Annotated in this window: 52 protein-coding genes (1 of these 52 running past the window's edge); 31 read left to right on the top strand and 21 right to left on the bottom strand. The window is 41.9% G+C overall.

Going from position 1 to position 57,671, the window contains the following annotated elements; translation table 11 throughout:
* The 4 genes from LCH52_15880 to LCH52_15865 all read left to right on the top strand — a co-directional run.
* Positions 1-2,711: the 3' portion of an efflux RND transporter permease subunit gene (locus LCH52_15880; GenBank protein ID MCA0389968.1), read on the top strand. 703 nt of this gene lie to the left of the window's left edge; 2,711 of the gene's 3,414 nt are visible here — the last part of the coding sequence; its start codon lies off the left edge, out of view; its stop codon occupies positions 2,709-2,711.
* Positions 2,712-2,766: 55 nt separating this feature from the next.
* Entirely contained in the window at positions 2,767-3,828 is a 1,062-nt protein-coding gene (locus tag LCH52_15875; protein MCA0389967.1) for a YdcF family protein, read from the top strand.
* 84 nt (positions 3,829-3,912) lie between these two features.
* A complete protein-coding gene (gene nusB / locus LCH52_15870; GenBank protein ID MCA0389966.1) occupies positions 3,913-4,401 on the top strand; it encodes a transcription antitermination factor NusB in 489 nt (162 codons plus the stop codon).
* A complete protein-coding gene (locus LCH52_15865; GenBank protein ID MCA0389965.1) occupies positions 4,394-5,611 on the top strand; it encodes an MFS transporter in 1,218 nt (405 codons plus the stop codon). Before nusB ends, LCH52_15865 begins: the two co-directional genes overlap by 8 nt.
* Here LCH52_15865 and LCH52_15860 read toward each other — a convergent pair.
* Positions 5,604-6,674 (bottom strand): ferredoxin--NADP reductase, encoded by a 1,071-nt coding sequence (locus LCH52_15860; GenBank protein ID MCA0389964.1) that lies wholly within the window; start codon positions 6,672-6,674, stop codon positions 5,604-5,606. The genes LCH52_15865 and LCH52_15860 overlap by 8 nt on opposite strands.
* 56 nt (positions 6,675-6,730) lie before the next feature.
* A complete protein-coding gene (locus LCH52_15855; GenBank protein MCA0389963.1) occupies positions 6,731-7,324 on the bottom strand; it encodes a thioredoxin family protein in 594 nt (197 codons plus the stop codon).
* Between the two features lie 166 nt (positions 7,325-7,490).
* On the opposite strand from LCH52_15855, the gene LCH52_15850 reads away from it, so the two are divergent.
* The gene (locus LCH52_15850) at positions 7,491-8,726 is read left to right on the top strand and encodes a hypothetical protein (GenBank protein MCA0389962.1); all 1,236 of its coding nucleotides are present in this window, start codon (positions 7,491-7,493) and stop codon (positions 8,724-8,726) included.
* Positions 8,727-8,842: 116 nt separating this feature from the next.
* Here LCH52_15850 and LCH52_15845 read toward each other — a convergent pair whose 3' ends face one another.
* On the bottom strand, positions 8,843-9,496 hold the full coding sequence (locus tag LCH52_15845; GenBank protein MCA0389961.1) for a DedA family protein: 654 nt from the start codon (positions 9,494-9,496) through the stop codon (positions 8,843-8,845).
* A 217-nt stretch (positions 9,497-9,713) separates the two neighbouring features.
* On the opposite strand from LCH52_15845, the gene LCH52_15840 reads away from it, so the two are divergent.
* From LCH52_15840 to LCH52_15800, 9 genes are all read left to right on the top strand, one after another.
* Positions 9,714-11,015, top strand: a complete 1,302-nt coding sequence (locus tag LCH52_15840; GenBank protein MCA0389960.1) for an ATP-binding protein — start codon at positions 9,714-9,716, stop codon at positions 11,013-11,015.
* Position 11,016: 1 nt separating this feature from the next.
* The gene (locus tag LCH52_15835) at positions 11,017-11,679 is read left to right on the top strand and encodes an RloB family protein (protein MCA0389959.1); all 663 of its coding nucleotides are present in this window, start codon (positions 11,017-11,019) and stop codon (positions 11,677-11,679) included.
* A gap of 118 nt (positions 11,680-11,797) precedes the next feature.
* On the top strand, positions 11,798-12,937 hold the full coding sequence (locus LCH52_15830; protein ID MCA0389958.1) for an acyl-CoA dehydrogenase: 1,140 nt from the start codon (positions 11,798-11,800) through the stop codon (positions 12,935-12,937).
* Positions 12,938-12,967: 30 nt separating this feature from the next.
* Complete coding sequence (gene yidD / locus LCH52_15825) at positions 12,968-13,360, top strand: membrane protein insertion efficiency factor YidD (GenBank protein MCA0389957.1); 393 nt, start codon at positions 12,968-12,970, stop codon at positions 13,358-13,360.
* Position 13,361: 1 nt separating this feature from the next.
* On the top strand, positions 13,362-14,186 hold the full coding sequence (locus LCH52_15820) for a hypothetical protein (protein ID MCA0389956.1): 825 nt from the start codon (positions 13,362-13,364) through the stop codon (positions 14,184-14,186).
* 41 nt (positions 14,187-14,227) lie between these two features.
* Entirely contained in the window at positions 14,228-15,022 is a 795-nt protein-coding gene (locus LCH52_15815) for a hypothetical protein (GenBank protein ID MCA0389955.1), read from the top strand.
* Positions 15,019-15,438, top strand: a complete 420-nt coding sequence (locus tag LCH52_15810) for an ACT domain-containing protein (protein MCA0389954.1) — start codon at positions 15,019-15,021, stop codon at positions 15,436-15,438. The genes LCH52_15815 and LCH52_15810 overlap by 4 nt, the downstream gene beginning before the upstream one ends.
* A gap of 101 nt (positions 15,439-15,539) precedes the next feature.
* Positions 15,540-16,901 carry a PFL family protein gene (locus tag LCH52_15805; GenBank protein MCA0389953.1) on the top strand — a complete coding sequence of 454 codons (1,362 nt, stop codon included), beginning with the start codon at positions 15,540-15,542 and terminating at the stop codon, positions 16,899-16,901.
* A gap of 116 nt (positions 16,902-17,017) precedes the next feature.
* Positions 17,018-18,967, top strand: coding sequence for an APC family permease (locus LCH52_15800; GenBank protein ID MCA0389952.1), 1,950 nt, complete (start codon positions 17,018-17,020; stop codon positions 18,965-18,967).
* An 80-nt stretch (positions 18,968-19,047) separates the two neighbouring features.
* On the opposite strand, the gene LCH52_15795 is transcribed toward LCH52_15800, so the two are convergent.
* Positions 19,048-19,497 carry a hypothetical protein gene (locus LCH52_15795; protein ID MCA0389951.1) on the bottom strand — a complete coding sequence of 150 codons (450 nt, stop codon included), beginning with the start codon at positions 19,495-19,497 and terminating at the stop codon, positions 19,048-19,050.
* 195 nt (positions 19,498-19,692) lie between these two features.
* On the opposite strand from LCH52_15795, the gene miaB reads away from it, so the two are divergent.
* The 16 genes from miaB to LCH52_15715 all read left to right on the top strand — a co-directional run bounded on the left by miaB (position 19,693) and on the right by LCH52_15715 (position 36,917).
* Complete coding sequence (gene miaB / locus LCH52_15790; GenBank protein MCA0389950.1) at positions 19,693-21,033, top strand: tRNA (N6-isopentenyl adenosine(37)-C2)-methylthiotransferase MiaB; 1,341 nt, start codon at positions 19,693-19,695, stop codon at positions 21,031-21,033.
* Positions 21,034-21,038: 5 nt separating this feature from the next.
* On the top strand, positions 21,039-21,452 hold the full coding sequence (locus tag LCH52_15785; GenBank protein ID MCA0389949.1) for a hypothetical protein: 414 nt from the start codon (positions 21,039-21,041) through the stop codon (positions 21,450-21,452).
* 37 nt (positions 21,453-21,489) lie between these two features.
* Positions 21,490-22,269, top strand: a complete 780-nt coding sequence (locus tag LCH52_15780; protein ID MCA0389948.1) for an MBL fold metallo-hydrolase — start codon at positions 21,490-21,492, stop codon at positions 22,267-22,269.
* Positions 22,269-23,399, top strand: coding sequence for a sigma-54 dependent transcriptional regulator (locus LCH52_15775; protein MCA0389947.1), 1,131 nt, complete (start codon positions 22,269-22,271; stop codon positions 23,397-23,399). Before LCH52_15780 ends, LCH52_15775 begins: the two co-directional genes overlap by 1 nt.
* Positions 23,392-23,913, top strand: a complete 522-nt coding sequence (lptE, locus tag LCH52_15770; GenBank protein ID MCA0389946.1) for an LPS assembly lipoprotein LptE — start codon at positions 23,392-23,394, stop codon at positions 23,911-23,913. The genes LCH52_15775 and lptE overlap by 8 nt, the downstream gene beginning before the upstream one ends.
* Before the next feature lie 7 nt (positions 23,914-23,920).
* Entirely contained in the window at positions 23,921-24,715 is a 795-nt protein-coding gene (locus tag LCH52_15765) for a tetratricopeptide repeat protein (protein ID MCA0389945.1), read from the top strand.
* Entirely contained in the window at positions 24,705-25,688 is a 984-nt protein-coding gene (locus LCH52_15760) for a glycosyltransferase family 9 protein (protein MCA0389944.1), read from the top strand. The genes LCH52_15765 and LCH52_15760 overlap by 11 nt, the downstream gene beginning before the upstream one ends.
* An 11-nt stretch (positions 25,689-25,699) precedes the next feature.
* Positions 25,700-26,494 carry a DUF3108 domain-containing protein gene (locus tag LCH52_15755; GenBank protein MCA0389943.1) on the top strand — a complete coding sequence of 265 codons (795 nt, stop codon included), beginning with the start codon at positions 25,700-25,702 and terminating at the stop codon, positions 26,492-26,494.
* Between the two features lie 87 nt (positions 26,495-26,581).
* Positions 26,582-26,953, top strand: a complete 372-nt coding sequence (locus LCH52_15750) for a DUF2007 domain-containing protein (GenBank protein ID MCA0389942.1) — start codon at positions 26,582-26,584, stop codon at positions 26,951-26,953.
* A gap of 21 nt (positions 26,954-26,974) precedes the next feature.
* The gene (locus LCH52_15745; GenBank protein MCA0389941.1) at positions 26,975-27,793 is read left to right on the top strand and encodes a phosphatidate cytidylyltransferase; all 819 of its coding nucleotides are present in this window, start codon (positions 26,975-26,977) and stop codon (positions 27,791-27,793) included.
* Between the two features lie 4 nt (positions 27,794-27,797).
* A complete protein-coding gene (gene rimO, locus LCH52_15740; protein MCA0389940.1) occupies positions 27,798-29,090 on the top strand; it encodes a 30S ribosomal protein S12 methylthiotransferase RimO in 1,293 nt (430 codons plus the stop codon).
* Position 29,091: 1 nt separating this feature from the next.
* On the top strand, positions 29,092-30,366 hold the full coding sequence (locus tag LCH52_15735) for a GWxTD domain-containing protein (GenBank protein ID MCA0389939.1): 1,275 nt from the start codon (positions 29,092-29,094) through the stop codon (positions 30,364-30,366).
* 9 nt (positions 30,367-30,375) lie between these two features.
* Positions 30,376-31,338, top strand: a complete 963-nt coding sequence (locus LCH52_15730; protein MCA0389938.1) for a PfkB family carbohydrate kinase — start codon at positions 30,376-30,378, stop codon at positions 31,336-31,338.
* Entirely contained in the window at positions 31,325-33,073 is a 1,749-nt protein-coding gene (locus tag LCH52_15725; GenBank protein ID MCA0389937.1) for a BamA/TamA family outer membrane protein, read from the top strand. Before LCH52_15730 ends, LCH52_15725 begins: the two co-directional genes overlap by 14 nt.
* A gap of 4 nt (positions 33,074-33,077) precedes the next feature.
* Complete coding sequence (locus tag LCH52_15720; protein ID MCA0389936.1) at positions 33,078-35,435, top strand: penicillin acylase family protein; 2,358 nt, start codon at positions 33,078-33,080, stop codon at positions 35,433-35,435.
* Positions 35,436-35,513: 78 nt separating this feature from the next.
* The gene (locus LCH52_15715) at positions 35,514-36,917 is read left to right on the top strand and encodes a carboxypeptidase regulatory-like domain-containing protein (protein MCA0389935.1); all 1,404 of its coding nucleotides are present in this window, start codon (positions 35,514-35,516) and stop codon (positions 36,915-36,917) included.
* A 3-nt stretch (positions 36,918-36,920) separates the two neighbouring features.
* On the opposite strand, the gene LCH52_15710 is transcribed toward LCH52_15715, so the two are convergent.
* Positions 36,921-37,505: an isoprenylcysteine carboxylmethyltransferase family protein gene (locus LCH52_15710; protein MCA0389934.1), complete on the bottom strand. Its 585-nt coding sequence runs from the start codon at positions 37,503-37,505 to the stop codon at positions 36,921-36,923.
* Positions 37,506-37,580: 75 nt separating this feature from the next.
* On the opposite strand from LCH52_15710, the gene LCH52_15705 reads away from it, so the two are divergent.
* Positions 37,581-38,690: a response regulator gene (locus LCH52_15705; protein ID MCA0389933.1), complete on the top strand. Its 1,110-nt coding sequence runs from the start codon at positions 37,581-37,583 to the stop codon at positions 38,688-38,690.
* Between the two features lie 5 nt (positions 38,691-38,695).
* On the opposite strand, the gene LCH52_15700 is transcribed toward LCH52_15705, so the two are convergent.
* From LCH52_15700 to LCH52_15625, 16 genes are all read right to left on the bottom strand, one after another.
* Positions 38,696-39,055 (bottom strand): response regulator, encoded by a 360-nt coding sequence (locus tag LCH52_15700; protein MCA0389932.1) that lies wholly within the window; start codon positions 39,053-39,055, stop codon positions 38,696-38,698.
* Between the two features lie 49 nt (positions 39,056-39,104).
* Entirely contained in the window at positions 39,105-40,370 is a 1,266-nt protein-coding gene (locus tag LCH52_15695; protein MCA0389931.1) for a hypothetical protein, read from the bottom strand.
* Positions 40,371-40,375: 5 nt separating this feature from the next.
* Positions 40,376-41,287 carry a hypothetical protein gene (locus LCH52_15690; GenBank protein MCA0389930.1) on the bottom strand — a complete coding sequence of 304 codons (912 nt, stop codon included), beginning with the start codon at positions 41,285-41,287 and terminating at the stop codon, positions 40,376-40,378.
* Entirely contained in the window at positions 41,265-42,794 is a 1,530-nt protein-coding gene (locus LCH52_15685) for a hypothetical protein (GenBank protein ID MCA0389929.1), read from the bottom strand. The genes LCH52_15690 and LCH52_15685 overlap by 23 nt, the downstream gene beginning before the upstream one ends.
* Positions 42,795-44,042, bottom strand: coding sequence for a PilT/PilU family type 4a pilus ATPase (locus LCH52_15680; protein MCA0389928.1), 1,248 nt, complete (start codon positions 44,040-44,042; stop codon positions 42,795-42,797).
* Positions 44,043-44,123: 81 nt separating this feature from the next.
* Entirely contained in the window at positions 44,124-45,917 is a 1,794-nt protein-coding gene (locus LCH52_15675; protein ID MCA0389927.1) for a GspE/PulE family protein, read from the bottom strand.
* Positions 45,854-47,293, bottom strand: a complete 1,440-nt coding sequence (locus LCH52_15670) for a type II secretion system F family protein (GenBank protein MCA0389926.1) — start codon at positions 47,291-47,293, stop codon at positions 45,854-45,856. Before LCH52_15670 ends, LCH52_15675 begins: the two co-directional genes overlap by 64 nt.
* Positions 47,294-47,360: 67 nt before the next feature.
* Complete coding sequence (locus tag LCH52_15665) at positions 47,361-47,753, bottom strand: hypothetical protein (protein MCA0389925.1); 393 nt, start codon at positions 47,751-47,753, stop codon at positions 47,361-47,363.
* A 146-nt stretch (positions 47,754-47,899) separates the two neighbouring features.
* Positions 47,900-48,289 (bottom strand): cyclic nucleotide-binding domain-containing protein, encoded by a 390-nt coding sequence (locus LCH52_15660; GenBank protein ID MCA0389924.1) that lies wholly within the window; start codon positions 48,287-48,289, stop codon positions 47,900-47,902.
* A 24-nt stretch (positions 48,290-48,313) separates the two neighbouring features.
* Entirely contained in the window at positions 48,314-48,697 is a 384-nt protein-coding gene (locus tag LCH52_15655; GenBank protein ID MCA0389923.1) for a hypothetical protein, read from the bottom strand.
* Positions 48,698-49,028: 331 nt separating this feature from the next.
* A complete protein-coding gene (locus LCH52_15650; protein ID MCA0389922.1) occupies positions 49,029-50,471 on the bottom strand; it encodes an RsmB/NOP family class I SAM-dependent RNA methyltransferase in 1,443 nt (480 codons plus the stop codon).
* A 3-nt stretch (positions 50,472-50,474) separates the two neighbouring features.
* On the bottom strand, positions 50,475-51,599 hold the full coding sequence (bshA, locus tag LCH52_15645; GenBank protein ID MCA0389921.1) for an N-acetyl-alpha-D-glucosaminyl L-malate synthase BshA: 1,125 nt from the start codon (positions 51,597-51,599) through the stop codon (positions 50,475-50,477).
* A gap of 113 nt (positions 51,600-51,712) precedes the next feature.
* Positions 51,713-53,599 carry an ATP-binding cassette domain-containing protein gene (locus LCH52_15640; protein MCA0389920.1) on the bottom strand — a complete coding sequence of 629 codons (1,887 nt, stop codon included), beginning with the start codon at positions 53,597-53,599 and terminating at the stop codon, positions 51,713-51,715.
* Positions 53,592-55,604 carry a peptidylprolyl isomerase gene (locus LCH52_15635; protein ID MCA0389919.1) on the bottom strand — a complete coding sequence of 671 codons (2,013 nt, stop codon included), beginning with the start codon at positions 55,602-55,604 and terminating at the stop codon, positions 53,592-53,594. The genes LCH52_15640 and LCH52_15635 overlap by 8 nt, the downstream gene beginning before the upstream one ends.
* On the bottom strand, positions 55,561-56,682 hold the full coding sequence (locus LCH52_15630) for a hypothetical protein (GenBank protein ID MCA0389918.1): 1,122 nt from the start codon (positions 56,680-56,682) through the stop codon (positions 55,561-55,563). The genes LCH52_15635 and LCH52_15630 overlap by 44 nt, the downstream gene beginning before the upstream one ends.
* 207 nt (positions 56,683-56,889) lie before the next feature.
* Positions 56,890-57,671: transposase (locus LCH52_15625; GenBank protein MCA0389917.1), on the bottom strand; the 782-nt coding region annotated here is incomplete at its 5' end.

The following is a 57,671-nucleotide window of genomic DNA, read 5'->3' as shown; positions in this document are numbered from 1 at the left end:
CTTATCCTCTTGAAAACATCATTGTGAAAACAAAGGAAGGTGAGGGGATTGCCCTAAAGGATGTTGCAACGCTCACATACGGCTTCAAAGAGAGAACTTCCTTCGCCAGGACAAATAATGTTGAGGCTATCTCAATCCAGATCTCAAAAAGATCCGGGGAGAATATCATCAGAATTGCAGAAGAAGTTAAACAGATTATCAACGAGAAGGATGCTCAACTTCCTGATGACATAAATCTGACGATTGTGACAGATCAATCCGAAGAGATTGACAAGCAGGTGAAAGAACTCGAAAATAATATTTTTTCGGGGCTTGTGCTCGTGGTCGGTATCCTGTTCTTTGCCCTTGGGATTAGAAATGCAATCCTGGTGGGGATATCCATTCCTCTTAGCATGCTGATTTCATTCTTCATTCTTCAGATGATGGACATCACCCTCAATTTTGTTGTTCTGTTTGCTTTGATCCTTGCGCTCGGTATGCTCGTGGACAATGCGATAGTTATCCTCGAGAATATTCAAAAGTTTCTTGAGGAGGGATACAACAAAATAGACGCTGCAAAGAAAGCGACTGCAGAGGTTGCCTGGCCCGTGGCATCATCTACCTTGACAACCGTAGCCGCATTCTTTCCTTTGCTTTTCTGGCCCGGTGTTACAGGCGATTTTATGTACTACATACCGATGACAGTAATTGTTACTCTTTCATCGTCGCTTTTTGTGGCTCTCGTGATAAATCCCGTGTTTGCAGAGGTTTTTGTGAAGCATGAACATCACGGAAGACCGGTTCTCAAAAGGACTCTACTTGGAATAATATCCTATCCTTTTGACTGGGGTACATACATTTTTGTAGATAAGATGCTCCCGGTAGTTTTGAAATACTATGAAAAACTTCTCGATTTTTCGCTCGGTGAACAGCGGGAAAAGGGGAAGAAAATAAGCCTGAGAACCTGGCTGGGTATTCTGGCATTCTTCGGTATGTTCGTTGTTGAAGGGATGCTGGCTCAATTTTTTCCGCTGACAGTAGAAATTATCCTTACTGCGATTATTGGAATACTGGTGGTTTTGGTATTTAAAAATGTTCGCTTGCGGTTTATCTTCGGAGCATTTATTTCGCTTTTCTTTATAACCCAGCTTTATGGAGCTTTTGGTTTTGGTGTGGAGTTCTTTCCTGATGTTGAGCCCCGAAGGGTATATATCAAGTTTGAGGCTCCGACCGGAACGGGAATAAAGGAAACAAATGAGATAATAAACAGGATCGAAAAGAAAATCCTCACAGCAAACTTCAAAGATATCGAGAAGCTTCTTGCTGTGGCTGGCGCATCGACCAATCCATTTGATGCCGGTGCAGCCACTCCAAACAAGGGCACTATCACGGTTGAATATATCGATTACGAAAACCGGAACAAGAGCTCAAAAGAGACCACTGAAGAAATCCGCAAATTAGTTGAAGGTACCCCCGGGGCTGCCATAACTATAGCCAAGGAGGAAATGGGTCCCCCTGTCGGGCTTCCGGTGAATATCGAGGTCTCCGGTGAGGATTATAACGAGATTGGCAAACTCACAGCGAAAATTCGTGAATACTTGAAGGATGTCCCCGGTTTGGTGGATATTGATGACGATTATGACGCCGGAAAACCAGAACTCAGGGTAGTGATTGACCGGAAAAGAGCAGCCGTCTATGGTATGAATACTTCACTGATCGCCAATACTGTCAGAACGGCAATAAACGGTACGGAAGCTTCCAAATATCGTGTGAATGAGGATGAATATGACATCACTGTCAGGCTGCGGAAGGATCAGCGAAGTTCTGTTGATGCGCTGAAAAACCTCCTGATAATTTTCAATAATCAGAACGGCAAGACGCTTTCAGTTCCCCTTAGCAGTGTGGCAAATGTGTTCCTGGACCGGGGTCCCGGTGCGATAAAGCGCAAAGACCTTAAGCGGGTTATCACCATTACGGGTGATGCTGCGGAAGGGTTTAATGCAAATGCTGTTCTGGATCAGGTTAAGGCAAAAATGGGAGAATACCAGTTGCCTCAGGGATACTCCGTCTCTTTTACGGGACAGAGTCAGGAGCAGGAAGAGGCTTCTGCATTCCTCGGTAAAGCGTTTGGTATAGCTATTTTGCTTATCTTCCTGATACTCGTCATCCAGTTCAACTCGATTTCTCAGCCGTTTATTATTATGACGGCAGTGCTCATATCGCTGGTGGGCGTCTTTATAGGACTTCTCGCATTCAAAATGCCTTTTGGAATAGTGATGACAGGTATCGGTGTGATCAGTCTTGCTGGTGTGGTAGTGAATAACAATATCGTGCTTATCGATTATATGAATCTCCTTAAGAAGAGAGATTTTGCCCTGAAGGAAATTGCAAAATATGCCGGGCTCCGAAGATTCAGACCGGTGACACTGACTGCGGTAACCACAATTCTCGGGTTGATTCCTCTTTCGTTTGGATTCGGCTTCGATATCTACACTGGTAAATTTGTATTTGGCGGAGAAAGTGCTGAATTCTGGAAATCGATGGGAATTGCCGTTATATTCGGGCTTGGATTTGCTACATTTCTCACCCTTATCCTCGTTCCGGTATTCTTTATGCTTTGGGAAGAATTGGGTGACGCTTTCAAATCGACATTCTCACAGAGCAGGAATGAACCGGCTCAGAAAAAGCCGGAAGCAAATGAAAATACGGAATCTCACATTTTCGAGGATTAATTTTTTCGCAGCGGGTTTTTCCTTATATTTCAGGAGACAAGAAAAACAAATTTAGATGGCTCCCGGCATAATTAAAAAAATTTCTGAAAAAGCGAACAATCTGCTGACGGGTATTTTTGACCTTCTGGTTTTTGTTCTGCTGGGTGCCATCGATTTTCTTACTCTGATACTCGGGAAATATATAAATCACCGGCTTGATTTCGATGATTTCAACCTTTGGTATATGGGAAATTTCCTTACACTTCTCTTCAGCAGTTCCTTCATCCTGTTCCTGATAATTTTTTGGGTAAAGGACAGGCAGGAATTCACCAGAAAAAGAATGCTGCTTCTCATACTTTGGTTTCTTGGATTTGCCTTCACAATTGCGGGTGGCTATATGAACCAAAGTAATTCCGGCATCGATATCAACCTTCTCGACACACCTTTCTATAAACTTTACACAGGTGTACTTTTTAATATCGGATTTGCTTTTAAGGCAACTCTTTCAGCGTTTGTTGTGATAAAAATATTTTCCCCGAAGCGTTGGGCTGTCATCTATACGGGATTGCTGCTCCTTTTCTGCTATCTCTCTGTCTTTTTATACACTTATATTTATGTGAGCGAGGGTGTAAAGACGGCATCGACATATAACGAGAAAAATCCTGCTGAAGTGGCGGTGGTTCTTGGTGCTGCGGTCTGGAAATATAACAAGCCAAGCACCATTCTGAAAATGAGGATTGACAAAGGGTTGCAACTCTATTCGAGAGGAATCGTACAAAAACTGCAACTGACGGGGAGCAACGCACCGGGCGAACTGCCAGAGGCGGATGTTGCATTTTACTATTTGCTTCAAAAAAGGATCAATCCTGCCGATATAAGGATCGAATCTGAGAGCAGATCCACCCTCGACCAGATAAGCTACATCAAGAATACATTAATCCAACGAAACGGATTTCAGAAGATTATCATTGTTTCGGATGCATTTCACCTTACGAGAGTGAAGGAAATGGCAGAGTTTTACAATCTGACAGTTGACCTTGTAAAGTCTGATCTGGTGATGTCTGATGAATCGGTGAGGTATTACAAGTTCCGGGAAGTAGTAGGTTTGATCAATTTCTGGATGTTCGGAGTCAAATAACCCCTCTGATTTTTGTATATTTAAAATCTGAATTTTTCAGTTTTTACTCTGATTCAGCATTCATTTCACACCTTATGACCGAATATGCTAAAGAAAAAATCCAACAGAAGAATTATACGCGAAAAAGTACTACAGGTTTTATACGCACACTCCTACAACCGGGACGGTATAGAAGTAACTGCGGGAGAACTTTCAGAGGAAATAACCGATGCTACAGACAGGGAATTTTTTGAAAATCTGGTGCGCAAAACCATAATGTACACTCCCGGGTTTGATGATGAGATAGAGGCTCACGCAAAAAACTGGGAAATTGAAAGAATGGCTCGAATCGACAGAATACTCCTTAGAATGGGACTCTGCGAATTCAGATATTTCCCCGACATCCCCCGTAAAGTGACAATGAATGAGATTATTGAAATTGCAAAGGATTACAGTACGGCAGCGAGCGGAAAGTTTATTAACGGCTTGCTCGATAAAATGTATGAAGACCTTGAAAAAGAGGGTAAAATATCCAAGACCGGCAGAGGGCTGATAGAAGAAACATTTACCAGGATCACAAAACCAAATGAATGAAAAAAAGAAGATATTTGTCTGGACTCTTTATGATTTTGCAAATACTTCTTATTCAATCATTGTTGTAACATTCCTTTATGCAGTTTATTTCAAAGAAACTGTAAACCTCAACAAATCCGAAGGTGATTTCTACTGGGGGCTCGGCACTTCGGTTTCGATGCTGGTTACAGCACTTATCTCACCTGTTCTCGGAGCTGTCGCCGACTACACCTCCACCAAAAAACGATTTCTCACCTTCTTTTCACTTGTTTGCATTCTTGCTACTTCACTGTTGTATTTTGTGGGACCGGGTGATGTGGTGCTTGGACTGGCACTTCTTATCGTTGCAAACATTGGCTTTGAGGCGGGCCTGATTTTTTATGATTCATTCCTGCCTGAGATTACAAAACCGAAAAATTTTGGCAGAGTCAGTGGCTACGGATATGCGATGGGCTATCTGGGATCCTTAAGTTCACTCCTGATTCTTATGCCATTGATACAAATGGAGATGATAAGCGAGTCTTTTCCGGTTGCTGCTCTTTTCTTCCTCATTTTTGCACTTCCGACCCTGATTCTTTTAAAGGAACATAAAAAGGAAAAACCGGCAGGGGAATCGTACTTCACGATAGGGGTGACAAGAGTAATTTTCACCATAAAACACTTGAAACAATACAGGAATCTGGCAATTTTTCTCCTCTCCTTCTTCTTTTTTATCGAAGGGGTGAATACCATAATCTATTTCGCTGGAATATATGCAACCACAACTCTTGGGTTCACAAAAGGGGAATTGATAATTTTCTTCATGTCTGTACAGGGTACCGCCATACTTGGTTCTGTGGTATTTGGTATAATCTCCGATACCATCGGACACAAGAAGAGCCTCATGATTACACTGTTTATCTGGATATTTACAGTGGCGATGGCATTTTGGATTACAGAAAAGTCATATTTTTATGTTGTTGGTTTTCTGGCGGGTGGAGCCATGGGGTCGAGTCAGTCTATTTCCCGGGCACTGATGTCGCAACTGACACCTCCTGATAAAAAGACTGAGTTCTTTGGTTTTTATTCCTTTTTTGGGAAGAGTTCTGCAGTCCTCGGACCGCTGGTTTTTGGACTTATAAGTTCCGCAACCGGCAGCCAGAGGTACGCAATTCTTTCACTTCTTTTCTTCTTTGTGGCAGGTATTGTTGTTCTTGCGTTTGTAAAAGAAGAAAATGCAGCAGCTACCTGATTAGAGGATCATCATAGTTTAATATTACATTGTCGCTTGCCGGATAGCCGACACAAGTAAGACATATTCCTTTTTCAATCTCTTCATCAGACAATCCTGTTTGTTCAAGCATCACCACTTTTCCCGAAACGAGTCTCGTCTTGCATGATGTGCATGAACCATACTGACAGGAAAATGGGAGATCAATTCCCGCGTTTAAGGCAGTCTCGAGTATCGAATCACCCGGCTGCACCAGCACATCGAAAGACCTTCCGCCCGCGATAATTGAAACTTCTCTTGCAACTGGATCGAGATTCAGGGAAGATTCATTTTTTATGGCAAAATTGAAAATCTCACGATTGATGTCCTTTCTGTCATAACCTGCCTCGAGAGCAGCTGAAGTAATATCCTCCATCATCGACCACGGACCGCACATAAAAATCTGAGAATCGGATCTTAACACCTCCGGAAGCGAAGCCAGAATCTCGAGGGCTTTTTCCCTGTTGATTCTTCCTTTGCTGCCGTTCCACCCGTTGAGTGGTTGAGTAATATGATTGACAAGTTTGAATTTTCTGTTGCCAGCCGCCAGTTTATTGAGACGATCCCGGAATATTATGCTTTTTTCATTTCTGTTCACAAAGTGGAGGATTATGTTCTCAATTTTATCATCTTGTATGGCATCCTCAATGATTGAGAGGAGGGGAGTTATTCCACTTCCGGCTCCAAAGGCGATGATATTCTTTTTATCCGTAGTACGCCGAATAAAGTTACCCATCGGTACCAGTGCCGGAAGTATATCGCCTTCCTTAAGGTTGTCCATTTTATTATCGGATACATATCCGCCGGGTACCTTTTTAATCGCAATTCCCGTCTCGGGAAGCCGGGAAGGATGCGTAAAAATTGAATAACACCTCCGGATTTCCTTCCCGTCCTGGTCAAATACAAATGTCAGGAACTGTCCCGATTTAAAAGAGAACTCTTTACCGTCAACTTCTTTCAACAAGATCGATATTGCATCGTCTGTTTCGTGGACTATTTTTTCAACTCTAAGCTTTAACAAACCTGATTGTGTGAGAATAGACATGATTACCTTGTTTTTTCAAAATTACAATACTGAAATATAATAATAATGAAACAGAATTATAATAGCAAAAGGTTCATTTCCGCAAAGACTTCTTTTCCTTTGTTTCTGCCATACCAGAGGTGGATTTTCTCAATCCATTCATCCTTGGGCATGTTTTGGGCTGTCCACTCGTCAATCTGATCCTGTAATACTTTTGGTCTGGCGCCCCACTTCCAGAGCTGGTTCCAGTTCTCATCAAAAGCTACAACTATCGGAATGCTCCTTTTGCCGTTTGTCAGGTACATATCCATCACTTCCGGAAATGTATCCCTTTCAACTACCCGCAAGTCGATATTCGGGTTCAACTGGCTCATTTTATAAAATTCAGGTGAACTTTGGGCGGAGTCACCACACCAGTTTTCTGTTATCAACATCCAGTACTGTTTCTCTTTTATGGCTTTTATTTTTGTAGCGAGTGTCTCTTCCACAGGATGGGTCTTGAGCACCCGGTTCATTCTTTGAAGGTTTAGCTTTGTATAATTAAACAGATATTTGTCATCCTCAGAAAGGGAATCAACGACAGTTGTTTCTACATAATCTTCAGTTTTTTTAAGAAAGTCTTCAAATTTGATTCCAGCATCGAAGCTTTTGGATAAAATATTTTTTGACATTTTGCTCTCTTTTTATGAATAACATTTGGTAAACTGTATAATGAAACAACTGTTCAAAAAAATGAACAGTTCCATATTTTAAAAAGTGCTTAAAACAGCCCAAAAACGAAGGAAAATAATTGGCACGGTTGTTGTACGATAAGATACAAACAAAGAGAGGTTTACAATGAAACGGATATTATTTGCAGTTTTGGTTTTTGCAGCTTTGGCATTTAACGCAAATGCTGATAACAGCTTCAACCGTGGAAGGTTCAACGCCTTCCATAAAGAACTTAGATCTTACGGTTACTGGATGGAGATAGATAATGTCGTCGTCTGGAAACCCTCAAGAGTAAATTCAAACTGGCAGCCTTACACTTACGGCAGATGGGTCTACACCAGCTATGGTTGGTTCTGGGATTCAGACGAAGCGTTTGGCGACATAGTTTTTCACTATGGAAGATGGTACTACGACAACTGGGAAGGCTGGGTATGGGTTCCCGGATATGAGTGGGCTCCTGCATGGGTAGAATGGAGATATGATGATGACTACATTGGATGGGCTCCATTGTCACCATACGCAATCTTCAGTCCAAACTACGGAATCTCTTTCTCGATCAACATCGTGATTCCTGTTCACCACTGGAGATTCGTAAGGATCAGAGACTTCCACAGACATAATATATACGATTACTACTTCACCGGATATGGTGCTGACAGGTGCTACGAGAGAACAAAATCATTCTCAAACTACAAATATCGCGACCGCGTGGTAAATGAAGGAATCGATCCAAGAATCGTTGAAAAAAGAGGTGGTGGCAATGTAAAAACGAGAGATCTTGATTTCACAAACGCTAAAGACCGCGGCAACAACAGATCGGATGGAAATGTAAAAGTAAGGAATATTGACCTTAACAGAGGTGCCGACAGAAACGATGAAAAAGTGGAAATCACAAGAACCAGAAACAATGGCGACCTGAGATCTGACAAAGTTGATGAATCGGCAAGAGAAATCACAAGGGAAGTGAAGAACAATACCGGTACAAGGAATATCGACAGAAAAGATGACTCAAGAGAAGTGACAAGAAATGACAACAGACCTGTAACCCGTGATAATGGCAGCCGCACTTCAAGAGATGTAAAGAAAGACGATAACAGACCTGTAACCCGTGACAATAGTGGCAACACTTCCAGAGAAGTAAAAAGAGATGACAACAAGCCTGTAACCCGTGACAACACAACGAGAGAAGTGAAAAGGGACGACAACAGACCTGTAACCCGTGACACCGGCGGAAGCTCTTCAAGAGATACAAAACGGGACAATACCGTCAGGGATACTCCAAAGAAAGATACAACCCCCAGAAACACCGATCGTGGCAGCTCCGGCTCGACAGGTGGCTCAAGGGAAAGAAAAACAAGATAAATTAATAAGATGTTGGTGAATCCGAGGCTGTTCCGAAAGGGCAGCCTTTTTTTTATATAAAAAAGGGATTTAACCAGGTTAGTTAAATCCCAGACATCAAACTAATATATTCCGAATTAAGCTTCGGGCTCAGCTTTCGGTTTTGTGTATTTCTTAATAACTCCGATGATTGCCGGTGCCAGTGAAATCACAACAATAGCGACTAAAACGATCGTAAAATTTTGTTTTACGAAGGGAAGGTTACCGAAAAAATATCCGAGATACACAAAAATGGCAACCCAAAGCACACCACCCACAGCATTGTATGAAATAAACTTTTTATATTCCATCTCACCAATTCCAGCAACAAACGGAGCGAAAGTTCTGATGATGGGGAAAAACCGAGCAAAAATGATCGTTTTTCCGCCATGTTTTTCGAAAAACTGATGTGTTTTCTGCAGATGTTCCTTTTTGATAAACCGGCTGTTCATCGTATATGCCCGGTGACCAATCTTTTTCCCGATATAATAATTTACCGAGTCACCGAGAAAAGCTGCAACTGCCAGAATCAAAAACACCAGATGGGGGTCGAGATCACCTTTCGCTCCAAAAGCTCCTGCAGCAAAAAGCAACGAGTCACCCGGTAAAAACGGAGTGACCACCAGGCCCGTCTCACAAAAAATAATTAAAAACAAAATGCCGTAAGTCAAAGCACCATAATCTCTGATCAACTCACCCAGATGTACATCCACATGCAAAATAAAGTCGAACAAATAAAGAATAATGTCCATAATTTTCCTGAAAAAAGAGAATATTTAACCCGTGAATTTAACCAAAATGGAGGGGAAATGAAGAGGAATAATTTTTATGGGGGCTTCTGATGAAATCCGACAAAAGACAAAAAAGCGGTAGTTGTCAAGATCGGAATTTAGGATAATTAAAAAAAATGTTGCATGTTTGCAAAATTATTGCAATATTTGCAATAAATTTACAAAAAGATAGATAATTATGTTAATAGAATTCACAATAAAGAATTTTAAGACATTCAGAGATAAAACTGTTTTTAGTCAGGTCGCGGCAAATTATGATAAAGAGACCCGTGAATCTGAAAATGTTGTTCACATACCCGGTTTTGATCTGAGAGTGTTGAAATCTTCAGTAGTATATGGTGCGAATGCCTCCGGAAAAAGCAAATTATTTGAAGCACTGGGTTTTATGCAGGAATATTTGCTGAGATCTATGGAGCTTTCTTTGATGTCAAGTCTTAATAGTGAAATCTCTTTCAAATTGGATACAGAGACAGAGCAATTGCCATCCGAGTTTGAGGTTGTCTTCCTTTCGAACAATAAAATCTATCGCTATGGTTTTACTCTGCTCCCGGGCAAAGTCATCACTGAATGGTTGTATATGAGATCTCACAAAAAAGAGATGGAAATATATTTCCGAAAGGGTGATAATTTTAAACTGCACCGCTCACTTTTTAAGCGAGGTAAAAGTATTATAAGAGGGGGCTTTGTCAGGGAAAGTGCATTATGTATCACTGTGGCAGCCACCTTTAATGAAGAACTTGCTCTCGAAATTCTGGGATGGTTTAAGAGACTGAAAATATTTTCCGGATTGACCGAAGATTCCTTTATCAATTACACTTTATCGATGATTACTGATGAGGAAAGGAAAATGAAAGTTTTGAATTTTCTTTATGCAGCCGATATGGGTATTACAGACATCTATCTTACACCATCATCTTCCTTGGGACAGAGTGATTCATTTAATAGTGAAGAGTACAAAAGTAAATTAAAGAATGATCTTGATCTTTTTTACGAAGTAAAAACCGTTCATAAAAAATATAAAAATGGTAAAAAACAGAGCGAAAGAGTAACTTTTTCGATGGATTCAGATGAATCTTCGGGTACAAAGAAATTTTTTGCTCTCGCCGGACCGATAATAGAGGCACTCGAAACAGGATCAATTCTTTTTGTTGACGAACTGGATTCTAAATTGCATCCAAAACTTGTCTTGAAAATAGCACAACTTTTCAATTCTGCTTCGACAAATCCGGGAAATGCGCAATTGATATTTAATACACAGAGTACTCATTTGCTTAGCTCTGATATGTTTCGACGGGATCAGATCTGGTTTGTTGAAAAAAACAGATTTGAAGTCTCCAAACTATATTCGCTTGTCGAAATAAAAGTAAGGCGAACTGATAAATTTGAAATTGATTACCTGGAAGGAAGATATGGTGGCATGCCGTTTTTGGATGAGTTTGATGATTTGAGATTGTCTGATCTTTCAGGAAGTGTTCATTAATATGAATAAAAATACGGGAAAAACTGAAAAATCCGGAAGAAAACTAATCTATAATAGAAAAACTTTCTCAATTCAGGAAAAGAAAACAATCTATATTTATTGTGGCGGGAAAAACACTGAACCAAGTTACTTCAGAAAGTTCAGGCTTGCAAATGTTACCATTTCGTACGATGGTAAGGATCCGTTGACTCTAACAAGACAATTAATAAAACTTAAGAAAGATTTTGACTTTGATGAATATTGGATAGTTTTTGATAAGGATGAATTCAGTGATAATGATTTTAATTTGGCTTTTCAACTTGCCCTGAGAAACAAAATAAATGTTGCGTATTCAAATCAGGCATTTGAATACTGGTTGCTATTACATTTTCTTGACCACAATGGCTCAAAACTTGACCGGACTGATTATGGACCGAAGATTACTAAGTTTCTTTCCCGGATGGGAGTTGAATACGATTATAAAGGAACTAAATTGATTTCTGAAAGCTTCTTTGAAATCTTGGATTCAATTGATCCGGGCACAGGAGAGATCAGAGTAAGTCAAGCTATTGAAAGAGCAAAAAAGATAATTGATAAATTCGATCATAACAACCCTGCTCAAAAAGAATCATCAACGACTGTTTTTTTGCTGGTGGAGGAATTGTTAAAATACAGAGAGAGATGAGGTCGATTCTATTTGTCTTCTTGGAAGAAGTAGAATGGAAGCAACTCACCATATCTAACCTTTTTTTACTATTTTTGCAGACGGATATTTTTTGGAGATCAAACAAAAAGGATTTTACATGAATTTTGAATTGACTGAAGAACAGTTAATGATTCAGCAGACTGCAAGAGAGTTTGCACAGGAAAAAATTGCTCCGAGTGCTGTTGAAAGGGATATTAACGCAGAATTCCCTCATGACATTATTAAGGAGCTTGGTGAACTTGGTTTCATGGGGATGATGGTGTCACCTGAATACGGTGGTGCCGGACTTGATACCGTGAGCTATGTTCTTGCAATGGCTGAAGTGTCGAAGGTGGATGCGAGTGTCGGTGTAGTTATGTCAGTGAACAATTCTCTGGTATGCTGGGGATTGGAGCAATACGGTTCCGATTTTATAAAGGAGAAATACCTGAAACCGCTCGCAACGGGAGAAAAGCTCGGAGCCTTCGCACTCTCTGAACCCGAAGCGGGAAGTGACGCAACTAATCAGCATACCGAGGCGGTGAGAGACGGCGATCACTGGGTGATTAACGGTATTAAAAACTGGATCACCAACGGAAAAACTGCCGATTACTACCTCGTGATGGCTCAAACCAACAGGGAATTGCGGCATAAAGGAATCACGACTTTCCTCGTCGAAAAAGGAACTCCCGGATTTGAACAGGCGAAAAAAGAGGACAAACTTGGAATTCGCTCTTCAGATACCTGTTCCCTAACATTTACCAACTGCCGTGTCCCTCACGAAAACATCGTCTGGGAAGAGGGGAAAGGTTTCAATTTTGCAATGAAAACCCTCAATGGCGGAAGAATTGGTATCGCAGCTCAGGCTCTCGGTATAGCCGAGGCATCGCTCGAAGCATCAATCAAATATTCGAAACAGAGAAAAGCCTTCGGTACCGAAATTAAAAATCATCAGGCAATTCAATTCAAAATTGCTGACATGGCGGTACAGGTTGAAGCAGCAAAACTTCTCATTCTTGAAGCTGCAGCCCTGAAGGATGCCGGAAAAGACTACACAAAACAGGCTGCAATGGCGAAACTTTACGCCTCTAAAGCCGCTGTTGACTGCTCTCTCGAAGCCATTCAGATTCACGGCGGTTACGGCTATGTTCGCGAATACCTCGTTGAAAGATACCTCAGAGATGCCAAGATCACCGAAATCTATGAAGGCACTTCCGAAATTCAGCGGGTGGTTATTGCGAGAGAACTGCTTAAATAGGTATTAGGTATTAGGTATGAGTTATGATTTATGAACCGGCTGATAGTTTTTGTTTGGCTGTTTTGTGGAGTTATTTACGGGCAGTCATGGGAGGCGGTCAGGGTTGATTATGCCGAAGAGATACCTGTAAAGAAGAAATATTATGAAATAAAAGGCGATGTTCCTGAAGTTGTGTTTAGAGTTTTGGTAAATGGATATCGCCTTTTTATTTCGGAACCTGATGGCGAGAATTGTCCCTTTTCCCCGAGTTGTTCAAGGTTTTTTGTCGAGGCACTCGGAGAAACAAATATAGTTGAGGCTGTGTTGTTGACATCCGACAGGTTGATCAGGGACACAAGTTTCGACAATAAATACAAGCATTACCACATTGACAAATATGGTTACCTGATTGACCCCCCATCCCGTTACATAAAACGGAAATAAATTGAATAAATTAGCGATTCTGCTCTTTTTGCTGATATTTCCCGTTTGTGCACAAAATTCGCTTCACACTCCTGAAAACATTTATAAATTCAGCAAACATCTTTTTGACCTTGGCTTTTATGACAAGGCGGAGATTGAATTTAACCGGCTTTCAACCACTCCTTCTTTTAATGACACCTCAAAATTTTACATCGATTTATCCCGGATTAAGCGGGGTGAATACGATTCACATTTTTTGTCGCCGTTCAGGGCGCATTTAACATACGCCATCGATAAAGAGAAATTTGAGGCTGGCAGAGCCGGGACAACTGTAAAACTGCCTGAGATCGTAAATGACAGCTCCCTTTCGATAAACTATTTGAAGTTGAAGATTCTCACTGATATTCAGCGGGGGATTTTTGATGAGGAGGACAGGAACAACATTTACCTGTTTGGGGAGGACGGGTCAAATTTCCTCTTGAGCAACCTTGAACGAAGGATTGACCCAAAAACGAAATCACCCTTGTTTACCGGAATTTTGTCAGCAATTGTCCCGGGTTTGGGTCGGGTTTATACCGGAGAATACGGAGATGCCGCCGCGAGTCTTCTTCTGACCGGTATTTTTGGATATCTGACATACTCAAATTTCAAAGACGGATATATGCAGCGGGGATTTATTTTCGGTTTGATTACCGCCTTTTTCCAGGGCGGCAATATCTACGGGTCAATAGTGTCGGCTTCTTTATATAATCAGAATGAGAAGGAAATGAGGGAAAAGGAGTTTTTTGACTTCTACTACGGTAAAAAACCGTTGAAACCGGCGGAAAAGATTCTGGAGAGAGAGTGATTTTAAGGTCATTGTTTCTTCAATTCTTGTTATTTTTGACATTGTCAAAAGTAACAAATGGGCAGGCAAACGATTTTGCAAGCCAACTTGGTTATGCCGATTCGCTGCTAAAGGTTGAAAAATATCTTGAAGCATACATCGAAGCCGAGAGATTAAAATTGTTTGACACTTCCGGACGGTTTGGATTCGAATCAAACATGATATCCGGGTATGCTTTGAGAGCAACGGGCAGATACTCCGAAGCTAAAGTCGCCTTTGAGATGGCGGCTGTTGCCGGGAAGAACAGGGATGAGTCAATTTCAGCGGAGCAGGAAATACTCAGGTTGCTGATTCTGGAAAGAAAATTCAAAAAATTTGATGACAGAATAGCCGTTCTTGAAAAGGTTTTCCCGGATAAAAAAAGCGCGTTCCTGCACTGGAAAGGGTGGCGGTTTGCTTTTGAGGGTAACTGGCAGGAGGCGAAGCACCACTTCGAACTGTCGGATTCATCAGGTTTTTTGACAGCTTTGTGTGATTCAGCGGAGGAGAGGAGTCTTTCTCTAACGAAGGGATTGCTTCTCTCGGTTCTGATTCCGGGAGCAGGTCAGGCGTATGCCGGTGAATATATAAATGCTGCCCTTTCATTGGGGTGGGTGGCATTTGGGGTATATCTTGTGGTTGATGCCCTTAAGGCAGAGCGATTTTTCGATGCACTTATTGAAGCCAATTTTGTGCTGTTTCGTTTTTACAGAGGCAACATTTCGAACACAATTGATTATATAAACCGCCGAAACCTTGAAATAAAAAATGAGAATTTACGATTTTTACAATTTAATTACAGAGGACTAAAACCTTGAAGATTTCAGAACAGTTGATTTGGGAAATAACCAACAAGGCAATAGATGTATTGGGCGCAAATGCGAGTCCCGATATGGTAAGAGATTATGTTGAAAAAGAAATTGCTTCTATGAATGTAGCGCCCGGCTCTCAGGAAAAATTTGAGGGAAGGGTAATAGTTACTTCTTTTGGAGTGAACAAACCCGGAATTGTTGCCAAAATTACCGGCTCTCTCGCATCCATGGAAATAGATCTCCAGGATATTTCACAGAAGATCATGCAAAATTTCTATACTCTTATCATGATCATTGACATCACCAGTTCGCCGAAAAACCTGAAGGAAATTCAGGAGGAGCTTGCCAAAGTTGCAGCCGAACTTAATGTGAAAATCTATGCCCAGCACGAGGATATTTTTCAGTATATGTTCAGGATTTAGGTATTAGGTATTAGGTATGAACTATTAGTTGAGGGCTGAAATTTGAAGGCTGAGGGGATGCAGGAAAAAATTTTGAAGAGTTATAAACGAATGGAATTAGAATGAATTTTGAATTTTCTGAGATATTAGAAACCATCATGATGAGTGAGGTCGAACATTTCGACATCAGGACTGTCACTATGGGTATCAATTTGAGGGACTGCAGCGACAGGAACATCAATGTGGTTACACAAAAGATTTATGAAAAGATTACCCGTCTGGCAGGGAATCATGTGAGGAATGCCGAATCGGTCGAAGCTGCCTATGGGTTGAGGATTGCAAACAAGAGGGTGGCGGTTACTCCCGTTTCTTTTATTGGTGACAGTTTTTCATCTGAAGAGTATGTGAAGATAGCAGAAGCTATGGACAGGGCTGCTATGGAGATAGGGATCGATTACATCGGCGGATATTCTGCTTTGGTTCAGAAAGGGATGACTCCGGGTGAGAAAAATTTCATTCTATCCATTCCACAGGCACTTGCGACCACAAAAAAAGTATGCTCGAGCGTTAATATCGGGTCAACAAAAGCCGGAATCAATATCGACGCCGTAAAACTGATGGCACAGGTGATTAAAGAGACGGCTTACATAACGAGAGAAAAATTCTCGATTGGCTGTGCAAAGCTTGTGGTTTTCTGCAATGCGGTTGAAGACAATCCTTTCATTGCGGGTGCATTCCATGGAATAACCGAAGGAGATGCAACACTAAATGTCGGAGTAAGTGGTCCCGGAGTGGTTCTTGAGGCACTAAAGGGACACAAAGGGGCTTCAATTCAGGATATCGCAGAAGTTATCAAGAAAACAGCCTTCAAAATTACGCGTGCCGGTGAACTGGTCGGGAGAAAAGTTGCTGAAAAAGATGGTGTGGAATTTGGTATTGTCGATATTTCCCTTGCACCAACTCCTGCAGAAGGTGACAGTATTGCAGATATTCTGAAAGAGATCGGTTTGGAAGATGTCGGTGCCCCCGGAACCACCGCAGCACTCGCCATGCTGAATGACAGTGTGAAAAAGGGGGGACTTATGGCAAGTTCTTCCGTTGGCGGATTGAGCGGAGCTTTTATTCCTGTGAGTGAAGACCAGGGGATGATTTCTGCTGCCGAAAAGGGACATCTGACTATCGAAAAACTTGAAGCGATGACAGCAGTTTGTTCAGTTGGACTCGACATGGTCGCTATTCCCGGTGATACACCTGTGAACACCATTGCAGGAATCATAGCAGATGAGGCAGCCATCGGTTTGATAAATGAAAAAACGACTGCCTGCCGGCTTATACCGGCTTATGGCAAAAGTGTCGGTGAGTCGGTTGATTACGGTGGATTGCTGGGTAAAGCCCCGATAATGCCCGTGAAGGTTTTAAGCGCCGATGTTTTCTTCGGGAGAGGTGGAAGGATACCCGCTCCTGTTAGAAGTTTGACAAACTGATGTGAGACGGCTTTTTAATCGAGACCCGTTTTTACGATAAATTGTGCAAATCAGTGATACTTCGGGAGAGTTTCAATTTGCAGCCTGTTATATTCGTAAATATAGTCATTTGAGATATGAAACAAATAAAAAATCTCCTGTTGGGAAAGCCTCAGGATCTCAACAATCCTGATATTTTCCATAAAATATCGTTGGCAGCATTTCTTGCATGGGTAGGGTTGGGAGCGGACGGATTAAGTTCATCTGCCTATGGACCCGATGAAGCTTTCAGAGCTTTGGGGGGCCATACAAGCATTGCGATATTTCTAGCTGTTGCAACAGCAGTTACAGTAATAATAATATCGTATTCCTATACCAAAATTATTGAACATTTCCCTCACGGTGGAGGTGGTTATGTAGTCGCCACCAAACTGTTAGGAAGTTCGTTCGGTGTAATATCGGGAAGTGCCCTGATAGTGGATTATATTCTCACCATTACGGTTTCAATAGCCTCAGGGACATCCCAGGTTTTCAGTTTCCTTCCGTTAGAATGGCATTACAATATCGTTTATGTAAACTCAGTGGTAATTGTAATTCTGATATTGATGAATTTAAGAGGAGTAAAAGAATCAATTTCCATACTCGTCCCCATCTTTCTCCTATTTGTTGTCACCCACATTGTGGTAATCTTCGGATCTTTCTTTATTCACATTGACAACATCGCTTCCACAGCCGGTGATGTGGTGAAAGACTTCAATGAAAGTTCAACCACCCTCGGTATCGGAGGAATGTTTCTGTTGTTCGCAAATGCATATTCCAGGGGTGCAGGTACATATACCGGAATTGAAGCTGTTTCGAACGGTATCCAGATTATGCGTGAGCCCAAAGTAAAAACAGCCAAAAGAACGATGTTTTATATGGCAGGTTCGCTCGCATTTACTGCGTCAGCCATACTTATTATTTATCTTCTCGCAGGCGTTAAAACGGTTGAGGGGAAAACACTCAATGCCGTAATGATCGAATCGATGGGAATTGGCACTTGGTTTGTGATACTCACCCTCGTTGCGGAGGCACTTCTTCTTTTTGTGGCTGCACAGACGGGATTTATTGATGGTCCGAGAGTAATGGCTAACATGGCGATAGATTCGTGGTTGCCTCACAGATTCAGCTCACTTTCCGACCGTCTGACCATGCAGGATGGCATCATTCTGATCGGGACTGCAGCTCTGCTTATTCTCTGGTACACTGACGGAAGTGTTGATGCATTGGTTACAATGTACTCTATAAATGTATTTGTAACTTTTTCTTTGACGCAACTTGGAATGACCCTGTTTTGGATCAAGAAGAAGGGTTCGCTTCCTCACTGGAAGAAAAATCTCACAATTCACATCGTTGCATTCATACTCTGTTTCTCGATTCTTACAATTGTTGTTGTGGAGAAATTCCTCGATGGCGCGTGGTTAACTGTGATCATTACCATGGGACTCGTACTGTTCTGTGCATTAATAAAGCGACATTACTTCAAAGTCATGAAAAAGGTAAGGGGTCTCTCGGAGATACTGTTGGATATTCCAGTTGCAGACGATAAATCGAAAGAAACCGCTTCAAAAACCATCGATAAAAATGAACCTGTTGCGGTGCTCCTGGTTTCAGGTTATGGCGGATTGGGAATACACTCGATACTGCAATTGTTAAAAAAATTCCCGAAATTTTACAAACAGATTCTATTTGTATCAGTCGGTGTTATCGATTCGGGTGTTTTTAAGGGGAGTGACGAAATGGAGAACATCAGGAAATACACACAGGCTAATGTTGACAAATACATCAAATTTGCGAATGAGCTTGGACTGGTAGCCGAATCACGAATTTCTGTCGGTACCGATGTCGCGGATGAAGGTTCAAAGCTTTGTCTAAAGGTTGCCGAAGATTTCCCTCTTGCCTCATTCTTCAGCGGCAAACTTGTATTCGAGAAAGAGAAATTCTATCAAAGACTGCTCCACAACGAAACTGGTGCTTCGATTCAAAAACGACTCACTCTCCAAGGAATACCTATGACGGTACTTCCGATCAGGGTGTGGGAGAAATAGAAAATATTTGAGGTTGCCGGTTGGGGGCAACCTCTTTTTATTTTAATCTCTTTTTAGCCTGAAAAACTGCTGCGGCATTATTAAAGTTTGAATATGCTGATAAGCACTAATGTATCGTCATCGGCATAAGTGAGAAGGAGAATTCCGAGGTTCTGGTAAGTGTATTCAGTAACCATTTCTGTTTTATTTATGTGATCGGGCTTCCCCAGAATTTCAAGTGCTTTTTTGACATCCGATCCATTTTCAATCGTTTTCCCGTTAAATTCCAGAACGGAACCCGGATTTTCGGTAGTAACATCCGAGACAAGGTCTTTGTCATCAAACTCGACTGTCAGGTTGTTGTCAAAGAATATCCAGATTTTGTCGTTTGCACCCGGTGTAAATGGTGCTTTAATTGCCTTATAGACCTCGTCCATGGTCATTCCCACCGACACTCCGTCAAGTTTTACACTATTTTTAGCCACATCCTGTGAGAACAGGGCTACGGAAAAGAGAATAAAAAAGAAAGCAATAAATACATTGGTTTTCATGGCAGAATCCATATAATTGTTGGATAAAACTGTGTATTTAACCGTGCAATTTATTAAATGTTCCTTAGAAACAATGAGTACAGGGGGCACTTATAACCGGTAAATGGTAAGATAAATTTTGATTATATTTATTGTTTAAATAATTCATTTTCCGGAGTCATGCCGGAATCATAAGTTAGACCATAAAAAGATTTGATGAAGAAAAAACAAGTATATATTGAGACATACGGATGTCAGATGAACACCGCCGACACAGAACTGGTGATGGGCATTCTGAACAACAATGGCTACGACCTTGCAGATGATGTACTATCAGCAGATGTGGTTTTTTTGAACACATGCAGCATTCGCGAAAATGCGGAACAAAGAATTTACGGGCGTCTGGGCAACCTGAAGACATTGAAAGATAAAAAACCCGACATGGTTGTCGGAATTCTCGGATGCATGGCAGAGAGACTCAGGAAGAATCTTATCGAGGAGAAAAAACTTGTCGATATGGTGGTTGGTCCCGATGAATACAGAAGACTGCCCGAATTTCTCGATGTTGTTTACAGTGGCGGAAAAGGAATTGGAGTAAAACTTTCGCGCACCGAAACTTATGACGACATTATGCCCTACAGGGAAGAGGGTTTGCAGGCTTGGATATCAGTAATGCGGGGATGCGACAAATTTTGTACCTTCTGTGTAGTTCCTTACACCCGCGGAAGGGAAAGAAGCAGGAGTCTTGAGTCGATTGTGAAGGAAGTGGAACAACTTTCGATGAAGGGATTCAGGGAAGTGTCGCTTCTCGGGCAGAATGTAAATTCATATGATGATAACGGCAGCGATTTTGCCGATCTTCTGGCGGCTGTTGCCGGCGTTGATTCGGGGATGAGGGTAAGGTTTACGACATCGCATCCGCAGGATCTTTCCGATAAACTGCTTGAGACCATTGCCGGGTATGACAATCTGTGCAACTATATTCATCTTCCTGTTCAGTCCGGTTCGAACAGAATACTTGAATTAATGAACCGGACATACACTGTGGAGCACTACTTAAATTTGATAGAAAAAGCCCGAAAAATCATTCCCGGGGTAAGTTTTTCGACCGATATAATTACCGGTTTTCCGACTGAAACACTCGAGGATCACCTGATGACACTTGAGCTGATGGACAAAGTAAAGTATGACGGAGCCTACATGTTCAAGTATTCTCCAAGAGAGGGTACCAAGGCATACAGGATGGGTGATGATGTGCCTGAGGAAGTGAAAACAAGAAGATTGCAACAGATAATAGAACTGCAGCAGAGACACTCTCTTGAACTCAACAATCTGATGATTGGGAAGTCTGAAAGAGTGCTGGTGGAAGGTTTCTCAAAAAAGAGCGACAAGTTTTTTGCGGGAAGAACCGACACCAATAAAGTTGCGATTTTCCCTGTTGATGAAAATATCTCGACTGGTGATTATGTTGATATAAAAATCGACAGAGTCACATCTGCCACCCTTTTTGGAGAAGTGGTAACGGTATTTGAAAAATATCAGGCATCGGCAGTTTAGTGAGTATGAAAAAAAAGATTCTTTTTCTCTTTTTTGTTATGACAGTTGCTTCAAACCTTTTTGGTCAGAATGTAACCCCGAAGGAAGTGTTCGACCTCTACAAAAAGGAGAATTTTGAAGAGTTGAAGAAGATTTCCACCGCTTTGGCAGGAAAGCCCGAAACCCCTGTGGATCTTTACATAAAGGCTCTTCTTGCTGGTGACGGAGAAAAATCGATCACACTTCTCGAAACACTTTTAGCAAGATATCCAAGATCGGAATTTGCAGTTGCTGCCTATGCGGGGTTATACCTTTATTACATAGCCACAGAAAATTTCCGAAAAGCAAATAATTGTGTCTTTGCCGTCGAAAATGAGTTTCCGGGTTCCGATTTTGATTACTTTTTGGATGACAGCAGCCCCGATGAGACCGGGGAATAGATAAACCAGTTTTGTTCACAAACCTGACAGAAACAATATGTCTGATACCATAAAATTAGTTTTCACAGGATCGGGGTCAGGCAAATCATCACTAAATCGCTTCCACTCTTCATTTCTTATCCGGTCAGATTCCTACAATCTCCTCGTGGATGCCGGGGATGGCATCAGCAGGGCATTGTTACGGCTTGGTATCGGGTTTAATGAGATAGACGGGATACTAATCACTCATTTCCATCCCGACCATTTCTCGGGGATACTATCGTTGCTTCAGCAGATGAAACTCGGTAAGAAGCAGCTTCCTGTAGACATTTTTGTATCGAAGAGCAATATTAACTTTTTAAAAGAGATGCTGGCAAAAAGTTTTTTATTTGAAGACAGACTCTCGTTCGCTCTTAATTTCCAGAAAATTGAGACGGGTAAAAAAGTTGATTTCAGAGGAAAGTTTACTGTTACGGCACTTGAGAATTCGCATCTTGAGAAATACAGGGAACACGGGCTAAAAGATTCGGAACTTAAAAGTTACAGTCTCTTAATCTCTGCCGCAAATGGTGAGATTTTTTACACAGGGGATGTAGGTTCATCCACGGATCTCGAGTTGTTTGAGCCGGACATCAATTCCATTCTGATTACAGAAACCACTCATGTCGATATGGAGACAGTAATCGAATTAATAAAGAATAACGAACTAAAAAAAGTGATTTTGACACACATTGATACAGACGATCCATCGCCTTTGATTTCAAAAATAACAGCGATCCATCCGGATGGTTTAAATAAAATTACAATTGCTCATGACGGATTGATAATTTCGGTTTGATGATGGATGAAATTCAGAAAAAACTTGGTATAATTGGCAGATCTAAAGAGATCAGGGATCTGGTTGACATTATTTTACAAGTGGCACCCAGTGATATCACCGTATTGATTTATGGTGAAAGTGGTGTTGGTAAAGAAGTCTTTGCCAGGGCGATCCACCAGTTGAGCAGGAGATCAGCCAGGGAGATGCTGTCGCTCAACTGCGGAGCAATACCCGAAAGCCTCCTCGAGAGTGAAATGTTTGGTCATAACAGAGGTTCATTTACAGGAGCCGTGGAGAGCAGAAAAGGATATTTTGAGCTTGCTGACAATGGAACTCTTTTTCTCGACGAAATTGGTGAAATGCCATTTCCGACTCAGGTAAAATTTTTACGGGTGCTCGAAACCAAGGAATTTATGAGAATCGGTGCCGAAAAGACGACAAAAGTGGATGTGAGGATAATTGCTGCCACCAACAGAAATCTTCAGGAGCTTGTGGATGAGAAACGGTTCAGGGAGGATCTCTTCTTCCGCCTGAAAGCGGTTACGCTTGAAATACCGCCACTCAGGAAAAGGAAACAGGATATTGATGAGCTTGCTCATAATTTTGCCCGTCTCTATTGTGAGAGCAACAACCGGCCACAGATCGAATTTTCTTCCGATGCCCTTGATATGCTCTATGAATATCCCTGGCCCGGTAATGTGAGAGAATTAAAGAACGGTGTTGAGACCGCGATTGCTCTTACAAAAAAGGATATTCTGACTGCTGATTCTTTCAGGAACCTCCTCAGGGTAGAGGGAAGGGAGCCTGCCAAAAACCTTCCGGTCAGATTGAATAAATCGACTGATGAGGTTGAAAGAGATTTTATTTACAGGGCACTCTTTGAATTGAAAAAAGATATTCTGGAATTGAAAGACATGGTTTCAAACCTGGCTGTAAGAAGTAAATTTGGTTCAGAAGTTCAACTTGCAGGAAACACTACTGATGAAACTGATGACCTGAATGTCGATAAAATGGAGAAAGAATTGATCATTAAGGCTCTCCACAAAGCCGGGGGAAACAAAAGGATGGCTGCGATGTATCTGAATATCTCTGAAAGGACTCTGTATCGGAAACTGGAACGATTTGGACTGGAGGGTGACAATGACTAAGCTGAAACTGTTCAGGCTCATATTCATCATGGCATCGTTAATTGCAATGAGCATCGCAGGTTGCAGTTGCCCCTACTCATTTACAGGTGCCTCAATTCCGCCTCATCTAAAGTCGCTCGCCATTCCGTATGCACAGGATCAAAGCGGGTCGGGAGAGCCTCAACTTGTACAGAGCTTCACAACCAGACTTACGCAAAAATTTATTGACGACAACAGTTTTGTAATTACAGACAAAACCAAAGCGGATGCTGTGCTTGAGTGTGCAGTTCTGGGAATTTCAGATACGCCTGCTGCCATCACAACCGGTGAGCAGGTACAATCACGAAGATTAAATCTGACTATTCAGGTCGCTTACAAGGACCTGAAGCTTAAAAAAACGATTTACGAGAGACAATTCTCGAACTATGCTGATTATGCAGCAGCTACGGGACAATCGGGCAGAAACCAGGCAATCGATGCAGCTATCGAGAAACTAACCGAGGATATTTTGCTCGAAACGGTTTCGGGGTGGTAAACCTGGCATGAGAAAAGAATCGACTGGTGAGTTGTACACAAGAGAGATTGAAAATCTCGCCATTGAATCGGGATTGCACGAACTCTTTCTTCGCCGCGCATCCGTATTACTGGCAGATGGAAAACCGGAAGAAGCGATACTTGAGGTGAAGGAAGGACTGGCTAATTTCCCCGGGAATCCTGCCGCATACTATTTCCTGATAAAGCTCTTTTTGGAGATCAAAAAGCCTAAACAGGCGGAAATAACGCTTAATTCCGCAGTGAAATTTTTCTCGAGCAGTGAGCTCACTGCATACTACCGGGAACTGATCGGTGAAACGGAGAGGGAGCTGGAAAAATCTCAGAAGGACGAAGAAGCGAAACTTTCTCATTATTCAATCTCTGAAGAACCCGAGGAAGAAATCCGGTCTGTCGATGATGAGACATTTGAAGAAGGAGATGATGAGGAATCTCTCGGGTTGTCAGACGATGAACCGGTGGAAAAACCTGCATCGGAAGACCTTTTTCCTGATGATGAAGATACCATCGCTATAGATTACCATCAACCGGAAAATTTCGTTGAAGAAACACTTTCCGATGAAGTTGAAGCACCCCTTCAAAAAATTGAATATACATACGACAATACCCCCGAAGAGATAATCACGGCAGGTATGGCTATTATTTATGCCAGACAGGGGAACAGTGAGAAAGCGATTGAGATTTTTACACGCTTAATCGATAAAGAACCTGATAAAAGAGAGAGTTATGAAAAAATAATTGCACTCCTCAGGAACAAGATTTCCCGGAATGACGGTGAAGGATAAAATCCTCATAATCAGGACTGACAGGATTGGTGATGTGGTTCTTACACTCCCGGTCGCTGAAGTGCTGAAAAAGGAAAGAGGGGCGGAGGTATGGTTCATGGGGAGAGATTATACACAGGTTCTTGTGGATGCTTCGCCATTTGTGGACGGATTCCTAAGTTGGGATGATTGCAAAAACAAAGGAATCATTCAATGTGCAGAGGAGCTCCGTAAACACAGTTTTAGCGAAGTATATGTAATCTCACCGAATTTCAGGGTCTCACTGATCTGTTTCCTCTCCGGTATAAAAAAGCGGATTGGTACAGGTTATCGCTGGTATTCCTTTCTTTTTTCGCAAAAGATATTTGAGCACAGAAAAACTGCCGAAAAACACGAACTGGAATACAATCTTTCTATGATTGGCTGGCAGGGCAGATACAGCTTTCCAGCAGATTTTTTTGCCGGAATAAAGGGGAACAAAAACAGCCGTACCGACAACTCGAAAATAATAACCATTATTCATCCCGGGAGTGGTGGAAGTGCCGCTGATCTCCCGGAGTCACATTTTCAATATATTACGGAAAAACTGTGTGAAGACGGCAGATTTCAGGTCTTTTTAACCGGCTCAAAGGATGAAATTGAAAAATGTATGAAAGTGAAGGGGGAAAGCGATGCAACACTTCTGGCAGGGGAATTGTCACTTTCAGAGCTGACTGCTTTCATTAAAGAGGGTGATTTATTCATTTCAAATTCCACAGGACCTTTACATATTGCAGCCGCATCCGGTTGTTTTATTGTCGGATTTTATCCAAAAGTGATTCAATGTTCGGCAAAAAGATGGGGACCTTACACCGATAGAAAACTGATATATGAGCCTGAAATGGGGTGTAGCGGGTGTGATTTGAAACAATGTGCCCGTTTGGAGTGTATGAAGAGTATAAACAGCGAAAAAATAACAGCTGACATAATGAATAACATTCAAGAAATTAAATAATGGAACTCAAGATGAAAAGATTTCTTACCGGTATCGTGCTTGCGGGTGCGATCCTAATGCTCGGTGGCTTTTATTCCGGAAATGATGTTTATGACAATTTTCCCAAAGTAACAAACAAGGCTTTTAAAGCCGGCGAAAAACTCACTTTTAATGTAAACTACGGTTTCGTAACTGCCGGTATTGCCACAATGCAAATACCAAAAATTAAGAAAGTTGCCGGAAGAGACACCTACAATGTATTGTTTGAAGTTAACTCCGTGCCATCTTTTGATGCGGTGTTCAAAGTTCGCGACAGATACGAATCGTATCTTGATGTGGAAGGGCTTTTCCCCTGGAGATTTGAACAGCACATAAAAGAGGGGAGCTTTACAAAAGACTATTCAGCTTTCTTCGATCACAGAGCCGGAAAGGCAAAAACTTCTGATGGAGATTACTCTTTCCCGAAGTACACACACGACATAATTTCAGCTTTTTATTATTGCCGTACCATCGATTTCTCAAAATCGAAAAAAGGTGACATTGTGAAGCTAAAAAACTTTTATGAAGGCAAAGTAAATCAGCTTGATGTAGTCTACCGAGGTAAGGAAAGAGTGAAAGTTGCTGCCGGTACATTTGATTGCATCATACTCGAACCTCTCGTTAAAAAAGGCGGTTTGTTTAAAAATGAAGGCAGCATCTATGTCTGGCTGACAGATGATGAAGTGAAGATGCCGGTAAAGGTGAAAACAAAAGTCGTGATCGGTTCAATTGATGCAGAACTGACAAAGTATGAGGGTCTTGCCGGAAAGCTTACCTCGAAGAGGTAAGTTTATAAGCATCAGAGTGAATAATTTCACTGAAAAGTGTTATAATCAGTTCTGATTTAACTGTTTTTTCAATAATAAGGATGTAGTATGTTCGAGTGTCCTGAGTGCGGATCGATTTTTGACAGTGGTGTACCTGTTTGTCCCGAGTGCGGGGCTACGGTCGATAATCCATCTGACGGCTCAATCAGTTTCTATACAGATGAATACATCTTTATTTACAGTTGTTACGACCTCTACGAAGCTGAAATGATAAAGGCTAATCTTGACAGTGCCGGGATCGAAACCTGGATAGTGAACAAAAAAGACAGCAGTTATCCCGGTTTGGGCAACATGTCCTCAATCATGCTCTATGTGAAAGTGGAAGACAGCGAATCTGCATTCGAATTTCTTAAGGCTTACGATGAGCAGAAAAAGGAATCGCCGGAAGCTGACAATGAAGATGAAAATTTGTTTAATTAAATCAGGGAAAAATTCCATACGATGAAATTTTCGAATCTTGCATCCCGCTCATTAGTAGCTTTTTCTCTTGGTCCTTTGGTGCTTGCCGCAGCATATTTCGGCGATCTTTGGTTTGTTGGTCTGGTTGCTCTTATAGCAGTGGTCTCATACTGGGAATTTAGCGAGATGGCTCTAAAAAAGGAAGCGATTTCCTCCAAAGGTTGGGGAATTGCTGCACTTCTTTTCTTTATTCTCAATGTCAAATATTACTGGCTTTCGGAAATTGAATCGATATATGTAGTAATTCTTGTAATAATGTTTCGTGAATTGTTTAAAAACAAGGGATCGGCGATTGTAAATCTTGGAGCAAGCGTAACCGGTATCTTTTATATCGGTGTATGTGCCAGCAGTTTGATCATGATAAGAGAATTTCCGTCATTTCCTGCCGGTAAGGCGGGGATATTCGTAGTCTCATATATTGTATCGATCTGGTTGAGCGACACTTCAGCATATTTTGGCGGCTTGACATTCGGAAAGCACAGATTGATGGAAAGAGTCAGTCCAAAGAAGAGCTGGGAAGGGTTTTATTTTGGACTCGCCGGGGCGATTGCAAGTTTTTTTCTGTTCAGATATCTGTTCCTTGACTTCCTGTCAGTCTACGACGCGTTGGCACTCGGTCTGATTGTGGGAATTGTTGGACCTCTCGGCGATCTCGTCGAATCACTCATTAAGAGGGATGCGGGAACAAAAGACTCCTCGAACATACTTGCCGGACATGGCGGTTTCTTCGACCGGTTCGATTCGGTAATCGCATCAGCCCCCGTAATTTATATTTATGTAAAACAATTTATCAGTTTCTAAAAATATGGCAAAAAAAGTAGGTGTAATTACCTTAGGTTGTTCAAAAAACACTGTGGATTCAGAAAGATTGATGAACCAGCTTCTCCTGAACGGTTATGAATTAACCGAAAATGCAGAAGAAGCCGATACCGTGATTTTAAACACCTGCGGATTTATTGAAGCAGCAAAGCAGGAATCGATAGAAGAGATTCTAAAAGCCGTGAAACTGAAAAACGAAGGTGTAATAGAGAATGTAATAGTTGCGGGCTGTCTTTCCGAGCGTTACATGGAAGATCTTAAAACCGAGATTCCCGAAGTTGACCATTTCTATGGTACCGAGAAATATGAAGAGATTATCGAGGACATGGGGGGACACCTCAAGTATGAACTTCTCGGTGAAAGACATCTCTCTGAGCAGCACCACTTCGCCTATTTGAAAATATCCGAGGGGTGTGATCATCCCTGCTCCTTTTGCTCAATTCCTCTAATGAGGGGCTTGCACAAATCAAAGCCGATGGAAGATTTGATTTCAGAAACCCGCTTTCTTGCAAAGAACGGGGTAAAAGAATTGATAATAATCGGGCAGGATACCACCGATTATGGTAAAGATCTTTATGGGAAGAGAAATATTGCCGAACTCCTTCAAAAGCTCAGTGAAGTGGAGGGAATAGAGTGGATAAGGCTGATGTATGCCTATCCTTCACATTTTCCTGATGAGCTGATTGATGAACTGGCGAACAACCCAAAACTGGTAAAATATCTCGACATCCCGCTTCAGCACATCAGCGATCCCGTTCTAAAATCAATGAGGAGGGGGATAACCCGCAGGGCTACAGTTGAACTTCTTGACAAACTTAGAGCCAGAGTGCCCGGTATTACCATTCGAACGACTATGATCGCGGGATATCCTGCAGAGACAGAAGAGCATTTCGAAGAACTTTTGAAATTTATAAAAGAATTTAAGTTTGACAGACTTGGGGTATTTACTTTTTCCGTGGAGGATAACACAACAAGTTTTATTTTAGGGGATCCTGTTCCTGAAAAAGAAAAAAAGAGACGAAAGAAAAGAATTATGGAAATCCAGAAAAGGATTTCACGAAAAAAGAATGAGGCGTTGACCGGAACTCTTCAGAGGGTAATAATCGACTCGACTGAAGGTGATTTCTATATCGGCAGGAGCACAATGGATGCCCCTGAAGTTGATGGTGAAGTGATCATCGATAAAGAGGAGCATCTTCTCGCACCCGGTGATATGGTCGAGGTGAGAATTTACGATTCTGCCGAATACGATTTATTTGGAAAAATTGAAAGAAACTGATATGAAAAAAGTTGCCTTGTTGACCATGCTTCTGTTTCAGGCGGCACTCATGGCTCAACCCGAAACAGGAAAACCGAACGATTACAGCAGAGAACCTGTATTCTTTTTTGATATTTACAATTTCTATTCGGGTGACACCACGCAGACAAGGGTCGATTTCTTTTTGCAGGTGCCTTTCGACCGGCTAAGTTTTATCAAATCGGGAGAAAAATTCAGAGCTGAATACTCAATTTCCATTACAATTAATGACGAAAACAAGTTGACATTAATCACGGAGAAATCGTGGACGGAAAAAATTGAGTTAATCGATTTCCAGAAGACCAATTCAAAAACGGACTACAATCTTTCTGCCAGATCATTCAAACTGCCTCCTGGGAAATACTATTTCACCATTCTGGTGGAAGACCTTGATTCGAGAAAAGAATACAGGGCTGAAGTTGAGTTTCCCGTCAGAACATTTACGCAGGAACTTGCGATAAGCGACATAATGCTCATCTCAGGCAAAACCACCAGTGCATCGGGGACAACGAAGATTATTCCCAATCTATCAAGAAATGTTGCCACTCAAAAAGACGGGATTCCCGTATTTTATGAAGTATATTCAGCTACTGAAAGACAGGTTGAAGTAACCTACGCCATCCTCGATTTGAAAGGAAATCCGATTTATAACGAGAAAAAAGTTGAATCCTTTAAGGCAGGAAACAATCAACTTTTTTATACTTTCAATTTTAAAGATGCCGGCATGGGTGAATATAAAATGGTGATCAGTGCGCCATTTGTTGATGATAAAACTATCATTGGCAGTACAAAAACATTCTTTTCGAAGTGGTCGGGTATGCCATCCACTCTGAAAGACCTGGAAAAGGCTGCTGATCAGATGATATATATTGCAGGGCCCTCCGAGATCAATTATATCCAGGACGGGAAGGATTTTACAGAAAAACTTGCAAGGTTCATGGAATTCTGGGAGAAGAAGGACCCTACACAGGGCACACCCGAGAACGAAGTTTTCAACGAATATTACAGAAGAATTGAATTTGCAAACAAAAACTTTAAACAGATGCTTGAAGGATGGAGAAGCGATATGGGGATGGTTTACATAACCCTCGGTACTCCTAACAACATCGAAAGGCATCCGTTTGAATACGACAGTAAGCCGTACGAAATTTGGGATTACTACGATATCAACAGACGGTTTATTTTTGTGGATCAAACCGGTTTTGGAGATTACAGACTTGTGACTCCGTTTTTTGGCGAGTACAGATACAGATATTAGGAGAATAAATTGGTTCTGACCGTAACACTTAATCCAATTATTGAACACAGGTTATACTATGGCGAGACAGTTGAAAGCGGCACAAACCGAAATGGTCGCCTTGGTTATTATGCCGGCGGCAAAGGGATTAATGTCAGTCGACAATTAAATAAACTCGGGATAAAAAACCTTGCATTAACCTTTCTTGGAGGCGATCACGGCAGGCGTCTTCGCTCCGCGCTTACGGCTGAGGAGATAGCATTTACGGCTGTGAATACCGCGTCAGAGACCAGATACGGAAGTGTAATTATTGACGAAGGAAAGAGATCGGTTACCCACTTTTTTGGTGAAAACTCCATTGTCTCCGATTCTGAAGTTGAAGGTTTTAAGTCCAGACTTGAGAAAATGATTCAAAATTGTGAATATGTTGTTTTCTCCGGCAGCAGTCCTTCTCCACATTGCGATGACATTTTTGCATATGGACTGGAAATCGCCGGTAAATATGACAAGACTTCCATCCTTGACACCTACGGAAAATCACTTCACCTTGCAATTGAGAAAAATCCAACTGTTTTACACCTTAACAGGAAAGAGGCGTCGGAATATACAGGTGAGACACTCGAGACAGAACAGGAAATTCTTGATGCCTTGAAGATATTTGCAGCTAAGGGAGTGAAAATATCCATTATCACTGACGGATCAAATCCTCTCTATGTTAATTCGTTCGGTTTCAACTATAAAGTTACACCTCCGGCAGTAGACAAACTTGACGAGACCGGGTCGGGAGATGCCTTTGTTGCGGGATTCGTTTACGGACTGTCGCATGATGAAATTTTGACTGACATCATTAAATACGCCACTGCTTCGGGTGCAGCGAATGCCTCAATGATAAGTGTATGCGAAGTGGAGCCGGACATCATCAAATCCAAATTTAATGAAATCATTGTTGAACCTGTTGGCAAAAAAATGAATCTGATGAATGAGATGGTTTAAGCTTGTTCTGATTGTTGTTCATATACCTCTTTTCGGACAGAATATTACCTCCATTGAATACCGGCCTGCCCCCCCAATCAGTGAAAAAGAAATTACCGCCGCCGTTGGAATTTCATTTCCTGTAAAAGCTCTCGTTTTTGAATCTGACACAGTTCTGGCGAGAATTTCCCGTAAACTGAATGCCATCGGATATCTTTCGCACACCATTGACGCCAGGATTGAACCTGTTGACTCACTCTCATCACGGCTTGTAGTTATGATCGACGCCGGACAACGAGCCACAATAAAAAAGATAAATTTTTTAAATTCCGGCACTGACTCTTTGGTGGAGGGTGTGAGGAGTCTCGAATTTATTGAGGGAAATTTCTACGACGAGCAGGAACTCGAGCTGGTTTTTGCGGAAATTCTACAAAACCTCGAGAAAAAAGGGTATCCTTTTGCTCAAATCAAAGTGAACTCTGTAACAATTTATAAATCAGAGGACTCCACTTCCCTTTATTCAGATGTCAATTTGACGATTTCAACGAATAAAAAAGCGATTATCGACAAGATTGAGATTTCGGGTAACAGTTCGACTTCTCCTGCCGTAATCCTACGCGAGTTGAACATCAGGGCAGGGGACATATACCTGCCTGAAAACAATAAAATTATTGCGGCAAAGCTTAACCGTTTAAGATTTTTCGAACCTGTGACTCAACCTGAATTTTATTTCAACGAGCGACAGGAAGGGGTACTTCGGATTACCATAAAGGAAGCAAACACCAACAACTTTGACGGTGTTATCGGTTATCTGCCCCCGGGACAAAACGAGGAATCGGGGTATCTGACAGGTCTTGTAAACATCAATATGAGAAATCTTTTCGGTACAGGGAGAAACTTCAGTTTCAAATGGCAACAGTTGAACAGGAATTCCCAGGAGCTCGATCTCCGCTATCTGGAACCGTGGTTTCTTGGCTTACCCCTGAATATCTCACCGAGACTTTATCAGAGGCAGCAGGATACTCTTTATGTGGACAGAATACTGGAGTTGACGGCGGACTATTATACCGGCAGTAACTTCTCGATATCATTTTCTTTTGCAACCCAGTCGATAATCCCCACACTCTTCGCAACCCCTGTTTTCACGGTTTATAATTCGTCTATACTGACCGGTGGTGCGGGTATAAAATATGATACACGGGATGATCCGATTTCTCCGGTGAACGGTATAAACTTCTTTTCCTGGTTTTCACTTTCAAACAAAAAGATTCAGGGACCAAAGGAATTCATTACTCCCGGGCAGGTACTGCAGGTGAATTTGAGAAAGATAGTGTTTGATTTTGACGCATATTTTGAATTGTTCAATCGAAATATTGCCGCGATTGGTGTAAGCGTGAGAGAAGTTCAGGGTGATCTGATTGAGGAGAGCGATCTTTTCCGGCTTGGCGGGAATTCGTCACTCAGAGGTTACCGTGAAGAGCAGTTTCGGGGAAACAGAATTGCCTGGTCAAATCTTGAATACAGATTCCTCACCTCGAGCAGATCATATCTTTTTGTTTTTTTTGATGCGGGATATTATCTGCTGAAAGGTGATGCGGAGAAGAAAATAGAAGAATCAAGTTCATTTAAGACAGGCTATGGATTTGGTTTGAGTTTTGAAACCGGCATTGGATTGCTAAGCGTCAGTTATGCTTTGGCTGCTGGTGAAGGTTTTAGTGACGGTAAACTTCATTTCGGTATAATTAATCAATTTTGAGATAATGGAAAAACTCCTTAAATATTTTGTTGCTCCGGCACTTACACTCCTGATACTCTCTGTAGTTATATACTTCTTTTTTAAGTCTATCATCGGAACATCCGTTCCAAAATATGAAGGTGAGATTGAAATTAAAGGACTCGCTGATAATGTGGAGATACGAACAAATGATTACGGCATTCCCCTTGTTAAGAGCAAGAGTCGAAAGGACCTTTTGTTTGCTCTCGGATACCTCCATGCACGAGACAGGTTGCTGGAAATGGAATATCACAGACTTATCGCCAGCGGGGGACTTTCTGAATATCTCGGTGAGAAAACGGTTGAAACGGATAAGTTTTTCAGACAACTTGATTTGTCGTCAAAGGCAAGAACATTTTTCGAAGAACTTGACAGTGAAGCGAAGGTTTTGGTTAAGGCTTATTCGGATGGAATTAACGGGTATCTCAACTCCGAAAATCCTGTAATACAAAGTGAGTTCTCTGCTTTGGGTATAGCTCCGCACAGATGGTCGCCTGAAGATATTGTTCTTCTTACTCTCCTCAACAATTTCTCTGATGAGAGTAAATATTTTTCAAAGAGAATTGTAGGAATGGTCAGGGGAAAGATAGAATTCGCAAAAGCTGCGGCGGTTTTTGGAACTGATACAGATTCAATATCAAAAGAAGCGTGGTCAAAAGATGAAGAAGAGCTTTTAAAACGGGAAATAGATATTCGTGAACTTACCGGTTTGAGAGCGGATAACAGCCTGACGGTTAGCGAAATTCAGGGATATGATGGAGTCTTTGCGACTCTTAACGGCAGATATACTTTCCCCGGAAAGTACTATCAGGTATTTTACGAAAGTGAGGGTATTTCAGGCAGCGGAGTAACAATCCCCGGTGTCCCTGTTCTCTACCTGGGGATGAAAAAAAATGAATTTTGGGTGCTGAACTCCGTTTCGAAATATAATCCGGTGAAAAACCTCATCTTCCTCGATGATAAAGGCGGGATGTATGTTGAAAATAAAAAAAGAGGGGAAATAAAGATTAAAAAAGATACGATTCTGATAAAGAACCGGGAGCCCTTGATTTTGGAGACGAAAACTGCTCCAGGCGCTGGTGCGATTATCTCACTTCCGGAAAAAAAGGAATTCTACAACAATGACTCCACCGAAGTGTTAAATCTTTTTTCAGCCATCGCGATTAATCATTCCGGATTTGATGCTGCAGATTTCCTTACAACAGGATTGAAGTTGTGGAGTGAGCCGGTTTCTTCAAAGTATTTTTCTCTCCAGGCGAATACAGACATTTTTGTGAAAACAGGTGACAAACCGGCAGTCAGAATTGCGGCAAGGGCAGTTGTAAAAGAGAATCAGGACTCTCCCGCGCCGAAAGGAAAGAGAACTCCCAGAAAAAAGGAAACTCAGAAGCCAAAACCTGTGGAAACCGATGATCAGCCTGAATCATCCGACAGTGAAAGCCTGACAATAACAGACTTTGTAAAGCCGGCAGAAAGTGAGTTTTTTGATCTTCCTTCCGACAGCAGGAACAGATTCTACCTTGCGAAACCGGACGGGAAGGAACTCAATTCCTATTTTCTGAATGATGTTACATCTGATTTTTCGCTAAAACTGGTACCGTTTATTCTAAATGCCTTCAACAATGAAGAGAAGAAGGATACCATCCTGAATCAATCATTGAAAGTGCTTTCGAGATGGAGTGGTGAATATCAGTCTTCACTGCAGGCTCCTTTGATCATCGCAACATTTATGAAGTTTTTCACTGTCAATACATTTGGTGATGATCTTGACAAGACTGATTTTGAATTTCTCTTTGGCTGGGGAGGTCTTCCTTTTGCCAGACTGAACAAGCTTCTGGAGGAAAATTATTCTCCTGTTTTTGATAACATAAACACCCGGGAACTTGAGTCAAGGGATGAAATTATAAGACGAAGTTTTAGAAGTGCCCTGGAAGAGATACGCAGAAAATATGATGAAAATCTTGTGATGTGGTTATGGGGAAGGTACAATACAATCCGGCCCTCACACATCGTGACGAACTTTCTGGGAGGGATAAACAATGCGATTGCAATAGAGCCGGCTGGGATCAGCGGTTATACCGATACGAGATTCCGGGTGAATTATAATCCCTTTACGGAGCTGAAATCAGGTCGTAATGTCAGGGAGTCGGGGACTCTCTACAGATTTTTTGCGAGACCTTCGGAGGGTAGATTGATTTTCGTGCCTTATCTTGGTAATTCAGGTAATTTTGCCGACAAGATGAGTGTAGTGACTTACCTGAATTTTTTGGAGGGGAAATTTATCGACGGAGCCACGATGTATGGCAATAATGATAAAGTTCTAAGATTAATCAAAAAATTGTGATATTGGTTACCAAAGATTTATAAATTCGTTGTAAATTAGTAATTAAGAAGTGTTTAATTAATAATTCCATCTGTTGCCATGAAAAAGTCAGTTCTTATTCTTTTTGTGATCACTTTATTGATATATAACGGTTGTAAAAAGACCGATACCGCTTCCAATCCTGTAACAGGAGATGAATCAGGTACGGTTATCATAAACGGAGAAGTGATAGATTTTTCCACCGGAGCGGCTATCACAAATGCAGCAATAAAACTGTACGGAAAAATCTCCGACTCAACCATATCGAAGAGTGCAGTAACTGATGATAATGGAAAGTACACTTTTGAATTTACTGTGAAGGGGGGAATCGATCTTAAGGTCATCGCCCAAAAAGAGGGTTATACACCCGACACTACAAATGTTTACGCAGTAGCCGGAAGAACGCTGACAGCGAGCAAACTTCTTCTTAAATCGACTGCAACCGGCGGGGGAACGGGTGTGAGAAAGCCATCCTCAATCTATCTTCTTGGTACATCGGTGCCCAGCATTGGTATCAAAGGTGCCGGCGGGGTTGAATCTGTGCAACTGGTATTTCAAGTTGTTGATTCACTCGGTATTCCCCTTGATCTCGATAATGCTGTGAATGTAGGATTTGTTCTTGCAGCATCACCCGGTTCGGGTGCGGTTCTGAATCCCCCGACAGCAAGGACAGATGCCGGCGGAAGTGTAAAGGTTGTTCTGACCTCCGGAACAAAAGCCGGTGTGGTTCAGATTTCTGCGACCATCAATTCGGACGGAAAGGTTATTAATTCAAATCCGGTCGCCGTATCCATTCATGGAGGCTTGCCTGACCTGAATCATTTCAGTTGTGTACCCGCAAAGTTAAATATCCCCGGATTCAATATCTATGGAGTCGAGGATGTTATTACTGCTTATGTAGGTGACAAATACTCGAATCCTGTCAGACCCGGAACTTCTGTCTATTTTAAGACCGATGGCGGCATAATTGAAGGTTCGGCTCTGACAAATGCTCTGGGAGTAGCCTCAGTCCGGCTTTATTCAGCCAATCCGCTTCCCAACCATCCCACACTTGGACCCGGTTTCGCGCAAATCACAGCATCCACGACAGACGAAACATTTTCTGTAATAAACAGATCCACGATAGTTTTATTCTCAGGAATTGCATTCATTTCATGTTCTCCAACCAGTTTTGACATACCCAACAGAGGTTCTCAACAGTTTATTTATACTGTTATGGATCAAAACAGTAATCCGCTTGTGGAGGGGACAGCGATCTCGGTTACAGTAGAGGGGAAAGACTATGAGCTCTCAGGAGATAAAGATATCACTCTACCTGATACCCAAAGCAGGTCATGGACTTCATTCTCATTTACCATTCGTGATCTTGTGGATACTGCTGCGGTTAATCCTTTGACAGTTACAATTAAATCAAACGGATTGAACGGGAAGTCATCACTGGTTTTTTCGGGCGTTGTCCGGTAGGTATCATAAAAACGGTATAAAAAAGCCGGTCTTCTTTTGATATGTTACGAACTGATCCTTGAAATGGGAAAGTAACATTTCATCTTCTTTCTTTGCTCTTATTATCAGCATGGGTATTGACAGCAGCAGTGTGACAAGTACTACCGGCATTGACAGCAGAGCCACTCCAACAGAAAGATCAGCAAGCAACTGACTTAGATACTGAGGATGTCTGACTATTCCATAAAGTCCGGTCGTCACGAGTTTATGCTCCTTGTAGAGTAGAATTTCGATCGAGTAATTATTTCCCAGCGATTTAAAGCTGAGTAAATGAGTGACCGAAAAGAGGATGAACAGAGCAAGACATACTATTCGAACAGAAGAGTCTGGCTCCAAGCCAAAGAAACCAATATTCAAAATGGGGAAGACCCCAAGATATTGTAACAGGGCAGAAATTCCGAGAACATTAGGGGGAACAGTTTGAACCCAGCCGGAGGCTCTCCTTGAGACTGCGGAGACCTTTCCTTTAAAGCTCTTCTGAGAACCGGACCAGTTGGCGGTAGTGAAAAAAATCAGGGCAACAAGAACAAGTATATTTATAGGGTCCATAAATTTCAAAAATGTGATACCCAAAATTACTCAATTCTCGAATATTGATAAGAAAAAACGGTGAATCCTGATAAAATGAACAACAATCCGGAAAAAGATCGAAACCCGGCGCCTGAAGAAATTCAGCCGAACAGAATGGCAGCTCATGATATAAATAATCTGTTCAGCAGTATATTCTCAAATTTGGAACTCCTTAAAAGGTGTATTTCCTCCAATAAAGAGGCGATGGGTTATATCGAAAATATCGAACATTGTTCCCGTAGAGCCACAGATATAACTGCGGATGTACTTTCAACAGATCCGTCGTTAAAATCACGCGACAGAAAAATAAACACCAGACTCTTAATAAATGAAGTAGTGTCATCTGTAATACACACCGTATCGCCCGAGATAAAGTTAAAAACAGAACTGCCGGTTGCTCTTGCTGATTTAAGAGGCAATTCCACAGAATTGTATCAGGTAATTTCCAACATTCTTATTAACGCCATTGAATCGATACAGGGGCAGGGTGAAGTGCGGATAAAAGCGGAAAACCATTTCGATTCGGAACGGTTAAACGATACAGATGGTAATTCCATTCCGGCAGTTTCAATTGTGGTACAGGATGACGGAGAGGGGATTGATCCGGAAAATTTCGAAAGGATATTTGAGCCATACTTCTCGACAAAGAACAAAAACAGAATGAGCGGTATCGGACTTTACACTGTAAAAAGCATAGTCCAGGCTCACGGCGGGAAACTTGAATTCGAGAGTCTTAGGGGTGAGGGAACCAGATTTGAAATTTTACTTCCTGCATGGTTTGAGAAACGAAGGAAAAGAACAGGCGACAAGGTAAATGTCCTGATAGCGGATGACGAATCACTCCTTGTTTCAATTCTCGAAGATTTGCTCACCGGCTCGGGGTATTCAGTGACGACTGTAAACTCTGCTGAAGCTGCCATAGACATATTGCATCTGGATAATACATTTGATATTTTAATAATCGATTTCAGGATGGAGAAGATGACAGGGCTTGACGCAATAAAGATTATCAGAAACTTTAATGAAGAGATAAAAATTATTCTTTCGACCGGATCGGTAGGTGTTAAGTCGATAATATTGAATGAGGAGATAAGGGTTGACGCTACACTTCAGAAACCATATGAGCTGGAAACACTCATTGCGCTGATAGAGACTCTTGCCTGACAGGATTACATATACAGCACTTTTCTAATTGAGACGAGCAATTCATCGAGATCATAAGGTTTTGTGATGAAATCGCTTGCACCGAGTTTTGCTGACCTGATCGCAGAAGTAAGATCTGCATAAGCAGTAAGTACAATAACTTTCAGAACGATCCCTTTCTTTTCCATCTCTTCGAGCACAAAGTAGCCATCCTTTTCAGGCATGTTCAAATCCAACAACATCAGGTCGATACGGTTGTCCTGGATATGCAAGAGTGCTTTTTCTGCAGAATCAACCGTGTAGACTGTGTAGCCGACTTCAGTCAGTTCTTCTTTGAGTATCTGGCTTAGACTTATCTCGTCATCAACGATCAGGATTGTTTCCATTTGTCAAAAAGATTTCTTTATAAAAAATTGGGTAAACTATTAAACTTGACTATTCTTTTTTCTTTTCAGGTTCTTCACCAGATTTTAAATTCTTGTTCGGGCTCTGGTTGTTATACTCATCATTTGTCGATCTGTGAAGTTCAAGCTGATCCTTGAATTTATTCTTGTCAGCGAGATTTTTCATTCTGTCTTTAAGAGTAGGCAGCAACTCGGTTTTTACAACAATGATAATTTCTTTTTTTGTGACCTTCTTCTGATCACTGCCGGCGAGATATCGGATTCCCAAAACCCACCAGGGGAGGTCTTTCAGGAACGGAATTCCCGTTCTGACATATGTTTCGTCTGTAATGTAGAGCCCGCCGATAACGGTTTCTTCACCATTCAGCATCATAATCTGGGAATTTGCCTTGGTTTTCCTGATCTCCGTTGAGAGCTCACTCGGGAAAGCTGTACTTCTTTCAACATTGAGTTTCAGAACTATATAGTCGATACCCTGTTCGTTATAAACATGTGGAGTAACCTCGATAATTGAACCTGTTTGAAAGAATTGATCTGTGACATTACCTGCAAAATCCCTTTGTTTAATCGAAAAGTCGGAGCCAATCTGAATTTTGCCAACTTCACCGGTTCTCACTACGATGGAGGGGTTTGCGATAATTTCCCCAAGGTTTTCTGATTCAAAAAATCTAAAAGTACCCAGTAGATCACCTTTGAATACTCCGAGATCCAGTTTTGTCGATCCTGAAACCTGGAAATCAGTCGGTGTATTGGCAGTTCCTTCAGACTGTCCGAAGGTTTTCAAATCCACACCAAAGCCGTTGTTGGGATCTGAGAGAAGCATTTTCCAGTTAATTCCACGATCCCTGAGAGCAGTATTGTCAGCTTCAAAAAATATGGCTGATATTTTCACTTCGCGGGCATCAACAGGAGCATAAACATCTTTGGGAAGTGGAGCAGCTTTTTCAACTTCTTCGGGGACCTTTGGCTTTGCGACTACAATTACATCAGCTTTCTCATCTATCAGGAGGCCCTTGTACTGAGTGACAATTTTTAAGGCTTTCAGATAATTGATGTTCACAAGTTCAAGTCCGATCTGCTCCGAACTCTGGACGGTGGACACAATATTTTTGCCGGTCAGTTTTAACGACATCTTGGCGAGAATTTCAATAGCCTGATCGAATGTCAGAGTGGGGGAGAGTGTGACAATTTCATCGGGGGAGTTGTACTGGCTCAACTCTTTTTCAAGGTCTCTCTGCGAGAAAGCTGTGAATCCGAACAGAATAAAAAATATTGATATTGAAAAAAACTTTTTCATGTCAATCACCTTTTCGTTTCTTGTTGTTGCGAGTGATCAGATTCCTGCAATAATCTGATAGTGACTGTTTCAATTACGCCTCCCTTGTTCAGTACGAAAGTTACGCTGTTGGATTCTCTGTCGATTCTAGTGAGGAAGCCCAAATAGACTTCATCACCTTCGGCAAGAACATAGGTTCTTCCTCTTTCGTCCATGAGAAAAGCACCGTCGGGGAGAAGAGCAAGCAATTTTGAATTCTTTACATCCAGCAGGTCGTAGATATTCGGTTCGATTTCAGTTCTGACCTTCGGATAAAAAATATTATAAATATTTGCTGCTTTGAGGTTGTTTTCTGTAAATTTGGTGGAAGTGAACCGGTCATCGGTTGAAGTATAAACTTTAACCTCGAATGAGAAATTTACGAAATAATAGGGTGATTTGTCCTCATCAAAAACTACATTCTGGCTGAAAGTGACAGTGCTCACTTTTTTAAGTTCCTTACTCTCTTCAATCGCGTAGATCATACGCCAAAGTTCATTGAATGAAGCCTGACCCGACAGTTTGTATTTGTGAACGATGAATGAACCGTCCATCAACATTCCAAGATATTCCATGTTAACATAACTGAGATCGGACAATCCCGGAGTCTGTGCTGCGAGGAAAGAATAAAATTTCGATTGATGCACATCCTTGGGGATGTTATACTTCCTCATAGCCAGGAGGGAGTCAAGAGCGGTAAATTTTTTCCTTAGAGTATCAAGCTGTGCATTCAATGACACAGTATCATATTGCGAATTACTCTCCCTGAGAGTTTTAAGCTGCTGATTCTTGGCTTTAAATTTCGAGTTGAAGACAAAGAAGTGCATTATCGCCCAGGCGACAGCAACAAGAAAAACGAGTACGAGTATGATCAGGCTATTTTTTGACTTGCGTTCCATTCACTGCCTGACCAGCCGAATCTGTTTCGACTATTGAAAATTTGTAGACTCTTTCATTTGAAATTTTTTCAGATGTGACACCCATGAGAGTGGCACCTTTTAAAAACTGTGTAAACTCACTCACCAGAGGTCTGCTTCTGCTTAATCCAAAAACCTCGATTTTCTTCGGTTCCGGTGAATTGATGCTGGTAATCCACATCGAAGGTCTTTGTTCCGCAAAGCCGGACAGGTTGCTAATGTAACTTTGCCATACGGAGGCATCCTTGGTGACGCTGTCGAGAACAGCCTGTGTTTCATCAAAGCCTTTTACTTTTGAATCATAGTTTGCTATTTCGTCGAGCAATGCCTTGTATAGTCGCTGTTGCTCGGTGAGTGCTGCTATATCCTTGTCAAGTTTGGAAAGTTCACTCATCTGTTCAAGTATGTTCTTTGTAGCAAAGAAAGTCAGTCCAAAAAGAAGAAGAATTACCAGATAACCGTGCCAGGCGAGTGGAAAGGTTTTCTGCCTCTCGACGAGCATGGAGGGAATGAGGTTTACACCTTTGTGCTCTTTTTTAACTTCTTTTTCATATTCAACCGCAGCGGCAATCGGGACAGAGAACATTGAGATGTTTTCTTCAATTTCCCGGTCGAGAAGTGATGTATCGATCTCGTCGAAATCGATACCGGTAATTCTGGCTCGTGGGAATGTCCCTCTTAGAGCATCGGGAAGTGTATCGCTCCAGTCTTCACCGCAGATAACTATGTTGTCAAGGTTGGTAATATCACCATTTTCCATTTCCAGCATTATTTTGGAGGCGAATATATCGAATGAATCGATATTGTGCTTTCCAATATTCAGCATCGGAGCGATGTGCTTGACCTGGTCGCCCATGAGGAAAATCATTCTGCTGTATTCTTTGCCGATATAAAGAATCAGGATATAATCTGAGAGAGCGAAATTAAATTTCGAGGACACATAGAAGCTGAGAGAAGTATCAGCAGCTTTTACACAAGGTACCTTAACCTGTTTTTTCCCGTTTGCAAGAGCAATCGAATCGATCAGGTTGATATAAGAAAGATCGGAACTTGGTACAATTGTGAGTTTTCCACCGTCCGCCATTTCAATTGAATTGTTGGCGGCATCAATCTTCTCAATAACCTCTTTTTTGAAAATCTGGGTTTCACCTTTGTCAGGACGCTGGAAACTGATGTAAGGCTCAGTGATAATCGGGATTACCACCATCTTCGAAAGATCAATTCCAAGAAGCAGGGTGCTGAGTGAGCGAATATATCCCTGATCAAAATCCTGACGGGTGGTCAGACCCGCAAGTTCAGAATCGGCAGAGATATCCATTTCGGGTGAATCGAACTGCATACCGGCATCTTCGTAAGTTTGATCATCCGGCTTGTTCGGTTCAATCGACATGCCACGGAGGAACTTGATGCCTGTACCGGTTCGTTCAAAAAGAGCTGCTTTGCTGTCTGCGCCTTCAAGATAGAGGCAAAAAACATACTTTGTAGCCATCTACTGGACACCTAAAATCTGTTTCATACGATTTTTTTGGTTTGCATAGGAGATAGCGGTTTCCAGAGAAATTTTCTTTGCGATATATAAATTCTTGATATCCTGTTCCATGGTGATCATTCCTTGAGCGGCTCCCTGATTGATCATCATGTAAATTTCACCCGAGTTATTGTTTTTAATGGCAGACTGTATACTCGGTGTCATAACAAGCACTTCCTTTGCCATCACCCGTTTTCCATCGAGACTCGGCAGGAGTTTCTGCGAGACCACAACAGTGAGCACATCAGCAAGTCTGTGGCGAACACGGGGCTGCTCCGTTGGATGCACTTCGGCAATAATTCTGTCAATTGATTCAACGGCGGAGGATGTGTGCAGGGTCGAGAAAACTTTATGTCCCGTATCAGCCACTTCAAGAGATGCCATTATTGTCTCAGGGTCTCTCATCTCACCAATGATAATAATATCGGGATCCTGTCTAAGAGACTGAATAACACCATCTTTGAAGGATGCCACATCCTTACCAACTTCGCGGTGTCTGATAATACACTTCTTGGATGAATGCACGAACTCGATCGGCTGGGCAATCACAATTACCTGAGCATTGTCGGTATCATTGTGCATATCCACTATGGCATCGAGTGTGGATGATTTACCTGAACCTGTGATTCCTGTGATGAGAACCAGTCCCTGTTTAATATAGAGATGGTGCATCGACTGAATAGCAGTTTTACTGAAGCCGAGAGTATCAATTTTCCTGATTGTTGGAGATATGGCTCTCATATTAAGAGCCAGCGAATCCATATCATAATAGGCATCAGCCCTAAACCGGTATGTCCTTTGAGGCTCACCGGCAAGAAATGAATGCGAAAAATCGATGTTTTTATTTTGGAAGAGCCCCTCTTTTTGCTTGTCGCTGAGGAGGTTTAGGATTACAATTGCCGATTCATCCTCGGTGAGGGAGGGGAGATCAGGAACCCGTTCCTTTTTTCCATGGATACGCAGCCATACATTCCGGGCTGTTGCCATTCCACCGAATTCGATATCAGATGCGTCTTTTTTTACCATCAAAACCAGTATGGAATTGATGAAATCGAGAAGCACACCTTTTTGGTCGTAGTTCAGTCCGGAGATCAATTTTGCAAGAAATGGAAGCCTCTCCGCACTTATAACCGAGCGTGGGACCTGAGATACCACCGCGGCAAGAAGTGCCTTGGCGGGTTGTGCTATTTGATCTAAAGCCGGAATCATTTATTACTTGAATTAGTGTGTAAAAACGAGTATATCAACTCAAAATATAAAAAAAAAGAATGAGAAACAGGAAGAGAAGTTTTAATCTTCCATCGTTCCCGAAATTACTTCATCAAAAGATGTCATGCCGAGTTTAACTTTTTCAAGACCGGTTTCACGGAGGTTAAGTGAACCATCTTTCTTCGCCTGCGCTTTTAATCTTTCCTCATCCACTTCTTCACCGGAGGAAACAATAACTCTTTTCAGCTCTTTGGTAAAATAGAGTGCTTCGTGGATGGCAATTCTGCCTTTATATCCGGTACCGGAGCATTTTGGACAACCGACAGCTTCATAAACCTCGTATTGTTTCCATTCATCGGGGTCAATTCCCAGAATATGAATCACTTCTTCAGGGATTTCCGTTGTTCTCTTTTTGCAATCGACACATAAACGCCGGATAAGGCGCTGTGCCACGATAATGTTAATGGCGTATGCAATAAGGAACGGCTCGATGCCCATTTTATAAAGTCTGGAAACTGCAGATGGTGCATCGTTTGTGTGAAGTGTCGAAAATGTCAAGTGACCCGTGTTCGCAAGTTTAATAGCCACTTCAGCGGTCTCCTTGTCACGCATCTCACCTACAAGAACAATATCAGGGTCATGACGAAGAATTGCTCTGATTGCCTGTTCAAAATTCATTTTGTGACTGATTTTAAGCTGTCTCGCACCTTTGATTACATACTCAACAGGATCCTCGACCGTCAGTACATTCACAGTCGGGTCGATTACCTGATAGAGTGCAGCAACCAGGGTTGTACTTTTACCGCTACCCGTGGGACCTGTGAGAATCACCATTCCCTGCGGTTTTCTGATTGCATCATCGAAGGCGGTTCTTGCGTAGCCTGCCAGACCAAGTTTGTTCAAGTCAGTAATTACTTTTCTGTCGTCGAGAATACGAATAACCACCGATTCAAATTTACTTCTGAGTTCGGTTCCGACCATCGGGAGTATGGAAACACGAAAACGGATTACAGTGCCGTCAATTTCTCTTTGGATGAAACCGTCCTGAGCTTTTTCTCTTTCGAAACGGTCAAGTCCTTTTGCCCTGTCTTTCACAACTGCGATAACGGCTTCGGGATAGGTATTGTCCTGAGAGTACCAGACTTGCAGGTTACCATCAATTCTGAACATGATATCGGTTCTTTTTGCACCCTGAGGAACGATGTGAATATCGGATACCCCTTTTCTTGTTCCTTCAACAAGTGCAGCCTCAACCAGGTTGATGAGGGCGGATTTGTTGATTTCTGCTTCGAGTGCTTCTTCATCAAGCTGGGTATCATCGGGCATATCTGTGATCATTTCCTGAGGCTGGTCCTGAATATTCTTCAGGAATTCATTCTCAACAGGATTGATATGCGAGATAAGTTTGTCGTAGCGGGATTTTTTTATGAAGGTTACTTCATATTTCTTGGCTTTTAGGTCGAACGCTATTTTGGAAATTTTTTTATTTGTCGGATCGACAGCGCCAAGAATAAGTTTGTCTTTTATAACAGGATCAAAAAGCAGGGGGATTACTTTTTGTAAACTCAGGAGTTGTTGAAGAGAATCGGGGAGTGATTTTACATACCGCTTGATTTCTTCAATTTTTTCATCGGTAAAACGGTCGGCAATGGAATCGAAATCCCGGAAAGCATATAAAGAAGCTACCTCGGCGAAAACGATGTCATGATCATAACTAAAGTCTTCCACAAGAATTTGTGCAAGATTCCTTTTGATCTTGTTTACATCATTCGCCTTGGCGTCAAGTGCTTTTTCTAATGTTGCAGCATCAATTATACCTTTTCGTAAAAGGGTATATCCGATTTTGTCAGCAGTTTCCAGTCTGGGGTCAAGCATTGGGCATTCTGTTTTTCCAGGAAAATTTCATTTTTTGATACACCCGGAGGTTTTGGGCTGATTGTGGCTGTTTCTGCGGAGACCAGGGTCAGCGCTGTCATCACTACCATAATGATGAGGGAAATGACTACCTGCACCAGCTCTATAATGTTTTTAAGTTTGTAAACTGTTTCGCTTTCATAATAATTCGCGAGTTGAAGCATACTGTTCTTGATGTTACCGGTTTCCTCGCCCGAATGAATTCGGGAGATGGCTGTATCGGTAAAAACCTGTGTTGCCTCGAGTGCATCCGTAATTCCCACACCCTGCTTGGTCATGATAGGAATTGCGACTCTTTTTATTCTGTCTTCAAAATATTTGTTGTCTGTGGCTTCAGCAGAAATTCTCAAAGGAGTAATGCTCTCTGCCGAACCTGAATAGAGAGTGTAGAACACTCTGCAAAAAACTTCAATGGCGGTTTTATGCACAATTTGCCCTATTACGGGCATTCTGAGCATATATTTGTCTTTTAGGAAACGCCCCTTTTCCGTGTTGATAAAGATAACAAATGCAATGAGAGGACCGAACATCACTAAAAAAATCATTATCGGATGTGCCATCATAAAATCACTCATTTCGAGGGTGAATTTTGTCATTGGTGGCAGTTCGATGCCAAATCTTTTGAACATATTTGCTGTTTCGGGAAATATGTACATTACATAGAACAAAACAGCACCCGCAAGAACCACCATGGTGATAAGGGGGGTAACGAGGGCACTCTTGAGGTTTTTCTTAAACTCTGCCCGTCTTTCGAGGAATTTGGCTGTGGCTCTGTAGATTTCCCCCATATTACCGCTTTTTGCGGCAAGACCGAGCATAAAAGCTGTAAATTTCCCAAAAATATTTTGATAGCGTGTGAAGACCTGTTCCGGGTCCGTTCCCTTTTTTAATTCTGAATTAATTTCTTTTAGTGTCTCTTTTAGTGTTTTATTTGCTGTGTCATTGATCAGAAGTGTGAGGATTTCACCGTAGGGGAGTTTCTGATCCAGCAATTCAGCACTAATCTTGACAAACATCAGCAAATCCTGCATACCCGGTTTTGCCTGGTAGTCGAAGAGTTTGGATCTTACATAGAGAATCTTGTAGCCGAGTTTTTGGAAAGCATCGATAACTTCCTGTCGATTGAAAGCTTTCTGCTCACCCATAATCGGCTTTTCAGCCCCTTTTTGGACTTTATAGAGAAAAGTCCCCCTTTTCTCAATCGAACGAACGGTGAGATTGCTTTGGGCAGCAAGTTTTTGGATTTTCTTTTTGCCGTCGGAAGCCGAATCGGCGGTAAGAGATCCACTAATTATCTGTCCATTTGGCTTAACAGCAGTAAATCGTAATTCAGTCATTTAAAAACAGATAAAGGGAAGGCTGTAAAAGATACAACCTTCCCTGTGTAATCAAAAATAATTAATATTACTTAACTATAGTAGCTGTTTGAGTTGTAGATGTAACTGCCATCTCAACTTCTACAGTTCCTGTTGGATCTTTAGTACCTGGCTGGTTACCAACACCCTTGAAAGTAATCGCGGTTGCTGTACCGGCGGTCTTAATGGTGTAGGTTCCATTTGCTGTTGTATCCATGCTTGCAGGAATTGTGTAGCCGACGAACGAATTTCCGCCACCACCCATACCTGTTGGTTTACGGTACCACTGCTGAGCATTTGCTGAGATATTCTGAAGATCAGAAATAACAGCGTCCTGGTTTGACGATGAGCTGCTTGCTGTGAATACGCTGATACCGACTACTACTGCGATACCGACGATGATTACGCCAAGAACAATAAGTAACAACTGTTGTTGTCCCATAGTGATTCCTCAATTGATTTGTTGGTGAATGTGTTGTTTGAAAAATGATTTAATATACAGTTTAATATAATAAATGTAATCTAAATTTAAGTGTGATATAAAATAAAATTAATAAACTTATTTAATTTTTATCTCAACGAACGAATTTATATAATCAGGCTTCCGTCTTCTCTCAGCTTTTGGGTTGCTTCTTCTCTCTGGTCGTGAGTGGCAATCTTCAAATATTCATTTGTCATCCGCTCAAGATTCTTTGCAAGATTTACCATGACAGCTTTTGCGATATCAGGATTTTCTCTGATCAACAGATCGAAATCACTGGGAATCGGAACAACTGTAGTGGGCTCCAAGGCTACAAGTGACGCGGTACGAGGTTTTCCGAGTATTGCACTCATCTCACCGAGGATTCCACCCTTTTCAGAGAAAGTACCCACCTGGACATCTCCTTTGAATATCCCGATACTCCCTTTCATCAGCACAAAAAGATTGAAAGAAGTATCTCCTTCATTAACAATTGATTCGCCTTTTTGAAAAATCATTTAAACTCCGAAAAAAGTATAAAGTTAATTGTCATCTGCGACAGTAAAATTATTAGGCGTGGCTTCAATCACCACTTTGATTGTATCCTGTCCAAGTTGCAGCATTCTGTCCACACCGGAAATTGTAATCAAATCTCTGGAAACGATTCTGATGGTATAGATTCCACTGTCAGTAGTATCAAGAGCAGGAGGGATTGTAAAACCGATAAAGGATCTCCCTCCACCGCCTCTTTCACTTGGAACACGCCAAAATTGTTGCGCCATCGATGCAAGGGTAACACATTCAATTTGGATTTGATTTTTTTTGTTTTCGGTCGCTGCCTGGTCAAAAACCATTAAGCCTGTTATAACCGCTATGCCAACGATTATAACTCCAAGAGTGATGAACAGGAGTTGTTGCTGTCCCATATTTCAAAAATTCCTTTTATAAAGAATTTGCGGGGCAACAGACCTGACCAATGCGGAAGCAAACTCCGAAATCAGTTCGGGCTTTTGCGGCTTGTGTAATTGGTAAGTGCAGGTTATTAACGAACCGACACCATGGCTCAGCAACATTGAAATCCTAACTTAGGATAAAAGATCCGGTTGACTGGTGTCTCTATAAATCTTACAGAAACATTACTTCAAGTTAGTCAAAAAAAAGTGGATTAGCAACAATTATTTTTTGCAAAGACTGTGACCTGCGGCACTATATTGTGAAAATTAAGAAAAAACAAGGTGTTGACTGGCAAAAGAGTCGTTAGAACCTGAAATTCTGGTTTCTGTGTCCTCTCGGGAACTGACTTTTCAGCCCTCTTTCTGTAACTACACCGGTACCAATAATTTCTCCATCGGAGCGAAGAATGACCTGCCGGTCGGCACCTGATGACCTGGATGAGTCGGCGTATTTTTTTACTGTGCCCCCCTCCATATAGTTTCTTAATTCCCCGGGATCGTCGAGATCAATAATCCCCCTGGTGAAGTGTTGTGAAAGAGCCTGAGCAGCTATGCTGTTCAAAATCACCTGGTCATTCTTTTCGTAGGATCCGAGCTTTAGTCCGATACGGTCGTAGATACCGGTCCGGTTGTCATCCCAGTCACCGGAGACAAAGTAAAGCTTCTTACCGTGGTCGGGGTATTTGAAGGAATTAAGGACTTCTTCATCGATGCCAAAATTGTTGATTATCGAAGCGAGGGTGTGCTTCACTTTTTTGAAGGGTTTGATTACAGTTCTTCCTTCGCGCGGTTCGGAAGACTTTATATGTTCCGTTTTGTCTGTTTTTATCATCTTTGCGAGATAAAAACCTTCAGAATTTGAAAGCCAGGGAAGGACTCTCGCAGTTTTAGAGAGTTCGGGCGAAAATTTTTTACCGTTTGCAGAAGTGAATCCTTCAATTCCTTCCGGGATCGAGACCGGAATCAGCTCTACCGGATATTTTTCGAGGACCTTGTTAACAATTTCTTCGTTCTCTTCTGTTGTCAGGGTACAAGTGGAATAAACCAGTTCGCCGCCCGGTTTCAGCATTTTTACTGCGGCAATAATAAGGCTGAGTTGCAGATTTATTAAACCTGTAATGGAAGAAGTGCTCCACCACTTGTTAACTTCCTCCTTTTTCTGAATTATCCCCAATCCGGAACAGGGGACATCAACCAGTATTTTATCGAAATAATTTTGATAATACTTGCCAAGCCATTCACCTTTGTCCTGGATGATACCACAGTTGTAGATATTGGTTCTTTCTATATTAAAAGAAAGGGTTCTGAGCCGGTCGCCCTGCACTTCATTAACAACGAGCATCCCCGTATTTTCCATCATAGCACCAAGTTGAGTGGATTTCGAACCAGGTGCTGCACACAAGTCGAGGACTTTGCTCCCTTTCTCAGGTTCCAGATAAACCGGTGGAAGCATTGAGGATGTGCTTTGAATGTAATAATATCCAAGCAGATGTTCAAATGTTTTCCCGATCAGATTTTCCGGATCGGAATCAATCACCAGGGCATCTTTCAATTCAGGATGTAGCGATGTGGCGATTCCGTATTTACTCTCGAGAACCGGTTTTATTTTTGCGGGTGTGCTTTTAAGAGAATTAACCCTGATTGACTGTTTCCTGGGATTACCGAGGAGTTCCACAAACCGGGAGACCTGCTCCTCACCAAAAAGACCAAGCAGGTAGGATTGAATGTTTTCGCTGATTAAATTCATCGCTTAAGAATTCAGGACTTTCTCATAGTACGCTTCGTACATGGGTACAATCTTTGTTGCGGAGTATTTCTCAACGGCAATTTCACGGGCATTTTTTGAAAATATTTTATATTTTTTATCATTTGTCAGGAGGTCTACTGCATATCTTGCCATTCTCTCCACATCCCCGATTTCAGCGATGAACCCTGAGTGATTGTGAGTGATAACTTCGGGAAGTCCACCAACACTTGTGCTTATTACCGGCAAACCAACTGACATCGCTTCGAGGGCAGCCAGACCAAAACTTTCCGACTGTGAAGGGATGAGGAAGATATCCGCACAGGAAAGAATCTGTGGCAGTGCTTCCTGTTTTCCGAGGAATATTACATCCTTTTCTATGCCCAGTTCACGGGAGAGCCTCTCACACTCGGAGCGGTCGGGTCCGTCGCCAATAAGGACAAGTTTCGCCGGGATTTCTTTTTTTACAAGGTCAAGTATTCTTATAGTATCCTGAACCCTTTTAACCACTCTAAAATTGGAGGTATGAATCAGGATTTTTTCATTGTTCGGTGCGATTCTGCATCTGAATTCATTAACTTCCCTGGGAGTATAGAGATCGATATCGACAAAATTTGGAATCACCTCTATATCTTTTTCGATTGAATAATTTGTCAGCGTTTTTTCTTTAAGATACCTTGAAACTGCAGTTACACCGTCACTTTGAAGTATTCCAAACTTTAGAAGGTGAATATATGTCGGTTCCAGTCCCACGAGTGTAATGTCAGTACCGTGCAAAGTTGTAATAATCTTAACATCCTGGGTATCCTTACAAATCTGCTTTGCGAGATAAGCACTTGTAGCGTGCGGTATGGCGTAGTGGACATGAATAAGATCGAGATTCTCGTATTTCATCACCTCGACCATTTTGCCGGCAAGGGCATCGGAATAGAGCGGAAATTCAAAGAGGGGATAGGTACCCATCTCAACTTCATGGTAAATGACATTGTCCATGAAATGATTCAATCTAAACGGTATTGCATAGCTGATAAAATGAATCTGATGACCCTTTTTTGCGAGTTCAATTCCAAGTTCAGTTGCTACAACACCACTTCCACCGTAAGTAGGATAACAGGTAATCCCGATTTTCATATAAACTTCTCTTCTTCAAAATTATCAAATTCAAGGGTGTAATTTACTAAAAATGAGCGAGGTATCTTGTACAGGAGATGTTGCCCGTTTTAGAGCTGCGCGGGTGAATTATCTCAAGAGATGGCTGATTTTTTGGTTTCGAGTTCTTCCCATCTGTCGTAAAGGGATTTTACGAGAGTTTTGGCTTCATTGTGCTTTTTATTCAAATCATCAGTTTGAGAGGCATACTTTTCATAGAAGAGGGGGTCTGCAAACAAGGCTTCTATTTTTTCGACTTCCTCTTCTGCCTTCAGAATCTTCTCTTCGATGGCATCGAGCTCTTTTTGTTCGAGATATGAAAGCTTTTTTACCTGCGTTTTGATGCGGGTATCCCCCCGCTTTTCCTTAGATTCTGTAACGGGTGCGCCGTTCTTTGCGAGGTCTCTTTTTTCGATGTAGTAGTCATAATCACCCTCACTGAAAGTGGTTTTACCATTACCTTCAAACGCCAGTATTCCTGTACATACCCTGTTCAGAAAATATCTGTCGTGGCTCACAACGATTACGCATCCATCAAAAGAGATCAATGCCTCTTCGAGAATACGAAGTGACGGGAGATCGAGATCGTTGGTTGGCTCATCGAGGATAATGAAATTTCCGCCGTTCTTAAGAATTTTTGCAAGTGTCAGTCTGCTTCGCTCACCACCCGAAAGTTTTCCGACCTTTGTCATAGTTCTCTCATCGGTAAAGAGGAACCTTCGCATATATGTCCAGACAGGCATTGTCTGTTTCCCGAATTTTACGGTATCGCTTCCTTCACCAATGGCATCAAAAACAGTTTCCTCATCGTTTAAGATCAGCCGGGACTGATCCACATAGTTGAAGACAGTTCTCTCACCGGCTTCGATTGAGCCCCCGTCAGGTTTTCTTTCGCCGAGAATGGTTCTAAGAAGTGTTGTTTTACCTGTCCCGTTTTTCCCGATTATGCCAAGTCTCCTCCCTGATTCAAAATTAAGGGAAAAGGAATCGACGAGTACTCTGCCATTCATATTCACAGAAAGGTTTTCAATCTCGAGAATTTTGTTGCCAAGCCTCTCCGGGACGGGTATAATGAGTTCAATATCGATCTCTTTTTCGACCGGTCTTTGCTCTGCAATTTCGTAGTATTTGTCCAGCCGGCTTTTTGCTTTTGTTCTTCGTGCCCGTGGACCCCTCATCACCCAGTCGAGTTCCTTTCTGAGGAAGCTTTCTCTTTTCCTTTCACCGGCGATTTGAAGTGAGGTTCTTTCGGCTTTATTCAAGAGGTAGTCAGTATAGTTACCCTTGTGGGAAAAGAAAACACCGTTAGCGAGTTCCACAATTCGATTGGCGATTCTGTCGAGGAAGTAACGGTCGTGGGTGACAAAAATACATGCACCTTTGTATGAGGCGAGAAAATTTTCTATCCACTCGATGGTATCTGTGTCGAGGTGGTTTGTCGGCTCATCAAGGATAAGAATATCGGGCTGTGCAAGCAGCGTGCGGCAGAGGGCGGTTCGTCTCTTTTCACCACCGGAGAGGGTATTTACCACTCTGTCTTTAGGTGGAGCATCAAGGGAAGCCATTAACTGCTCAAGTCTTCTGTCGAGGTCCCATCCACCGGCGTGAGCAATTTTTTCTTCAAGGATGTGTCTCCGGTGTGAATCGGGCGGGAGAGATTCATACTCCGCCAAAACCTCCATTATATGCGAAGCTCCTGAGAGAATATTTTCCTCGACAGTTGAATTTTCATCGAGTGTAAATTCCTGTGAGAGGAAACTTATCCTGATGTCTCTTTGCTTGGACACTTCCCCCGAGTCAGGTTCGAGAAGCCCCGCAATAATTTTTAGGAAAGTTGACTTCCCGGCTCCATTTCTTCCAACAAGACCGATCCTGTCTTCATCATGTATCGTCAGAGATGCGGATGAAAGAATCTTCTGCTCACCATATTCCACAACGAGTTCTTTTGCGGTTAGAAGGACGGGGGAAGGGTTGTTACTCAAACAGGGATATCTTTTTTATAAGGGATTGTTGAGTAATCTCGTTGGCAATATTCTGTCCTTCCGTCACTCTGCCAAAAAGAGAGTATCTCGAGTTGAGATGCGGGAATGTGCCGGTCATGATAAAAAACTGTGAGCCCTCGGTATCTTTACCTGCACTTGCCATTCCGAGTGCTCCCGGAGTGTATTCAAGTGGGGAGTATTCCGAAATGATGTCATAACCGGGACCGCCCCATCCGGTTCCTGAAGGGTCACCAGCCTGGATGACAAAACCCGGAACCACTCTGTGGAAAAGGACATCTCTGTAAAATGAGGTTTGTGCGAGCGAACAAAAATTACCGACTGACACAGGGGCATACCCGGGATAGAGTTCGAGCTTAATGTTGCCAAATTCCGTTTCTATCACGGCTCTTCTGTATTTGAAAGCGTTGTTCCAAATCTCGTCAAAATTCGAACTAAGGGAGTGTGGCACCTTCATTCCGGACAAGGCTTTTATTGAACTTACGGCAGAGTTTACAAAGAGTTCTTTTATCGTCTGTGCAAAATCCGCACTTATACTCTCGCAGAGTTTCAAAAGTGACTGATGAGCTTCGAGAAAATTCGGGTTGTTCAATTCATCATTAACAACCTTAATGATGATTGTTTCAAGTTTTGATTTGTTTTCCACTATAAAAGCCGAATCAAGAAGTTCGCAACAGGTTGATACCACCGAGGCGAATCCTGAAGTGAACTGGCTGACGGCAAAATTTTGGATCATCAGGGAATCCCTGCCGGATTTCCTGAGTTCACCTAAAGCGGTTACTGCAGCAAGTTTTACTCTTTCATTTCCGGAAAAGTATATGCTCAGAAGTGTATCAGCCGGATGCTTTAACAGATCCGGTTTTGTTCCAAGCAATCCGGCAACTGATGCGGGAGACAGTCTGTCTCTGTAACCGGTGAAAAGGGAATTGGCTTTTTCGGGGAAGAGTTTGAACGCAGTACCGAGTAATTCTTCGATGAGTGCAGGTTTGTTTACTGAGGATGAAATGAGTTTTTCGAGGTCAGAAAATTTCGCTTCCATCAGTTTTTTGTCTGTCATTGCGTTTTTCAGAACTGTAGTTGCTGTTATGGCGAAATTCCCGTTGGCATTCGACATGAAACCAAAAAGACGGTCCAGATCTTCTTTGCTCTTAAAATCATAAAATTGAAGTGTTGAGACAAGATCAATCTGTTGTGAAAAATCGAGGGTGAAACTGATGAATTCAACCTCTTTCGGGGTGTAAGGTGCAACTTTAAGAAAACGGAGGGAAAGGATCAGATATTTCGCAAGGTCTTCCTCTTCTTCAGTGACATCATCACGAACCACATCAGCCAGGATTTCCTTGAGCTTAATAATTTGATCTTTTGAAGGTCTGCTCCTGAAAAGCGAGTAGGCGGCTATCGAGCGGGTTTTGTTGTCGAAATCCTTATGGCTTACAAGTGAAAGCAGCACAGAGGGTGAACGCTCTGATTTTATTCCTCTGAGAGCAAAATTTGCAACAGCGAGAGATATGCCTTCTGCTAATGCAGCATTGTTTGATTCATGAATCTCCAGAACCTTATCCAGATCTGTTTTATCACCGATTTTCCCAATTGCATCGAGGAGATATTTTGTATTAACACCCCTTTCAGAATTAATTTTTTTTCTCAACCAGGATAATGATAATTCACTTGGTGAATTGCAACCCAGGGCAAAAGCGATAAATTTCCCGAATTTTGTATAATCACAGTTTGCTATCTTACTGTGCAGGGAGGAGTCGTTCAGATTTGCAACGGCAAGGAGACCTGCCCTCACTTTTCTATCATCTCCGGAGTTCAGGTAATCGGATACAACGAGGCTTTTCCCATCTCTGAGGAAAGTTGCCCTGACAAGCTCTTTATCAGAGATCGAATATTGCCCTTCTGCTCGAAAAATGGAGAGAATAAGAAGGGCAATAAAAAACGATTTAGAAGTGGTAGTCATATACTCTGTATTTTCTGTATAATTCACCTTCCATCATCTCAGCTCCGCGGACCATTTTGAGATTGTCTTCAACAATCCAGCTTGCGTCACCGATATGAATGCCAACCTTGTCTGCTTCGTGAATGATAGTGTTATACATGATTGCATCAAGTCCCTTGCCCTGCCATGCCTTCGCAACACCGAGAAGGATGATTCTGCATCGGGTGATATCTTTTTTCCGGGTAAAGAGTTTAATGAAGTTGAAGGGAAAGAGTCTTCCGTTCATCTGTTTGAATATCTGATTGTAGTCGAGGATTGAGAGTGAAAAACCGACAGGTTTTCCATCTATCTCGAGGAAGAAGGCAAGGCTTGGAGTTGCTAACTGTTTCAAGTCCTCTGCCATCGCATCGAGCTCTTCGTTGGTAAGAGGTACAAACCCCCAGTTGCGTTCCCAGTTCTCGTTGTAGATTTGTTTGATCAGAACGAGTTCCTGTTTGTAGTTTTTCAAGTCCATCTGTCTGATTTTCACATTGAACTTCTGAGTTGCGAGAGCGGCAACCCTCGGAATTTTGTTTACCTGAATAATCTTTTCATTTACAATTTTGTAGCCATTCAAATCTTTCACTTTAACAAAACCGTAGTTCAGAAGCAAATCATGGTAGTAGGGCGGGTTGTATGGCATAAGAAGAGTAGGGGGGTCATCATATCCAAAAATAAGCATTCCCCATTCGTCGTTACTCGAATAACTTGCAGGTCCTCTCATGAGGGTGAGTCCGCGAGACATAATCCACTCTTTCGCTGTGTCAAGGAGTGCATTTGCAACTTCCTGATCATTAATTGACTCAAAAAACCCGAAGAAGCCGATTTTTTCTTCATGAATTTCATTGTGAAGATCATTTTGAATGGCAGCAATTCTTCCGACAGGTTCACCATCTCTGAATGCCATGAAAAAATCAGCAGAACCATGGAGGAAGAAAGGATTCTTTTTCTTGTCCAGCATTTTCTTTCGATCCATGATCAAAGGGGGCACCCAGTTCGGGTAGTCTTTGTAGATTTTCCACTGGAATTTAATGAATTGCATTATCTCGGAAGGAGATTCAATCTTTCTAATTTCTATCTTGCTCATGGTATTTCTTTTGAATTTTTATCTGTAAATGAAATTTAAAAATAATGAATAATGTTGATAACAAAAAAAGAGGCTGTCTCGATAGTAATTATCCAGCAGCCTCTTTTTTTTGTCATTTTACCAGTTTTTTGAACAAAACTTGTAATTGTTCATTAACCGGAATGATTTTTTTGTATTTGTGATCAAAAAAAGGGTATTATCCCTTTTTTAAGCATGAATTGGGGTAAATTCGAACATTTTGCCTAATATTATTTTTCTAAAATTGTGGGCAAAAGCCACTAATCCCAACTCTGTCAGCACACCCTTCTTCCCTCGAAGTGTGAACCTTGTAAATCCCATGTTTTGCTTTATGTTTCCGAAGACCGGCTCCACATCTATCTTTCTCCGTCTGTAGAGTTCTGATCCAATATCTGATTCCAGTATCTCTTCTGCTTTCTGTCTAAGTTCTCTCCCCGTATGACTTATTTCGATAATTCTCTCTCCGGCACCTTTGTGACACGCTCCCCTAAGTGGGCATCCCTCACAGTTCTTCGCCTTGTACCTGCTCAACTCAATTGTGTAACCATTTTCTGTTTTTCTGTGCCGTTTTCCTACATTATCCATTCTCTGACCCATCGGACAGATTAAACAATCCTCTTCCTGATTATAGTAAAGATTCTCGTGACTGAATGGGTACTTACTTTTTCTCTTCTTCTTAGCATCATAGTAATTGTACTTTATTACTCCCTTTATTCCCTCCTTATGTAGGAACTGGTAATTCTCCTCAGACCCATAACCCGCATCCGCAATTAAGTACTCAGGGCTCTCTCCATACTCTTGCTGTATTCCCTTTACTACATCAGGTAATGTCGTTGCATCAGCAGGTTTCTGGAAAATATCATAACTTACCACTAACTGGTTGTTCGTTGCTATCTCTACATTATAACCCGCTTTTAACTGCCCGTTCATCATGTGATCTTCCTTCATCCGCATGAATGTCGCATCTTTAT

It is taken from the genome of Bacteroidota bacterium (assembly GCA_020161395.1).
In the GTDB taxonomy this organism is placed as follows: domain Bacteria; phylum Bacteroidota; class Ignavibacteria; order Ignavibacteriales; family Ignavibacteriaceae; genus UTCHB3.
This window is presented reverse-complemented; position numbering and strand designations above follow the sequence as displayed.

Coding starts and splice junctions, on each gene's coding strand:
- LCH52_15745 (MCA0389941.1), top strand. CDS start 26,975: ATGAAATTTTCGAATCTTGCATCCCGCTCATTAGTAGCTTTTTCTCTT.
- LCH52_15710 (MCA0389934.1), bottom strand. CDS start 37,505: ATGGACCCTATAAATATACTTGTTCTTGTTGCCCTGATTTTTTTCACT.
- LCH52_15805 (MCA0389953.1), top strand. CDS start 15,540: ATGAATTTTGAATTTTCTGAGATATTAGAAACCATCATGATGAGTGAG.
- LCH52_15830 (MCA0389958.1), top strand. CDS start 11,798: ATGAATTTTGAATTGACTGAAGAACAGTTAATGATTCAGCAGACTGCA.
- LCH52_15860 (MCA0389964.1), bottom strand. CDS start 6,674: ATGTCTATTCTCACACAATCAGGTTTGTTAAAGCTTAGAGTTGAAAAA.
- LCH52_15875 (MCA0389967.1), top strand. CDS start 2,767: ATGGCTCCCGGCATAATTAAAAAAATTTCTGAAAAAGCGAACAATCTG.
- LCH52_15795 (MCA0389951.1), bottom strand. CDS start 19,497: ATGAAAACCAATGTATTTATTGCTTTCTTTTTTATTCTCTTTTCCGTA.
- LCH52_15675 (MCA0389927.1), bottom strand. CDS start 45,917: ATGCTTGACCCCAGACTGGAAACTGCTGACAAAATCGGATATACCCTT.
- LCH52_15700 (MCA0389932.1), bottom strand. CDS start 39,055: ATGGAAACAATCCTGATCGTTGATGACGAGATAAGTCTAAGCCAGATA.
- LCH52_15715 (MCA0389935.1), top strand. CDS start 35,514: ATGAAAAAGTCAGTTCTTATTCTTTTTGTGATCACTTTATTGATATAT.
- LCH52_15685 (MCA0389929.1), bottom strand. CDS start 42,794: ATGGCTACAAAGTATGTTTTTTGCCTCTATCTTGAAGGCGCAGACAGC.
- LCH52_15705 (MCA0389933.1), top strand. CDS start 37,581: ATGAACAACAATCCGGAAAAAGATCGAAACCCGGCGCCTGAAGAAATT.
- LCH52_15695 (MCA0389931.1), bottom strand. CDS start 40,370: ATGAAAAAGTTTTTTTCAATATCAATATTTTTTATTCTGTTCGGATTC.
- LCH52_15720 (MCA0389936.1), top strand. CDS start 33,078: ATGGAAAAACTCCTTAAATATTTTGTTGCTCCGGCACTTACACTCCTG.
- miaB (MCA0389950.1), top strand. CDS start 19,693: ATGAAGAAAAAACAAGTATATATTGAGACATACGGATGTCAGATGAAC.
- bshA (MCA0389921.1), bottom strand. CDS start 51,599: ATGAAAATCGGGATTACCTGTTATCCTACTTACGGTGGAAGTGGTGTT.
- nusB (MCA0389966.1), top strand. CDS start 3,913: ATGCTAAAGAAAAAATCCAACAGAAGAATTATACGCGAAAAAGTACTA.
- LCH52_15735 (MCA0389939.1), top strand. CDS start 29,092: ATGAAAAAAGTTGCCTTGTTGACCATGCTTCTGTTTCAGGCGGCACTC.
- LCH52_15680 (MCA0389928.1), bottom strand. CDS start 44,042: ATGATTCCGGCTTTAGATCAAATAGCACAACCCGCCAAGGCACTTCTT.
- LCH52_15690 (MCA0389930.1), bottom strand. CDS start 41,287: ATGGAACGCAAGTCAAAAAATAGCCTGATCATACTCGTACTCGTTTTT.
- LCH52_15775 (MCA0389947.1), top strand. CDS start 22,269: ATGATGGATGAAATTCAGAAAAAACTTGGTATAATTGGCAGATCTAAA.
- LCH52_15865 (MCA0389965.1), top strand. CDS start 4,394: ATGAATGAAAAAAAGAAGATATTTGTCTGGACTCTTTATGATTTTGCA.
- LCH52_15765 (MCA0389945.1), top strand. CDS start 23,921: ATGAGAAAAGAATCGACTGGTGAGTTGTACACAAGAGAGATTGAAAAT.
- LCH52_15835 (MCA0389959.1), top strand. CDS start 11,017: ATGAATAAAAATACGGGAAAAACTGAAAAATCCGGAAGAAAACTAATC.
- LCH52_15780 (MCA0389948.1), top strand. CDS start 21,490: ATGTCTGATACCATAAAATTAGTTTTCACAGGATCGGGGTCAGGCAAA.
- LCH52_15800 (MCA0389952.1), top strand. CDS start 17,018: ATGAAACAAATAAAAAATCTCCTGTTGGGAAAGCCTCAGGATCTCAAC.
- LCH52_15650 (MCA0389922.1), bottom strand. CDS start 50,471: ATGAATTTAATCAGCGAAAACATTCAATCCTACCTGCTTGGTCTTTTT.
- LCH52_15850 (MCA0389962.1), top strand. CDS start 7,491: ATGAAACGGATATTATTTGCAGTTTTGGTTTTTGCAGCTTTGGCATTT.
- LCH52_15660 (MCA0389924.1), bottom strand. CDS start 48,289: ATGATTTTTCAAAAAGGCGAATCAATTGTTAATGAAGGAGATACTTCT.
- LCH52_15670 (MCA0389926.1), bottom strand. CDS start 47,293: ATGACTGAATTACGATTTACTGCTGTTAAGCCAAATGGACAGATAATT.
- rimO (MCA0389940.1), top strand. CDS start 27,798: ATGGCAAAAAAAGTAGGTGTAATTACCTTAGGTTGTTCAAAAAACACT.
- LCH52_15655 (MCA0389923.1), bottom strand. CDS start 48,697: ATGGGACAGCAACAACTCCTGTTCATCACTCTTGGAGTTATAATCGTT.
- LCH52_15855 (MCA0389963.1), bottom strand. CDS start 7,324: ATGTCAAAAAATATTTTATCCAAAAGCTTCGATGCTGGAATCAAATTT.
- lptE (MCA0389946.1), top strand. CDS start 23,392: ATGACTAAGCTGAAACTGTTCAGGCTCATATTCATCATGGCATCGTTA.
- LCH52_15630 (MCA0389918.1), bottom strand. CDS start 56,682: ATGAGCAAGATAGAAATTAGAAAGATTGAATCTCCTTCCGAGATAATG.
- LCH52_15755 (MCA0389943.1), top strand. CDS start 25,700: ATGAAAAGATTTCTTACCGGTATCGTGCTTGCGGGTGCGATCCTAATG.
- LCH52_15725 (MCA0389937.1), top strand. CDS start 31,325: ATGAGATGGTTTAAGCTTGTTCTGATTGTTGTTCATATACCTCTTTTC.
- LCH52_15785 (MCA0389949.1), top strand. CDS start 21,039: ATGAAAAAAAAGATTCTTTTTCTCTTTTTTGTTATGACAGTTGCTTCA.
- LCH52_15845 (MCA0389961.1), bottom strand. CDS start 9,496: ATGGACATTATTCTTTATTTGTTCGACTTTATTTTGCATGTGGATGTA.
- yidD (MCA0389957.1), top strand. CDS start 12,968: ATGAACCGGCTGATAGTTTTTGTTTGGCTGTTTTGTGGAGTTATTTAC.
- LCH52_15665 (MCA0389925.1), bottom strand. CDS start 47,753: ATGGGACAACAACAGTTGTTACTTATTGTTCTTGGCGTAATCATCGTC.
- LCH52_15840 (MCA0389960.1), top strand. CDS start 9,714: ATGTTAATAGAATTCACAATAAAGAATTTTAAGACATTCAGAGATAAA.
- LCH52_15750 (MCA0389942.1), top strand. CDS start 26,582: ATGTTCGAGTGTCCTGAGTGCGGATCGATTTTTGACAGTGGTGTACCT.